General features: G+C 72.7%; 51 protein-coding genes, 1 tRNA gene and 1 pseudogene (1 of these 53 only partly in view). 31 read left to right on the top strand and 22 right to left on the bottom strand.

Going from position 1 to position 56,523, the window contains the following annotated elements:
• Positions 1-113: 113 nt before the first annotated feature.
• A complete protein-coding gene (locus tag AC3ET4_RS15820; RefSeq protein WP_431949680.1) occupies positions 114-1,229 on the bottom strand; it encodes an ABC transporter ATP-binding protein in 1,116 nt (371 codons plus the stop codon).
• A 223-nt stretch (positions 1,230-1,452) separates the two neighbouring features.
• Between AC3ET4_RS15820 and AC3ET4_RS15825 the strand changes: the two genes are divergently transcribed.
• From AC3ET4_RS15825 to AC3ET4_RS15835, 3 genes are all read left to right on the top strand, one after another.
• Positions 1,453-1,528: transfer RNA gene (locus AC3ET4_RS15825), tRNA-Thr, on the top strand.
• 685 nt (positions 1,529-2,213) lie between these two features.
• Positions 2,214-2,957 (top strand): DUF1963 domain-containing protein, encoded by a 744-nt coding sequence (locus AC3ET4_RS15830; RefSeq protein ID WP_431949682.1) that lies wholly within the window; start codon positions 2,214-2,216, stop codon positions 2,955-2,957.
• Between the two features lie 206 nt (positions 2,958-3,163).
• Complete coding sequence (locus AC3ET4_RS15835; protein ID WP_431949684.1) at positions 3,164-4,366, top strand: ATP-grasp domain-containing protein; 1,203 nt, start codon at positions 3,164-3,166, stop codon at positions 4,364-4,366.
• Positions 4,367-4,528: 162 nt separating this feature from the next.
• Here the strand turns inward: AC3ET4_RS15835 and AC3ET4_RS15840 are convergent, their stop codons facing one another.
• The 3 genes and pseudogenes from AC3ET4_RS15840 to AC3ET4_RS15850 all read right to left on the bottom strand — a co-directional run bounded on the left by AC3ET4_RS15840 (position 4,529) and on the right by AC3ET4_RS15850 (position 9,328).
• The gene (locus AC3ET4_RS15840; RefSeq protein ID WP_431949686.1) at positions 4,529-7,978 is read right to left on the bottom strand and encodes a phosphodiester glycosidase family protein; all 3,450 of its coding nucleotides are present in this window, start codon (positions 7,976-7,978) and stop codon (positions 4,529-4,531) included.
• A gap of 257 nt (positions 7,979-8,235) precedes the next feature.
• Positions 8,236-8,832 (bottom strand): annotated as a pseudogene (locus AC3ET4_RS15845) (hypothetical protein); the annotation flags it as partial.
• 139 nt (positions 8,833-8,971) lie between these two features.
• Entirely contained in the window at positions 8,972-9,328 is a 357-nt protein-coding gene (locus tag AC3ET4_RS15850; protein WP_431949688.1) for a winged helix-turn-helix transcriptional regulator, read from the bottom strand.
• A 64-nt stretch (positions 9,329-9,392) separates the two neighbouring features.
• Here AC3ET4_RS15850 and AC3ET4_RS15855 point away from each other — a divergent pair, with 64 nt between their 5' ends.
• Together AC3ET4_RS15855 and AC3ET4_RS15860 are read left to right on the top strand one after the other, a co-directional pair.
• Positions 9,393-10,280 (top strand): LLM class flavin-dependent oxidoreductase, encoded by an 888-nt coding sequence (locus AC3ET4_RS15855; RefSeq protein WP_431949690.1) that lies wholly within the window; start codon positions 9,393-9,395, stop codon positions 10,278-10,280.
• Positions 10,277-11,617, top strand: coding sequence for an FAD-binding oxidoreductase (locus AC3ET4_RS15860; protein ID WP_431949692.1), 1,341 nt, complete (start codon positions 10,277-10,279; stop codon positions 11,615-11,617). The genes AC3ET4_RS15855 and AC3ET4_RS15860 overlap by 4 nt, the downstream gene beginning before the upstream one ends.
• A 282-nt stretch (positions 11,618-11,899) precedes the next feature.
• Here the strand turns inward: AC3ET4_RS15860 and AC3ET4_RS15865 are convergent, their stop codons facing one another.
• The 3 genes from AC3ET4_RS15865 to AC3ET4_RS15875 form a co-directional block, all read right to left on the bottom strand.
• Complete coding sequence (locus AC3ET4_RS15865; protein WP_431949694.1) at positions 11,900-12,301, bottom strand: SHOCT domain-containing protein; 402 nt, start codon at positions 12,299-12,301, stop codon at positions 11,900-11,902.
• Between the two features lie 55 nt (positions 12,302-12,356).
• Positions 12,357-12,851, bottom strand: coding sequence for a hypothetical protein (locus tag AC3ET4_RS15870; RefSeq protein ID WP_431949696.1), 495 nt, complete (start codon positions 12,849-12,851; stop codon positions 12,357-12,359).
• A 568-nt stretch (positions 12,852-13,419) separates the two neighbouring features.
• Positions 13,420-13,995: a TerD family protein gene (locus AC3ET4_RS15875; protein WP_431949698.1), complete on the bottom strand. Its 576-nt coding sequence runs from the start codon at positions 13,993-13,995 to the stop codon at positions 13,420-13,422.
• Between the two features lie 168 nt (positions 13,996-14,163).
• Here AC3ET4_RS15875 and arfB point away from each other — a divergent pair, with 168 nt between their 5' ends.
• Positions 14,164-14,598 carry an alternative ribosome rescue aminoacyl-tRNA hydrolase ArfB gene (arfB, locus tag AC3ET4_RS15880; RefSeq protein WP_431949700.1) on the top strand — a complete coding sequence of 145 codons (435 nt, stop codon included), beginning with the start codon at positions 14,164-14,166 and terminating at the stop codon, positions 14,596-14,598.
• Positions 14,599-14,653: 55 nt separating this feature from the next.
• Here arfB and AC3ET4_RS15885 read toward each other — a convergent pair whose 3' ends face one another.
• Positions 14,654-15,223, bottom strand: coding sequence for a flavin reductase family protein (locus AC3ET4_RS15885; RefSeq protein ID WP_488175941.1), 570 nt, complete (start codon positions 15,221-15,223; stop codon positions 14,654-14,656).
• Between the two features lie 341 nt (positions 15,224-15,564).
• On the opposite strand from AC3ET4_RS15885, the gene cdgB reads away from it, so the two are divergent.
• From cdgB to AC3ET4_RS15900, 3 genes are all read left to right on the top strand, one after another.
• The gene (gene cdgB, locus AC3ET4_RS15890; RefSeq protein WP_431949702.1) at positions 15,565-17,214 is read left to right on the top strand and encodes a diguanylate cyclase CdgB; all 1,650 of its coding nucleotides are present in this window, start codon (positions 15,565-15,567) and stop codon (positions 17,212-17,214) included.
• Between the two features lie 134 nt (positions 17,215-17,348).
• Positions 17,349-18,545: a sensor histidine kinase gene (locus AC3ET4_RS15895; RefSeq protein WP_431949704.1), complete on the top strand. Its 1,197-nt coding sequence runs from the start codon at positions 17,349-17,351 to the stop codon at positions 18,543-18,545.
• 39 nt (positions 18,546-18,584) lie between these two features.
• A complete protein-coding gene (locus AC3ET4_RS15900) occupies positions 18,585-19,280 on the top strand; it encodes a response regulator (protein ID WP_431949706.1) in 696 nt (231 codons plus the stop codon).
• A gap of 120 nt (positions 19,281-19,400) precedes the next feature.
• Here the strand turns inward: AC3ET4_RS15900 and AC3ET4_RS15905 are convergent, their stop codons facing one another.
• Positions 19,401-20,522: a threonine aldolase family protein gene (locus AC3ET4_RS15905; protein ID WP_431949708.1), complete on the bottom strand. Its 1,122-nt coding sequence runs from the start codon at positions 20,520-20,522 to the stop codon at positions 19,401-19,403.
• 102 nt (positions 20,523-20,624) lie between these two features.
• Here AC3ET4_RS15905 and AC3ET4_RS15910 point away from each other — a divergent pair, with 102 nt between their 5' ends.
• From AC3ET4_RS15910 to AC3ET4_RS15955, 10 genes are all read left to right on the top strand, one after another.
• Complete coding sequence (locus AC3ET4_RS15910) at positions 20,625-21,560, top strand: Rossmann-like and DUF2520 domain-containing protein (RefSeq protein ID WP_431949710.1); 936 nt, start codon at positions 20,625-20,627, stop codon at positions 21,558-21,560.
• Positions 21,557-22,411 (top strand): pantoate--beta-alanine ligase, encoded by an 855-nt coding sequence (gene panC, locus AC3ET4_RS15915; protein ID WP_431949712.1) that lies wholly within the window; start codon positions 21,557-21,559, stop codon positions 22,409-22,411. The genes AC3ET4_RS15910 and panC overlap by 4 nt, the downstream gene beginning before the upstream one ends.
• On the top strand, positions 22,408-24,138 hold the full coding sequence (locus AC3ET4_RS15920) for an L-aspartate oxidase (RefSeq protein ID WP_431949714.1): 1,731 nt from the start codon (positions 22,408-22,410) through the stop codon (positions 24,136-24,138). The genes panC and AC3ET4_RS15920 overlap by 4 nt, the downstream gene beginning before the upstream one ends.
• Complete coding sequence (gene nadC / locus AC3ET4_RS15925; protein ID WP_431949716.1) at positions 24,135-25,145, top strand: carboxylating nicotinate-nucleotide diphosphorylase; 1,011 nt, start codon at positions 24,135-24,137, stop codon at positions 25,143-25,145. The genes AC3ET4_RS15920 and nadC overlap by 4 nt, the downstream gene beginning before the upstream one ends.
• Positions 25,145-25,942 carry a type III pantothenate kinase gene (locus tag AC3ET4_RS15930; protein WP_431949718.1) on the top strand — a complete coding sequence of 266 codons (798 nt, stop codon included), beginning with the start codon at positions 25,145-25,147 and terminating at the stop codon, positions 25,940-25,942. Before nadC ends, AC3ET4_RS15930 begins: the two co-directional genes overlap by 1 nt.
• A 128-nt stretch (positions 25,943-26,070) precedes the next feature.
• A complete protein-coding gene (locus AC3ET4_RS15935; protein ID WP_431949720.1) occupies positions 26,071-26,748 on the top strand; it encodes a hypothetical protein in 678 nt (225 codons plus the stop codon).
• A gap of 309 nt (positions 26,749-27,057) precedes the next feature.
• Positions 27,058-27,243: a hypothetical protein gene (locus AC3ET4_RS15940; protein ID WP_431949722.1), complete on the top strand. Its 186-nt coding sequence runs from the start codon at positions 27,058-27,060 to the stop codon at positions 27,241-27,243.
• A gap of 67 nt (positions 27,244-27,310) precedes the next feature.
• The gene (locus tag AC3ET4_RS15945) at positions 27,311-27,715 is read left to right on the top strand and encodes a BlaI/MecI/CopY family transcriptional regulator (protein WP_431949724.1); all 405 of its coding nucleotides are present in this window, start codon (positions 27,311-27,313) and stop codon (positions 27,713-27,715) included.
• A gap of 9 nt (positions 27,716-27,724) precedes the next feature.
• On the top strand, positions 27,725-28,243 hold the full coding sequence (locus AC3ET4_RS15950) for an amino-acid N-acetyltransferase (protein WP_431949726.1): 519 nt from the start codon (positions 27,725-27,727) through the stop codon (positions 28,241-28,243).
• Positions 28,244-28,408: 165 nt separating this feature from the next.
• A complete protein-coding gene (locus AC3ET4_RS15955) occupies positions 28,409-28,750 on the top strand; it encodes a histone-like nucleoid-structuring protein Lsr2 (RefSeq protein ID WP_431949728.1) in 342 nt (113 codons plus the stop codon).
• Here AC3ET4_RS15955 and AC3ET4_RS15960 read toward each other — a convergent pair.
• Positions 28,681-29,190, bottom strand: coding sequence for an SCO3374 family protein (locus AC3ET4_RS15960; protein ID WP_431949729.1), 510 nt, complete (start codon positions 29,188-29,190; stop codon positions 28,681-28,683). The genes AC3ET4_RS15955 and AC3ET4_RS15960 overlap by 70 nt on opposite strands.
• Before the next feature lie 460 nt (positions 29,191-29,650).
• Here AC3ET4_RS15960 and AC3ET4_RS15965 point away from each other — a divergent pair, with 460 nt between their 5' ends.
• Both AC3ET4_RS15965 and AC3ET4_RS15970 read left to right on the top strand, forming a co-directional pair.
• Positions 29,651-32,167: an ATP-dependent Clp protease ATP-binding subunit gene (locus tag AC3ET4_RS15965; RefSeq protein WP_431949731.1), complete on the top strand. Its 2,517-nt coding sequence runs from the start codon at positions 29,651-29,653 to the stop codon at positions 32,165-32,167.
• Positions 32,168-32,929: 762 nt separating this feature from the next.
• Positions 32,930-33,589, top strand: a complete 660-nt coding sequence (locus AC3ET4_RS15970) for a M23 family metallopeptidase (RefSeq protein ID WP_431949733.1) — start codon at positions 32,930-32,932, stop codon at positions 33,587-33,589.
• Here the strand turns inward: AC3ET4_RS15970 and AC3ET4_RS15975 are convergent.
• Entirely contained in the window at positions 33,559-34,155 is a 597-nt protein-coding gene (locus AC3ET4_RS15975) for a TetR/AcrR family transcriptional regulator (protein WP_431949735.1), read from the bottom strand. The genes AC3ET4_RS15970 and AC3ET4_RS15975 overlap by 31 nt on opposite strands.
• A 121-nt stretch (positions 34,156-34,276) precedes the next feature.
• On the opposite strand from AC3ET4_RS15975, the gene AC3ET4_RS15980 reads away from it, so the two are divergent.
• Complete coding sequence (locus tag AC3ET4_RS15980) at positions 34,277-35,821, top strand: MDR family MFS transporter (RefSeq protein ID WP_431949737.1); 1,545 nt, start codon at positions 34,277-34,279, stop codon at positions 35,819-35,821.
• 151 nt (positions 35,822-35,972) lie between these two features.
• Here AC3ET4_RS15980 and AC3ET4_RS15985 read toward each other — a convergent pair whose 3' ends face one another.
• From AC3ET4_RS15985 to AC3ET4_RS16005, 5 genes are all read right to left on the bottom strand, one after another.
• Positions 35,973-37,334, bottom strand: a complete 1,362-nt coding sequence (locus tag AC3ET4_RS15985) for a sensor histidine kinase (RefSeq protein ID WP_431949739.1) — start codon at positions 37,332-37,334, stop codon at positions 35,973-35,975.
• Complete coding sequence (gene cseB / locus AC3ET4_RS15990) at positions 37,255-37,938, bottom strand: two-component system response regulator CseB (RefSeq protein WP_431949741.1); 684 nt, start codon at positions 37,936-37,938, stop codon at positions 37,255-37,257. The genes AC3ET4_RS15985 and cseB overlap by 80 nt, the downstream gene beginning before the upstream one ends.
• Entirely contained in the window at positions 37,931-38,647 is a 717-nt protein-coding gene (locus AC3ET4_RS15995) for a hypothetical protein (RefSeq protein WP_431949743.1), read from the bottom strand. The genes cseB and AC3ET4_RS15995 overlap by 8 nt, the downstream gene beginning before the upstream one ends.
• Positions 38,632-39,201: a SigE family RNA polymerase sigma factor gene (locus AC3ET4_RS16000; protein ID WP_431949745.1), complete on the bottom strand. Its 570-nt coding sequence runs from the start codon at positions 39,199-39,201 to the stop codon at positions 38,632-38,634. Before AC3ET4_RS16000 ends, AC3ET4_RS15995 begins: the two co-directional genes overlap by 16 nt.
• 428 nt (positions 39,202-39,629) lie before the next feature.
• Positions 39,630-40,517 carry an HhH-GPD family protein gene (locus AC3ET4_RS16005; RefSeq protein ID WP_431949747.1) on the bottom strand — a complete coding sequence of 296 codons (888 nt, stop codon included), beginning with the start codon at positions 40,515-40,517 and terminating at the stop codon, positions 39,630-39,632.
• Between the two features lie 161 nt (positions 40,518-40,678).
• Here AC3ET4_RS16005 and AC3ET4_RS16010 point away from each other — a divergent pair, with 161 nt between their 5' ends.
• Entirely contained in the window at positions 40,679-41,557 is an 879-nt protein-coding gene (locus AC3ET4_RS16010; RefSeq protein ID WP_431949749.1) for a hypothetical protein, read from the top strand.
• 82 nt (positions 41,558-41,639) lie between these two features.
• On the opposite strand, the gene disA is transcribed toward AC3ET4_RS16010, so the two are convergent.
• Both disA and radA read right to left on the bottom strand, forming a co-directional pair.
• A complete protein-coding gene (gene disA / locus AC3ET4_RS16015; protein WP_431949751.1) occupies positions 41,640-42,770 on the bottom strand; it encodes a DNA integrity scanning diadenylate cyclase DisA in 1,131 nt (376 codons plus the stop codon).
• 66 nt (positions 42,771-42,836) lie between these two features.
• Positions 42,837-44,225, bottom strand: coding sequence for a DNA repair protein RadA (radA, locus tag AC3ET4_RS16020; RefSeq protein WP_431949753.1), 1,389 nt, complete (start codon positions 44,223-44,225; stop codon positions 42,837-42,839).
• A gap of 172 nt (positions 44,226-44,397) precedes the next feature.
• On the opposite strand from radA, the gene AC3ET4_RS16025 reads away from it, so the two are divergent.
• Positions 44,398-46,107, top strand: a complete 1,710-nt coding sequence (locus tag AC3ET4_RS16025) for a BACON domain-containing protein (protein WP_431949755.1) — start codon at positions 44,398-44,400, stop codon at positions 46,105-46,107.
• 248 nt (positions 46,108-46,355) lie between these two features.
• Here the strand turns inward: AC3ET4_RS16025 and AC3ET4_RS16030 are convergent, their stop codons facing one another.
• A complete protein-coding gene (locus AC3ET4_RS16030; protein ID WP_431949757.1) occupies positions 46,356-47,189 on the bottom strand; it encodes a DUF3109 family protein in 834 nt (277 codons plus the stop codon).
• A gap of 101 nt (positions 47,190-47,290) precedes the next feature.
• Here AC3ET4_RS16030 and AC3ET4_RS16035 point away from each other — a divergent pair, with 101 nt between their 5' ends.
• The 6 genes from AC3ET4_RS16035 to AC3ET4_RS16060 all read left to right on the top strand — a co-directional run bounded on the left by AC3ET4_RS16035 (position 47,291) and on the right by AC3ET4_RS16060 (position 52,980).
• Positions 47,291-48,229: a Ppx/GppA family phosphatase gene (locus AC3ET4_RS16035; RefSeq protein ID WP_431949759.1), complete on the top strand. Its 939-nt coding sequence runs from the start codon at positions 47,291-47,293 to the stop codon at positions 48,227-48,229.
• Positions 48,230-48,420: 191 nt separating this feature from the next.
• Complete coding sequence (locus AC3ET4_RS16040; RefSeq protein ID WP_431949785.1) at positions 48,421-49,224, top strand: sugar phosphate isomerase/epimerase family protein; 804 nt, start codon at positions 48,421-48,423, stop codon at positions 49,222-49,224.
• Complete coding sequence (locus AC3ET4_RS16045) at positions 49,224-49,871, top strand: TetR/AcrR family transcriptional regulator (RefSeq protein WP_431949761.1); 648 nt, start codon at positions 49,224-49,226, stop codon at positions 49,869-49,871. Before AC3ET4_RS16040 ends, AC3ET4_RS16045 begins: the two co-directional genes overlap by 1 nt.
• Before the next feature lie 140 nt (positions 49,872-50,011).
• Positions 50,012-51,865, top strand: coding sequence for a dihydroxy-acid dehydratase (ilvD, locus tag AC3ET4_RS16050; RefSeq protein ID WP_431949763.1), 1,854 nt, complete (start codon positions 50,012-50,014; stop codon positions 51,863-51,865).
• Positions 51,866-51,947: 82 nt separating this feature from the next.
• Complete coding sequence (locus AC3ET4_RS16055; RefSeq protein WP_431949765.1) at positions 51,948-52,097, top strand: hypothetical protein; 150 nt, start codon at positions 51,948-51,950, stop codon at positions 52,095-52,097.
• A 61-nt stretch (positions 52,098-52,158) separates the two neighbouring features.
• Positions 52,159-52,980 carry a class I SAM-dependent methyltransferase gene (locus tag AC3ET4_RS16060; protein WP_431949767.1) on the top strand — a complete coding sequence of 274 codons (822 nt, stop codon included), beginning with the start codon at positions 52,159-52,161 and terminating at the stop codon, positions 52,978-52,980.
• A 149-nt stretch (positions 52,981-53,129) separates the two neighbouring features.
• Here AC3ET4_RS16060 and AC3ET4_RS16065 read toward each other — a convergent pair whose 3' ends face one another.
• The 3 genes from AC3ET4_RS16065 to AC3ET4_RS16075 form a co-directional block, all read right to left on the bottom strand.
• Entirely contained in the window at positions 53,130-53,597 is a 468-nt protein-coding gene (locus AC3ET4_RS16065) for a hypothetical protein (protein ID WP_431949769.1), read from the bottom strand.
• A gap of 112 nt (positions 53,598-53,709) precedes the next feature.
• Entirely contained in the window at positions 53,710-55,200 is a 1,491-nt protein-coding gene (locus AC3ET4_RS16070; protein ID WP_431949771.1) for a SulP family inorganic anion transporter, read from the bottom strand.
• A gap of 379 nt (positions 55,201-55,579) precedes the next feature.
• Positions 55,580-55,963, bottom strand: coding sequence for a hypothetical protein (locus AC3ET4_RS16075; RefSeq protein ID WP_431949773.1), 384 nt, complete (start codon positions 55,961-55,963; stop codon positions 55,580-55,582).
• A 200-nt stretch (positions 55,964-56,163) separates the two neighbouring features.
• On the opposite strand from AC3ET4_RS16075, the gene AC3ET4_RS16080 reads away from it, so the two are divergent.
• Positions 56,164-56,523, top strand: the start of a protein-coding gene (locus AC3ET4_RS16080; RefSeq protein WP_431949775.1) for an ABC transporter ATP-binding protein. The gene runs 441 nt beyond the window's last position; only the first 360 of its 801 coding nucleotides appear in the window; its start codon is at positions 56,164-56,166; its stop codon lies beyond the right edge, outside the window.

Consider the following 56,523-nt stretch of genomic DNA (forward strand, 5'->3'; position numbering starts at 1 on the left):
CCCCCCCCCCCCCCCCCCCCCCCCCCCCCCCCCCCCCCACTTGGGTCCTCAGCGGTGGGGCGGCCGGGCGGTCGATGCTCGGGCGCCCGGCCGCTCAGTCGGCTGCTGCGCGCTCAGTCGCTCAGCCGCTCGCCGGTGGAGGTGGAGAAGACGTGCGTCTCGCCCGCGCGCGGCACGACGTGCAGCACGGAGCCCTTCTCCGGCACCTGGCGGCCGCCGACGCGGATGACCAGGTCCTTGTGCTCGCCGCCGACCTGGGCCGAGCCGTAGACGAAGCCGTCCGCGCCCAGCTCCTCGACGACGTTCACCGTCACGGCCAGACCGGCCGGCTCGTCCTTCGACAGCGCGCCCTCGGCGCTGACGATGTCGAAGTGCTCCGGGCGGACGCCGACGGTGACCGTGCGGTCGCCCTTGTCCGCCGCGGCCTGCACCGCGTCGCGCTCGACCGGGACCACGGCGCTGCCGAACTTCACGCCGCCGTCGGTGATCGGCACCTCGACCAGGTTCATCGCCGGAGAGCCGATGAAGCCCGCGACGAAGAGGTTGGCCGGCCTGTCGTACATGTTGCGCGGGGAGTCGACCTGCTGCAGCAGACCGTCCTTGAGGACCGCCACGCGGTCGCCCATGGTCATGGCCTCGGTCTGGTCGTGGGTGACGTAGACCGTGGTGACGCCGAGGCGGCGCTGCAGCGAGGCGATCTGGGTACGGGTCTGGACACGGAGCTTGGCGTCCAGGTTGGACAGCGGCTCGTCCATGAGGAAGACCTGCGGCTCACGGACGATCGCGCGGCCCATCGCCACACGCTGGCGCTGACCACCGGAGAGCGCCTTCGGCTTGCGGCTCAGGTACTCGGTCAGGTCCAGGATCTTGGCGGCTTCCTCGACCCGCTTGCGGATCTCGGCCTTGTTGACGCCCGCGATCTTCAGGGCGAAGCCCATGTTGTCCGCGACGGTCATGTGCGGGTAGAGCGCGTAGTTCTGGAACACCATGGCGATGTCCCGGTCCTTGGGCGGCAGGTGGGTGACGTCGCGGTCACCGATCCGGATGGCGCCGGCGTTGACGTCCTCCAGGCCGGCCAGCATGCGCAGCGAGGTCGACTTGCCGCAGCCGGAGGGGCCGACGAGGACGAGGAACTCGCCGTCCGCGATGTCGATCTGCAGGGCGTCGACGGCGGGGCGCTCGGACCCGGGGTATATCCGGGTCGCCTTGTCGAACGTGACAGTGGCCATGGTGCACTGGTCCCTTCACCGGCAGGAACGTGCCGGACGATCCGAGTAAAGGAGAAAAGGTCTAGTCCACGGGACGCGGACCTTCCGTGACGTTACCTGGCCCGCCCCGCTTTGTCAGCACCCTCCCGGCCCTCACATCACGGACCCCTCCCCCTCCCCGCCTGGGTACACTTCTCATGGCCCCACCCGCTAGCCGGACACCCCGGAGCGGGGACGGTGCCGTGCCGCCTTAGCTCAGCTGGTAGAGCACCGCTCTTGTAAAGCGAAGGTCGTCGGTTCGAACCCGACAGGCGGCTCCAGTTGGGAGCAGCGACGACGCCCCGGACCGTGATCGGTCCGGGGCGTTCGACGTCCACGGGTGACATCACCGGGGGCGGTCACTCACGGTCGAGGCGGCGCCTCAGCAGACGGTCCATGTGGCTGTTGGCCTCACGCTGTGTGTCCGATGTCACGTGCGTGGAGATGTCCATCGTGATGCTGACCCTGCTGTGGCTCAGGCGCCGGCGGGACGGCGAATCATGTTTGTGGGTGAGCGGTGTCCGAACCTGTCGTTCCTTGGAACGCGAGATCTGACGGTCTCAGTCAAGCGCGTGGGACCTCGTGTCCAACGGACATGAGGGCTGCGCTACCCATCCCCCCAGCGGCGAGTGGCACTTCTACGTCGGGACTGATCATGCTGCCGGGGACATGCGCGACTTCGCCTTGGGCCGCGCGGCCTCCTGGAGGCGGATCCGCTGGGGTGATCCAAGGTGACCGACCGCTCGCATCCACCACGTGCTGCCCATGCCCGCCACCACTCCGATGGCGCAGCCTGGGTGGAAGGGGTTTATCTTCCCGGGCATGGATCATCAGGGGCAGTTTCATGGGGCAGCGCTTGAGTTGGGCTTCCCGGACGACGAGATCAGCAGGTTCGGCCAGCACCTTCGTCTGTCGATCGGGTTGTTCGGGGGTAGTGGTGGTCCTCCGGTCGGGTAGTTCGGTGGGTTGCCCCGGCTGCCGGTGGGCATGAAGTGGCCGTCTGCCGGGGACGTTCCGTTGCCGTTGCTCTTTTCCGTCGATTGCGGGGCGCTGCCGAGAGTCGACGGCTTCGACCTGCCGGCGGACGGGACGCTGCTCTTCTTGGTGCACCAGGAGATCGACCATGAGGACAGGTCCGGGAGGTACGCGCGAGTCGTGTACGTTCCGGACGGCACTGAAACCGCAATCGCGGAGGCCCCCGACTCCGTCTCTGTCCGCGAGCGGTTCGACGTGTGCGCCGAACTCAGAGCCGAACTGCCCCTTTGGCTCGAGGAGGGCGACGAGGGCTGGCACGAGTACTGGGAGGATCTCGATTGGGAGGACATGTCGCCCTTCCAGCAGCAGTTGGTCCGGTACATGGAGCGTGACCTGCCGCACCTGGACGAACTTCGGGCTCTGGCCTACGAGCTCTGGCCGTCTGGCGCCGGCGTCTTCATCGGCGGGTATGCCGATGATGAGGTGATCAACAGCATCGCGGAGCAGACCCTCGCGGGACGCGAGAAGGCAGGCGAAATCCCTGCCATCCCGATTGCGAAATGGTATTCCCACCTGGAGGAGGAAAAGTACCGGCTGACGAGCGAATGGATATCACTCGCGAGGGAATCCCGGGTCTACGAAGAGCACTACACGAGTTTTGTCATCCGCCACGACGACCTGGCCGCCGCTCGGGTGGACAGGGCGCTGGCCGTGACCACATTCGAGGCCCCGTGACCGGATTCGACACACCTCTACAACCGCGGGGGCTGGCGAATGCCGTTCACAGAGGTCCGGGTCTTGTGCGTAGGTGTTGTACGGGCAGTGCCGTCTCCCGACGGCATCGGTTGACGGCAACAGGCACGTAATGCCGCGACGATCGGCGGAGTCCTCGGGGTGATCTCCGCGATCGCAGCCTCACTGCAGCCAGTCTTGGGCAAGGGGTGGTACGGCTTCCTGACATCGCCAGGCGACATCACCGCGGGCGCACTTCGCCGGCCCCACCCTCCCCCCAGCGCTTCTTCGGCTACCCGCCGGCGGACGAGTCGAGGTTCAGCCATGTACTCGTCTGTGATGGTGACATCGATGTCATCGCCGGGAAGCTCGCGGCGCTGGGCCCGGTCGCCGTCCTCGCCGGTAAGGAGACCGGCGTCGAACTCGCCGACGCGCTCTCACAGATGCTCGGACTGGCGTCCAACGGCACCGCGCTCAGTGCGGCACGACGGGACAAGTACCTCCAGATCGAGCGCCTCAAGGAGTGCGGCGTCCCCGCGAGCAGCCAGATCCGGACGGGAGACGAGGACGAACTGCGGGCCTGGCACGAGGCACGTGGCGGCAGGGTGGTGATCAAACCGCTGCGCAGCCACGCGGGCGACGGCGTGTGGTTCTGCGACACGCCCGACGACTCGGCTGCCGCGCTGCGGAGCCTGCGGGCAAGGAACACCGTCATCGGTGATCCGATCACCCATGTGGTGGCGCAGGAGTACCTGGTCGGCACCGAGTACATCGTCAACACGGCCAGCTGCGAGGGTGTGCATCAGGTCACCGATGTGTGGCGGACCGAGCGCATCACCGCCAACGGAGTGCTCGACCTGGTCGTGGCGCAGGTGCTGATGCGGGCGGACGAGCAGCCCGCGGACGAACTAGTCCCCTACGCCTTCCGCACGCTCGACGCCCTCGGCATCCGCCACGGGGCCGCGCACCTGGAGATCAAGATGACGCCCGCCGGCCCGCGCCTCGTGGAGGCCGGCGCCCGAGCGTCCGGACTGCCGTACTACGTCGGGGAGGTCCTGGGCGAGGGGCAGATCGAGTGGTCGGTGGACGCCTACGTCCGGCCGGAGCGCTTCCACGAGCGGGTGGGCAGGCCGTATGTGCGGCGGCACGCCTTCGCGTGGGCGGCGCTGGTCTCCCCGGCGTCGGGCAGGCTGCTTGGCTACCGCGCCCTGGACCAGGTGCGGGCGCTGGAGAGCTTCCGCGACCTGACCATGGTCGTCAGCCCCGGTGAACGGATCGCGGCCACCACCTACGACCTGGAGTATCCCGCGACGCTCACCCTGTCCCATCCGGTGGACGCCGTCCTGCAGCGCGACCTGCACACGCTCCGGTATCTGGACGGCCCCGGCATGTACGAGATCGCCCCGCAGTAGCGGCGCCGCTCCTGCGAGCCTCTCCTCGCCGCGAGGCACGGTCCGCCGCCGACTCGGACCAGTGGGCCTCAGCGGCGGGGCGCCCGTCTATCCGCGTGGCCTCCAAGGCACGGCACATGGCTGAAGGGGTGCCCGCCCGCGAGGGCGGGCACCCCTCGCGGGTCAGCGGACGGTGACCTGCGCCGTGCCCGTGACGCCGCCGCTGGCCACCGTGATGGTCGCGGTGCCGGAGCGGTGGGCGGTCAGGGCGCCGGTGGACGGGTCCACCGAGGCGACCTTGGGGTTGCTCGAGGTCCAGACGTGGGACGCGGGGTCCGCGATCGGGATGCTGAGCGGTGCGATGTTGTCACCGGCGATCTGGTCGCCGGTCGCGGTCAGGGTGACGCGGTCGCCCCGGGCGATCGGGTCCTTGGGGGCGGTGACCTCGATCGTGGCGAGCGCGGGCTCGACGGTGAACTGGAGGTCGCCGTCGGAGCCGATCCGGATCAGCCCGAAGTGGTAGAAGCCGCCCTGGTCCGCCGGGGCGTACGCGGGCATGCCGAGGTCCGCGAAGGTGAACTGCGGGATGCCCCCCTCGGCGGTGGTGACGCTCTCGCCCTCGGGGTTGAGGATCTGCTCGGCGAAGCCGCGCGCGTGGCCGTACATCATGATCACGTGCTGCTTCGGATGCGTCTGCTGGTAGCGCTGCACCAGCCGCAGGTACATCCGCGCCTCCCAGCGGTCCGTGAACTGGCTGTTCGCGGCCGGGTGCGGGTCGTAGGCGGGCATGTGGGTGATGACCAGCACGTCCTTGGCGGTGGTGTCCGTCAACTGCTGGACCAGCCACGGGTACTGCACGCCCTCGGGGTTCTGGAACGGGTCCGAGGACTGCAGACTGCCGTGCGAGTTGTCGGTGACGATCATCCGCGCCGAGCCCTGGCTGTACGCGTAGTGCGTGTCGCCGAAGGTGTCGCTGTAGTTGCCGTTCTCGGAGTCGGCGCCCTGGGTGATCTCGTGGTTGCCGACGATGTCGCGCTCGGGGATGCCGAGGGCGTCCATCTTCGACTTCGCGTACTGCAGGTCCACGAGCTTGCCGTCGTCCGCCATGTCGCCGAGGAACTGGGCGGCGTCCGGCCGGGCCTGCGGGGTGAGGGTGGGCAGCCGCTTCGCGACGGAGTCCATCACGTTGCTGCTGACCGAGCCGGGGTCCGAGGCGAGCAGGTGCGCGTCGTCGCCGGCGAGGAGGGTGGTGCCCTTCTTGGCGAAGTCGGCGGAGTCCTCCTCGTACGACAGCCACTTCGGGTTGTCCGGGACGGCGTGGTACTCCGGCGCCACGACCGGCCGCGGCGAGTACAGCGCCTGCAGCCCGGCGACGTTGAGGGAGCCGCTGTAGGCGGTGCTCGGGCTGATCGCCAGAAAGTCGACGAAGCTGATCGTCAGCGGGAACTGCATGCCGGCGGGCAGCTGGGCGACGGCCAGGTGCCAGTCCTTCCACGTGACGTACGTCGGGTACAGCGTCGTGGACGTGCCGTTGACGCCGATGTACTTCTCGGCGAGCTCGATGCCGTTGCCGTCGCCCTTGATCCAGACCCCGATCCCGGTGGGCACCTGGCCGTTGTCCGTGTCGGTCTTCAAGGTGACGCGGGGCGACAGCACCAGCTGCTTGACGCCGGAACCGGCCGGCATCGAGTAGTCGAGCCGCAGCGATCCCGACTCTGTCGAACCAGGCGGGACGACGCCGGGGTCGGCCGTCAGAGTGGCCGGGTTTCCGGTGGTGTTGTTGCTGAGCCGCCACACGTCGAGGCTGGTCATCGGGTCGATGACCTTGCTGACGCTGCCTACGGCGATCGACGTGGTGGCGGTGGCGCCGGCGACCTTCGCGGTCACCTCTGCGAGGCCGCCGTGGTCGGCGCCGGCCGTGAACAGGCCGTGCGCGTCGACGGTGCCCAGGTCCTCCGGGGTCACCTGCCAGGTGGCCGCCTCGGCGGGGATCTGTACTTCCTCGCCGCCCTTGACGGTGCCGGAGAGGGTCAGTTGCTGGGTGGCGCCGTTGTCGAGGTCGGCCTTGTCCGGCGAGACCGTGAGGCTGTCCAGCGTGCTCACGACCCGGAGCTTCACCGAGGTCGAGGCCTTGCCGTCGGAGGCGATGATCCGGCCGGTGCCCGCGCGGTGCGGGGTGAGCCTGCCGTTCTCGTACGACGCGAGGGAGGAGGGCTCGACGCGGACGTCGATCCGGCCGGCCGCCGGGTTGGCGTACCGGTCGACGGCGTGGACCGGGAGCGGGACGGAGCCGCCGGCGACCGTGGTGACCTGCTCCCCGTCGTTCACGACGACCTCGACGGCCGGTCCGGCCTCCTTGGCGGTCGAGTAGAAGAAGATGCCGTTGGCGACCGGGCGCTCGGTGTTGCCGGGCTGGTCGGAGGGCGTGTTGACGATCTCGGCCTGGTCGGCGCCGGGGGCGCGGCTGACCATGCCGGTGGAGCCGCCGCCGTCGAAGAGCATGGCGCTGTAGGCGCCGTGGGCGGCCATGTAGCCCGCGACCTGGTCGCGGGTCATGCCGAAGGCCCTGGCCGTGCCGCCCTGGCCGTCGACGGCCACGACGATGGCGTGCTTGCCGTCCTTGGTGATGCCGACCGCGGTCTCCGGGTTGGCGCCGCTCGGCGGGGTGCCGGTCGGGTCCTTGTAGACCTTGCCGTCCTTCATCAGCGTGTCGACGCCGCTGATCAGCTGCGTGACATCGTTATCCGGCGAGAGCCGGGTGGCGATGCCCACCCGGTCGCCGCCGTGCAGGGTGTCGGCAAGCCACTGCCCGCCGGCGCCGGCGCCGAGCAGACCCAACTGGTCGGCGGAGAGCCGCGGCACGGTCGTGACCCCGGTGCGCACGTCCTCGACGACGAACCCGCCCTCGGTGACGTGGCCGAGCACCAGGGTGGAGGGCGAGGCAAGGCCGGGGGTCTCGCCGAGGTCGGGGGTGACCTCGGTGATGCCGCCGGACGCCAGGTCGTTCACGGTGTTCAGCGAGGTGAGCGCGCGGGTCGCGGAGCCGGCGGTGATCGTCCCGGAGAAGGTCTCCGGGCCCATGACCATGGTGCCGTCGGGCTTGACGCCCAGCTGGGAGGCGAAGCCGGGCTTCGGGCTCTTCAGCAGCCGGCCGTCGGTCATGATGCCGCCGAGCGGGCGACCGCTGGCGTGGATCTCGAAGTAGTCGCCGTTGACGCCGGCCACCGCGTGGGTGCGGTGGGCCATCGAGGAGGGGGTCTCGTCGGCGGGGTTGGTGAGGGTGGCGCCGGCCTCGACCATGCCGACCCGGAGGTTCGGGTCGCCGAGGTCGGCGTCGAGCACCTGGATGTGCTGCCGGCCGCCTACGGTGTCGTACGTCTCGCTGTAGTGCCGCAGGCCCTGTGTGACGGTCTCGGCCGGGGTGCGGTCGTAGTCCACCACCAGCGGCCAGTTCTGCGGCGTCTGCGGCAGCCAGTCAGGGTCGGCCGTGCGCCCGAGGGGGGCGTCGTCCCCGGTGGGGCCGGAGGCGGTGGCGGCACCGGTGACCGCACCGGTCAGTGCCAGTGCCAGCGCGGTGACCACGGCGGTCCGGCGCGTGCCGGAACCCGCGGTTCGCTTCCCGCGAAGTGTCATTGGGTCTTCCTTACGGGTGAGGGGCCGGCTGGTCGCCGGCCCGTGTCCACCCGACACCCGTCAGGCGAAGCCCGGATGACGGGTCGGGGGCCCGCGGGTGACCCAAGGGGGGTGAAGGGTTATGGATTCGGTCAAGTCGCCTCCGCCCGCCCCCCGTCTCGCTCCCCGTTCCCCGGTTCCCTCGCCCCGGCCTGGCGGCGGATCGGGGCGGTCCGCTGGTTCCCGTGGCGGCTCCGGGGACCAGGCGTGGCGTCCCGTCACCAGGGGGTGGGCCCCGGGGGCGCGACGACCGGTGGACGGTCGTCGCAGGTGATGGTGGTGGGGAGTTGCCACGCGCCCAGCCAGGTGCCCGTGGCGCCGCCGCCGTCGTTGCCGCCGGGGTCGGTCAGGGAGAACTCGGAACCTCCGGCGGGGAAGTTGAAGGACCCGCAGTTGTTGACCCCGACCGCGCCGACGTTGCGGGCGTTGCCGCTCTTCTCCGACCACATCGCCAGCCCGTCGTCGCCGGAGTTGCGGACGACGTTGTTGCGGACGAGCCAATCCGTCGCGCCGGTGTGGAAGTTGAGGCCGTCGGCGATCTGGTCGGTGATGACGCTGTTCGTGATCCGCAGATTCGACATCGGGCCGTCGAACCACATGCCCACCTTGGTGTGGTGGATGTAGAGGCCGTCGATGGTGGAGTCGCTCATCGCCCTGCCGACGCCGTTCACCTGGTCGGTGTCGATGCGTTCGCGGACGTCGCCCTCGATGGCGAAGCCCGACAGATGGACGTTCCGGCTTCCGCCGTCCGACGCGTCCTTGCCGTAGAAGCCGACGCCGGTGTGGACAGAGCCATCGGGAGCCGGAGAGCCCAGGTCGGCCGGAATCGGACATGTTCCCTCGGGTTCCGCTCCGCCCCCTCGGGGCTCCGCTTCCTCCGCCATGATCGCCGACGTGGCGTGGCCGACCCGGGAGCCGCTGACCGGTCCGGCGGGAGGGGCGGCCGCCGGTGCTTCAGGCGGGCGCCGGTCCGGGCGGGTGCCGCAGACCGTAGGCGGTGAGGGGTTCGAGGGCGGTGAGGAGTTCCCTGCCGCGGGCGGTGGGGCGGTACATGATCTGCACCGGGGTGCTGGGGACGACCTCGCGGCCGATGAAGCCGAGGTTCTCCAACTCCTTGAGGCGCTGCGAGAGCAGCCGGTCGGAGATGCCCGGCACCATACGGCGGAAGTCGGTGAAGCGGCGGGCACCGCGGGAGGCCGCCAGCAGGACGGCGCCGGTCCAGCGCCGGCCGACCTGCTCCAGTACGGCCTGGAAGGCGGCGCACGCCTCGGCGTCGATGTCGTCGGGTGCGGGGCTGTCTCCGGAAGTCACTTACCTGAGATTAGCAGCTCACCCCTGTCTTTGCCGGAGGCGTCGGGCCCCCGACGCTGAAGACATGGACACCACCGACCGTGCACAGCGGCTCCGCTTCGGGCTGAGCCTCGACCCGGACGCCGGACGGCTGCCGGAGACACTGGAGCTGGCCGCCGCCGCGGACGCCGCGGGGCTGGAGCTGCTCGCCCTGCAGGACCACCCGTACCAGCCCGGACATCTCGACGCGCTCACGCTGTCCGCCATCGTCGCGGCCCGCACCTCGCGCATCTCGGTCTTCACCGACGTCGCCGACCTCCGGCTGCGGCCCCCGGTCATGCTGGCCAAGACCGCCGCGAGCCTGGCCGCGGCCTTTGGCGGGCGGTTCCAGCTGGGCGTGGGCGGCGGTGGGATACCGGAGGCGATCGGCTCGATGGGGGCGCCGCCGATGCCGCCCCGCGAGGTGGTCGCGTACACCGAGGAGTCGTTGCGGCTGCTGCGCGCCGCCCTGGACGGCGGGCCCGTGCGGCACCGCGGCACGGTGCTGACGGTGCCCGGCTACCAGGCCGGCCCGGTGCCGCCGCGCCGGGTCGAGCTGTGGCTCGGCGGGCAGCGGCCGCGGATGCTGGCGGTGGCGGGGCGGGCGGCGGACGGCTGGATCTCGCCGCTCAACATCTATGTGCCGCCCCGGGAGGTGCCGGAGCGCCAGCGGATCGTCGACGAGGCCGCCCGAGCCGCCGGACGCGATCCGGCGGACGTCCGGCGCATCTACAACGTGATCGGGGTGATCGGCGGCTCCGGCGCCCCCGGCCTGAACGGGGACGTCGGCCGGTGGGTCGACACCCTCGCCGAGTGGGCGACCGAGCTGCGCTTCGACACCTTCGTCTTCTGGCCCGTCACCGCTCACCGGCGGCAGATGGAGGTCTTCGCCCGCGAGGTCGTGCCCGCCGTCCGCGAGCGGGTGGCCCGGTGACGCCCGGCCGCGGCGCGGCCCCGGCGGCCGCGGCCTTCGCCGTGCCCGCCGACCTGGCCGGGCACACCGTGCTCCCCGGCGACCCCCGCTACCCGCTGCTGCGCTCCACCTACACCACCGTCGCCAGCCCCGCGGCCGTGGTCCTCGTGCGCGGGCCCGGCGACATCGCGGCCGCCCTCGCGGCGGCACGGGCGCAGGGCCTGCCCGTCTCCGTGCGCTCCGGCGGCCACGGGCTGTCCGGCCGGTCCTCCAACGACGGTGGCGTGGTCGTCGACCTCTCCGGGATCGACGAGGTCCGGGTGCTCGACCGCGAGACCCGCCTGGTGCGGATCGGGGCGGGCGCCCGCTGGGGCCGGGTGGCCGCCGCGCTCGCGGCGCACGGGCTGGCCGTCAGCTCGGGCGACCACGGCAACGTCGCGGCCGGCGGCCTCGCCACCGCGGGCGGCATCGGCTGGCTCGCCCGCACGTACGGCCTCACCGTCGACCGGGTCCGCGCCGTCGAGCTCGTCCTGGCCGACGGGACCGCCCTGCGCGCCGACGCCGCGCGGCACCCCGACCTGTTCTGGGCGGTGCGCGGGGCGGGCGCGGGGGTGGGGATCGTGACCGCCTTCGAGATCGAGGCCATGGAACTGGGAGAGATCGGCGTGGCCCAGCTGGTCTTCGAGGCCGATCGGGCGGGGGGCGCCCTCGCCCAGTGGGCGTCCGCGATGGCCGCCGCGCCGCGCACCCTCACCTCCGCCGCCCACCTCCTTGCCAACGGGCCGGCCCTGGCGCTCTCGGTCACCGTCGCCGCGGCCGACGACGATCCGGGCCGCGTCCGCGAGGCCCTCGGCCCCCTGCTGTCCGGGCCGCACCGCCCGCTGCAGGCGACGGCGCAGTTCGTTCCGTACACCGCGCTGGTCTCCACCGCCCACCAGCACGCGAACACCGGTCAGCAGCCGGTGGTGAGCACCAATTCGCTGCTGCCCGCGATGCCCCGGGACGCGGCACGCGCCGTCATGGCGGCCGCCGTCGACCGGCGGCGGCCCGCCTTCGTCCAGCTGCGCTCGCTCGGGGGCGCGATCGACGACCTTGCGGCCGACGCCACCGCCTACGCCCACCGCGGCGCGCAGGTCCTGGCGCAGGGCAACCTCTTCCCTCCGCACGGAGAGGACGACCTGCACCGCCTGTGGGCGCCGGTCCGCGAGCTCGGCACCGGCGGTTATGTGAACTTCGACAGCGGCACCGGCCCCGGCGTCTTCGACCGCGCCTACCCCGGCGCCACCGGCGTGCGGGTGCGCGAGCTGTGGCGGCGCCACGACCCGGAGGGCGTGCTGCGCCCGCTCAGCCTCCACTGACCGGGCCGGGGCCGGCCGGGGCCGGGCAGGGGCCGGTCCGGTGCCGGGGCCGGGTTCCAGGGCCGCGGTTCTCTCGTAGCTCAGGTTGCCGGCCGGGCCGAACACGTGGAGACGGATGGCGTGCGGTGCCTCCCCCTGGACACGGAACGGTGGGCGGTCGGATGATCCGCACCGCCCACCGTTCAACCTCGAGCGTGATTGAGGTCAAGCGGTCGCACCGGTCGAGCAGGTCGCGTACGCCGGACAGGTCGCGCAGGTCGCGCAGGTCACGCGGTCACGCGGTCACGCGAGGAGCTTCATCTTCGCCCTGGTGTACTCCTCCTCGGTGATGTGGCCCTGGCTCTTGAGCTCGGCCAGCTTGGCCAGCTGGTCGACGTTGCCGCCCGCGGCCCCGCCGTCACCCGAGGCGGCCTCCCGCACGTACTGCCGGAAGGCCGCGTCCATCTCCTTGGCCTGCTTGCGGTCCCGCTCGGCCATCCCCTTGCCCCTGGCGATGACGTAGACGAGCACGCCGATGAAGGGGAGGAAGATCAGCAGGATGATCCAGCCGGCCTTGGCCCAGCCGCCCACCTCGTGGTCGCGGAAGAGGTCGCCGATGATCCGGAAGAGCAGGAAGAACCACAGCACCCAGCAGAAGATCAGGAGCATCGTCCAGAACAGGTTCAGCAGAGGGTAGTCGTCCATGCCCCAAGGGGACGGCGGGCGAGCGTCTCCCGCATGCCGGATAGCGCCATTCGGGTTACGGGCGGGGGAAACGCGCCGCCAATTCCCAGATCACGGGGTTGGCGTCCAGGCCGTCGTGCATGTCGGTCAGGTCGGCGATCAGGTCGTGCAGGAAGTCGCGGGCCTCGCGGCGCAGCTCGGCGTGGGCGAAGGAGAGGGGACGCTCGTCCGGCGCCCAGTCCGCGACGACGTCGACGAAGCCGAAGCGGCGCTGGAAGCGCAGCCGGTCGGTGGACTCGGTGAAGTCCAGCTCGGCGTACTGGGGGCGGGCGGCGCGGCTGCCGAGCGGATCGCGGTCCAGCAGCTCGACGATGTCGCACAGGGCCCACGCGAAGTCGAGTACCGGAACCCATCCCCAGGCTGTGGACAGTTCGCGGTCGGCCGTCACGTCCGCCAGGTAGACGTCCCCGCAGAACAGGTCGTGGCGCAGCGTCCGCACGTCGGCGGTGCGGTAGTCGGTCTGCGGGGGGTCGGGGAAGCGGCGGGACAGCGAGTAGCCGAGGTCGATCACCCGCCGATGGTACGGGCCCCGGCGGCAGGTCCTTGTGATGACGGGGCTGGGGCGGCCCGTCTGCCGGTCCTCGCGATGGCCGCTCACGCGACGGGCCGGCGTCCGCCGGAAAGCCGGCGCGCCGGTTCCGTCGAGCACCGCCACGCGCACGCCGTCCGTCCCCGCGCGCTCAGCCGCCGCTCGCTCGGCCCGGCGAGTCCGCGTACCGGGCCCCGAGCGGTGCCGCCGCCGTGCACCACCGGCAGGCCGATGAAGGGGTACGGGTCGAGCGGGAGCGGTGCTCGGCCTGGGTGACGGCGATGCGGCCGCGCCCCGTCGGCTCGGGTCCCGGGCGAGCAGCACGTCCATGGCGGGGTGTGCGAGTCCGGCGTCGACGCTGCTCGCGACCTGCTCCGCGGAGGCCGGGTCGGAGTCGTACAGCTGCGTCAGGCGGCCAGGACGCCGGGAGGGAGGGAGCCGCCCACCGGCGCGAGGGGTTCGAGCACCGGTGCCCCGCACGCCGGTCGCGTGCGGGGCATGGGCGCCCTCTTGAGCGGGGCTCGTCAGGCGGGCCCGGGCCCGTTCGGCGTCAGATGCCGACGCCGAAGTCGGTGGCGATGCCGGCGAGGCCCGAGGCGTAGCCCTGGCCGACCGCGCGGAACTTCCACTCGGCGCCGTTGCGGTAGAGCTCGCCGAAGACCATGGCGGTCTCGGTGGCGGCGTCCTCGCTGAGGTCGTAGCGGGCGAGCTCTGCGCCGCCGGCCTGGTTGACGATGCGGATGTAGGCGTTGCGGACCTGCCCGAAGTTCTGGCTGCGGGTCTCGGCGTCGTAGATGGAGACGGGGAAGACGATGCGCTCGACGTCGGCCGGCAGGCCCGCCAGGTTGACGTTGATCGCCTCGTCGTCGCCCGCGCCCTCGCCGGTGCGGTTGTCGCCGGTGTGGACGATGCTCTGGTCCGGCGTCTGCTTGTTGTTGAAGAAGACGAAGTAGGCGTCCGCGTAGACCTTGCCGCTCGGGTTGAGCGCGATGGCGCTGGCGTCGAGGTCGAAGTCGGTGCCGGTGGTGGTGCGGACGTCCCAGCCCAGGCCCACCGTGACGGCCGTCAGGCCCGGTGCTTCCTTGGTGAGCGAGACGTTGCCGCCCTTCGACAGGCTTACAGCCATGGGGGTCCCCTCCGTGATGTCGGTCAATCGTGCCGACGACGACGCTACCTTCCAACGGGAGAACGTCGTGAGAGGCCGGCATGGTTCCTTTGCGGCGAAAACCGTCTCCGCGGCCATGTCCCGGAAAATCCCGTGACTCCGGTGGACGGCGGGGGGATCATGGGACGCATGTCAGGGCCGCCCCCACTCGTCGTCCGCGGCTCGGTCTGCCTGCCGGAGACCGAGCTGATGTGGCGTTTCTCCCGGTCGTCCGGACCGGGCGGCCAGCATGTGAACACCTCCGACAGCCAGGTCGAGCTGCGCTTCGATCTCGCCAATTCCGACGCGCTGCCCCCGGTGTGGAAGCAGCGCGCCCTCGAGCGGCTCGCCTCCCGCCTGGTGGGCGGCGTCCTGGTGGTACGGGCCTCCGAGCACCGCTCGCAGTGGCGCAACCGGGAGGCGGCGATGACCCGCCTGGCCGCGCTGCTCGCCGAGGCCACGGCGCCGCCGCCCAAGGCGCGCCGGCCCACGAAGATCCCGCGCGGCATCAACGAACGGCGGCTCAGGGAGAAGAAGCGCCGCGGCGACACCAAGCGCGGCCGTGATCCGCGGGGCTGGTCCTGAGCCGGCGCGGCGTCGTCCAGGCCGCAGCGAAGGCCCCGGCCCCCGCGGCAGGGTCTCAGCCGAGGTGCCGGTAGCGGCCCCGGAAGTACAGCAGGGGCGCCCCGTCGGCGCTGGGCGTGCGCGCGGTCAGCACGCGGGCGATCACCAGGGTGTGGTCCCCGGCCGGGACGCGCTGCTCGGTCTCGCACTCGAGCACGGCCAGGCCGCCGCCGAGGATCGGCGCGCCCGAGGCCTCGCCGCGGTAGTAGGCCACGTCCTCGAAGAGGAGCCGGTCGCTGACACGGCCGCGCATGGCGAAGCGCCCGGCGATGTGCCGCTGGCTCTCGCTCAGCACGGACACCGCCCAGCGCCGCCGGCGCTCCAGCAGTTCGTCCATGCGCGACCCCTCGCGCAGGCTCACCATCACCAGCGGCGGCTCCAGGGAGACCGAGACGAACGCGGTCGCGGTCATGCCGACGTCCTCCCCTCGCGGGCCGTCCTCGGGGTCGTGGGCCGTCACCAGGACGACCCCCGAGGCAAGGCGGCTCATGGCGGCGCGGAAGGCATCGCCGTCCACACCGGACGAAGTTGGCTCGGAACCGTCGGGCACGGTCCCAGGATGCGGGATGCGGGGCGCGGAGGTGATTGACTGTGACACGCCCCGACGCTAACCGGACTGCCGCACCACCCGCATCGGACTTCGGATCGAGCCAGGTCCTAGGACTCCCCGTCCGCTCCCGCCTCCGGGCGCACCACCCCCCCCGCTCACCTGCTCGATTGTGTTCAAAGGGTGAAGGGATCGAGGCGGCCTGACCCCGCTGTGTGATCGGAACACGACAATCAGGTGTGACTTGAGTCACAAGGGCCACGAATTGTTGACCCTGTGTACCGGGCGAACTGCTCGCTGTGATTCAGTTGCTGAGGGATTTGGACCACAACGGATCACAAGCAGTCTCAGGAGTTGTCGTCGAGGGCCCGGGAGAGCGCATGGACACCGAGTCGGAGCCGTATGTCCGCCTCGCGACCCTGCGCCAGGTGCACCAGGTGGTGGCGGAGCTCAACTGCGCGCGCAGCCTCGCCGACACCCTGCAGGCCGTGGCCGACGGCGTCGTCAAGGGCCTCGGCTTCCAGCTGGCGGTGGTCAATCTCGTCCGCCCCGACGGCGACCTGGTCGTCGCCGCCGTGTCCGGGAGCGCCGCCGCGGAAGCCCTGATGGCGGGCCGGGTCGGCTCGCGCGCCTCCTGGGAGCGCCGGCTGTCGATGGGGGAGCGGTGGGGCGCGCTGCGCTTCATACCCCACTACCAGGGCTGGGTTTTGGACGGCGACGACGTCCCGTGCTGGCCCGGCGACGGTCCCCCGCCCCGCTTCCCCGACGAGTGGCACCCCGAGGACCGCCTCCTCGCCCCGATGTACACCAACCCGGCCGGCGGCGGCGAGCTGCTCGGCGTGATCTCCGTCGACCGCCCCGCCGGTGGCCGCCGGCCCGGCCCCTGGGGCCGCGAGGCCCTGCAGATGTACGCCTTCCAGTCGTCCATCGCCATCAGCAACGCGCGTCTGCGTGCCAATATGCAACGCGCACTGGTCCGCCTGGAACGCGAGCAGCAGGCGCTGCGGGCCAGCGAGGAGAGTTTCCGCCAGGCCTTCGAGTACGCGCCCAGCGGCATGGCCATCGCGGAGATGGGCGGCGACCAGAACGGCAAGCTGATCCGCGCCAACGACGCGCTGTGCCGGCTGCTCGGCCGCCCCGCCGCGGCACTGCGCCGGCAGTCCTTCTCCGACCTCGTCCATCCCGAGGACGTCGGCGTCATGCTGCGCACCAGCGCCGAGGGCGGCCGCGCCGAACTGCGGCTGCAGCGCCGCGACGGCAGCTACGTCTGGGTCAGCCTGCGCAATTCCGTCGTCGCCGACACCGCCGACGGCCCGCGCTATCTGCTCACCCACGTCGAGGACATCGAGGAACGCAAGGGCCGCGAACTCGCCCTCGCCCACCGCGCCAGCCACGACTCGCTCACCGGCCTGCCCAACAGCGCCGAACTGCGCGCCCGGCTGTCCGCCAGGCTGTGCGCGCGCCCGCAGGCCACGGACACCGGCGGCCACGCCGCCGCCGACGCGAGCGCCGACGAGTTCGCCTACACCCACGACTACGCCACGGTCGTGAGCGCCGCCCCGCTCCTCGGGAACTTCGACCACCACACCCACACCGTCCCGCCGTCCGACGGCCGGAACGGCGGCAAGGGCCTGGCCGTGCTCTTCTGCGACCTGGACGGTTTCAAGTCGATCAACGACCGCTTCGGCCACCACACCGGCGACGCCGTGCTCATCGAGGTCGCCCGGCGTCTCACCGGGGCGGTACGGGACGGCGACACGGTGGCCCGCCTCGGCGGCGACGAGTTCGTCGTCCTCGCCGACGGCCTGGGCCGCGAGGACGCCGAGGACCTCGCCGTCCGCCTGCGCAACGCGATCATCCCGCCGATCCGCTTCGAGGGCCGCGCGCTCCGCGTCGGCGCCAGCTTCGGCATCGGCTGGGCCGGCTGCGGCATGACCGCGGACGAGGTGCTGCAATCCGCGGACCAGCGCATGTACATGGAGAAGCGCGCCCGCGGCGGCGCGCGGGGTCACCGCCGCGCCGCCGGCTGACCCTCCCGGCGGGCGTACCGCGTACGGCGTGGCGCCCGCCGTACGACAAAGGGCGCGCCTCCACCTTGGGGAGTACCCGGGATCGCTCCTCCGGTTGACTCCCGCACGCATCGCGGATGCCTACGCTGGGTGACGTGCAGCGTCTCTACGACTTCCTCCGCAGGCACCCGACCTGGGTCGACAGCTTCTGGGCTCTCGTCCTGCTCGGGATCTCCGCCCTGTGGGTCGTCGTCGACGCCGTGCACACGCATCACCTACGGGTCGCCGCCGTGCCGCTGGTGCTCGCGCTGTGCGTCGTGGCCGCGCTGCGCCGCCGCATGCCGGAGAAGATGCTGCTGCTCGCGGTGCTTGCCGGGGTGATCCAAATGGTGCTGGACGTGCCGATCAACCCGGGCGACTTCGCCATGCTGCTGATCGTCTACACCGTCGCGGCCAACGGCGCCCGCTGGGCGTCCAGGCTCGCCCTCGCCGGGGGCCTGCTCGCCTCTCCCCTCTCCACCCTGCGCTGGCCCGACGAGAGCCAGGGCCGCTTCGCCGACGCCGTGGCGACGGTCTTCCTCGCCATCCCCTTCCTGCTGGCCTGGGTGATCGGCGACAGCCTCCGCACGCGCCGCGCGTACTACGCCGAACTGGAGGAACGCGCCGCCCGCCTGCAGCGCGAACGCGAGGCGCAGTCCAGGGCCGCCGTCGCCGCCGAGCGGGCCCGGATCGCCCGCGAACTGCACGACGTCGTCGCCCACAACGTCTCGGTCATGGTCGTCCAGGCCGACGGCGCCGCCTATGTGCTGGACGCCTCCCCCGAGCAGGCCAAGCAGGCCCTTGAGACCATCTCCACCACCGGACGCCAGGCCCTGACCGAGATGCGCCGACTGCTCGGAGTGCTGCGGGCCGGCGACGGCGACGGCGGCGAGTACGTGCCGCAGCCCGGCGTCGACCAGCTGACCGACCTGATAGAGCAGGTCCGGGGCGCCGGGCTGCCGGTCGCCTTCGAGGTCGAGGGGGAGTCCCGGCCGCTGGCCAGCGGCGTCGAGCTCACCGCCTACCGCATCGTGCAGGAGGCGCTCACCAACACCCGCAAGCACGGCGGCCCCGAGGCATGCGCCAAAGTCCGGCTCACCTTCGGCGACAGCGACCTCAGCCTGCTCATCGAGGACGACGGCCGCGGCGCCCAGCAGGAGCTCTACGAAGGCGGCGGCGAGGACGGCCAGGGCCAGGGGCTCATCGGCATGCGCGAACGCGTCGGCATGGTCAGCGGCACCCTGGACGCCGGGCCGCGCCCCGGCGGAGGCTTCCGCATCAGCGCGGTGCTCCCGGTGAAGGCCGCGGGCTAGCGGGACACGGACGGCAGACAGAGAGAAGAGGACCGGACCATGGCGATCCGCGTGATGCTCGTCGACGACCAGGTGCTGCTGCGCACCGGCTTCCGCATGGTGCTGCAGGCCCAGCCCGACATGGAGGTCGTCGCCGAGGCCGGGGACGGCGCGGAGGCCGTCGCGACCCTGCGCACCACCGCGGTGGACGTGGTCCTCATGGACGTCCGCATGCCCCGCCTGGACGGAGTCGAGGCCACCCGCCTGATCTGCGGTGCCCCCGACCGCACCCCCGACGACGGCGGGCCCCGCGTCCTCATCCTGACCACCTTCGACCTCGACGAGTACGCCTTCTCCGCCCTCAAGGCCGGCGCGAGCGGCTTCATGCTCAAGGACGTCCCGCCGGACGAACTCCTCGCGGCGATCCGTGCCGTCCACAGCGGCGACGCCGTCGTCGCCCCCAGCACCACGCGGCGCCTGCTCGACCGCTTCACCCCGCTGCTGCCGAGCACGAACCGGGCGACGCACAAGGAGCTGGACCGGCTGACCGACCGCGAGCGCGAGGTGCTGCTGCTGGTCGCCCAGGGACTGTCGAACGGGGAGATCGCGGGGAAGCTGGTGCTCAGCGAGGCGACGGTGAAGACGCACGTCGGACGCATCCTCACGAAGTTGGGTCTGCGGGACCGGGTGCAGGCTGTCGTCCTCGCGTACGAATCGGGCCTCGTCCGTGCGGGGAGCGGCGGGGCCGCCCGGTAGGGGGTCGTGCGCGTGCGGGTCGTGTGTGGTGGCGGTGGGGCTTTTTCGCCGCCACCCACACAGTGCGCACCCCGCACCCCGCGCCCTCCCGCACCCGGCGAGGGCCCCGCAAGCGCGGCGTCACGCCCCCGCGAGGAACCGCGCGAACTCGTCCACCGCTTCGCGCACCGCCGCCGCGTCCCACTCGAGCGCGGAGGCCCCGACCGTGACCTCCGTCATCGCGACCCCCGGCACCTCCGCCCCCGACCAGCGCCCGAAGAGTGCCGTCCTGGTCTCCTCGGCCTGTCGCACCGTGGCCTCGTCGAGGACCTCCGGGGACTCCGCGAGCCACACCTGGAACTGGTGCGTGTGCGGTGTCTCCGGGTGGACCCGGACCCAGCCCAGCCGCTCCGCGAGCGCGTCGCGCAGGGTCGCCGCCACGTCCTTCGCGTGGGCCACGTACTCCGGCAGGCGGGGCAGTTCGCGGTCGAGTCCGTCGAGCGCGGCCAGCACCGCGGGCCACTGCTGGAAGGCCAGCCCGCCGTAGCGGTGCCGCCAGGTGCGCGCCTCGGCGGCGAGGTCGGCCGGGCCCGCCAGCGCGGCGCCGGAGACGCCGCCGAGGGACTTGTAGAAGGAGACGTACACACTGTCGGCGAGGCCCGCGATCTCGTCCAGGGGGCGGCCGAAATGCGGCGGGCACTCCCACAGGCGGGCGCCGTCGAAGTGGACGACGGCGTCGCGCTCGCGCGCCGCGGCCACGGTGGCGGTGAGCTCGTCCCAGGTGGGGAGGACGAAGCCGGCCTCGCGGAGCGGCAGCTCGAGCATGAGCGTGCCGAAGGGCTCGTCCATGCCGCGCACCTCGTCCGCGTCCGGGAGCCGGCGGGCCGTGGTGGGGTGGACGGTCCGCAGCCCGCCCAGCGCGGACAGCGCGCCGCGCTCGTGCACCTCGGGGTGGGCCAGCGGGTGCAGCGCCACGACCGGGTTGCCGGTGCGGCCCGCCCAGCAGCGCAGGGCGACCTGCTGGGCCATCGTCCCGGTGGGGAACCAGACGGCCTCCTCCATGCCCAGCAGCCCGGCCACCCGGCGCTCCAGCACGGAGACGATCCCGTCGCCGTACATGTCCACGGGGCCGTCCAGCTCCTCCCGCTCGGCCAGCGCGGCCAGGCGTTCGCGGATCGTGGCGGGTTTCCCGTGGGAGAGCACGCGGTCGCAGGAGCGTATGGCGGCGATGCGCCGCGCCTTCTCGTCGTCAGCAGAAGTCATGGACCGATCCTGCCGCCTCGAAAGGCGGCGGGAAACATTCGCGTAGCATTGACGAGAACGTCCGGTACCCCCGTGAGGACTGGAACGGAAGGCCAGCGCAGCGTGAACGCATCGCACACCCCGGGGCCCCTGCCCCCCGACGTGGAGGCCCGCCCCGCGCGGCTCACGGTCGGCGTCGTCGGCGCGGGGCGGGTCGGTCCCGCGCTCGCGGCCGCGCTGAGGCTGGCCGGGCATCACCCGGTCGCGGCGTCGGGTGTGTCCGACGCCTCACGGCGCCGCGCGGCCGCCCTGCTGCCCGACGTCCCGCTCGTGGAGCCGGCCGAGGTGCTGGCGCGCTCCGAGCTCGTCCTGCTGACCGTGCCGGACGACGCGCTGCCGGGCCTGGTGGCCGGCCTCGCCGAGACCGGGGCCGTGCGGCCGGGCCAACTGCTGGTGCACACCTCGGGCCGGTACGGCGCCGGCGTGCTGGAGCCGGCGCTGCGCGTGGGCGCCCTGCCGCTGGCCCTGCACCCCGCGATGACCTTCACCGGCACCTCCGTCGACGTGCAGCGGCTGGCCGGCTGCTCCTTCGGCGTCACGGCCCCCGCGGAGCTGCGCATGGCGGCGGAGGCCCTCGTGATCGAGATGGGCGGCGAGCCCGAGTGGATCGAGGAGTCGGCGCGCCCGCTGTACCACGCGGGCCTGGCGATCGGCGCGAACCACCTGGTGACCCTGGTCGCCCAGTCCATGGAGCTGCTGCGGGCCTCCGGCGTCGCCGAGCCCGGCCGCATGCTGGGCCCCCTGCTCGGCGCGGCCCTGGACAACGCCCTGCGCTCCGGTGACGCGGCCCTGACCGGTCCGGTCGCCCGCGGCGACGCGGGCACGGTCGCGGCGCACCTGGCGGAGCTGCGCCGGCACGCCCCGGAGATGGTGCCCCCGTACGTCGCGATGGCCCGCGCCACGGCGGACCGCGCGCTGGCGGGCGGAATGCTGAAGGCGGAGTTCGCGGAGGCGCTGCTGGGCGTTCTGGCGGACGGCGGCGAGGGGGGAGCACGATGACGAGGCTGGTGCACACCGCTCGGGAGCTGCGGGAGGCCGTCGAGGGCCGGCCCGGCGAGGTCGGCGTCGTCATGACGATGGGCGCGCTGCACGAGGGTCACGCCACGCTGGTGCGGACGGCCCGTGGGCGGGTGGGGGATTGCACGGTCGTCGCCACCGTGTTCGTCAATCCCCTGCAGTTCGGCCCGAACGAGGACTTCGACCGCTACCCGCGCACCCTCGAGGCCGACGTCGAGATCGCCGGGCGGGCCGGCGCCGACATCGTCTTCGCGCCCTCCGTCGAGGAGGTCTACCCCGGCGGGCAGCCGCTGGTGCGGATCAGCGCCGGGCCGATGGGAGAAGGCTACGAAGGCGCCTCCCGCCCCGGCCACTTCGACGGCATGCTGACCGTCGTCGCCAAGCTGCTCCACCTGACCCGGCCGGACGTCGCCTTCTACGGCCAGAAGGACGCCCAGCAACTGGCCCTCATCCGCCGCATGGTGACGGACCTGGACTTCCCGGTCGAGATCGTCGGCGTGCCCACCGTCCGCGAGCCGGACGGCTTGGCCATGTCCAGCCGCAACCGCTACCTCTCCGCCGGCGACCGGGAGACCGCCCTCGCGCTCTCCCGCGCCCTGTTCGCCGGGCGCGACGCGCTGGACGGCGGGCCGGACGCCGTGCGGACGGCGGCGCGGACCGTGCTGGAGAAGGAGGACGGCCTGGCGGTGGACTACCTCGCCCTGATCGACCCGGGCGACTTCACCGAGGCGGCCCCCGGCCACACCGGGCCGGCGGTACTCGCCGTCGCCGCCAGGGTCGGCACGACCCGGCTGATCGACAACATCCCCCTGGAGTTCGGAGCCCGCCGATGAGCGGCACAGGTACTGGCATACGGCTGCACGCCCCCGCGCCCGGCTGGGAGCACGAGGCGGACGTGGTGGTCGTCGGGTCCGGCGTCGCCGGGTTGACGGTCGCGTTGCGCTGCGCCGCGCAGGGCGCCAGGGTCACCGTCGTCACCAAGGCCCGGCTGGACGACGGCTCCACGCGCTGGGCGCAGGGCGGCATCGCCGCCGCCCTCGGCGAGGGCGACACCCCGGAGCAGCACCTGGACGACACCCTTGTGGCGGGTGCCGGACTCTGCGACGAGGAGGCCGTGCGCACCCTGGTCACCGAGGGCCCCGACGCCGTCCGCCGGCTGATCGCTACGGGCGCGCAGTTCGACACCAGCGAGGCGACGGGCGAGATCCTGCTGACCCGGGAGGGCGGCCACCACCGCCGCCGCATCGCCCACGCGGGTGGCGACGCGACGGGCGCGGAGATCTCCCGGGCGCTGATCGAGGCCGTGCGCGCGGCGCGGATCGAGTTCATCGAGAACGCGCTCGTGCTGGATCTGCTGACCGACGCCGAGGGCCGGGCCGCGGGCGTCACCCTGCACGTCATGGGCGAGGGCCAGCGCGACGGCGTCGGCGCCGTGCGGGCCGGGGCCGTGGTGCTGGCCACCGGCGGCATGGGGCAGGTCTTCTCGGCCACGACCAACCCGGCGGTGTCCACGGGCGACGGGGTGGCGCTGGCGCTGCGTGCCGGGGCGGAGGTCTCGGACCTGGAGTTCGTGCAGTTCCACCCGACGGTGCTCTTCCTCGGCCCGGACGCGGAGGGCCAGCAGCCGCTGGTCTCCGAGGCCGTGCGCGGGGAGGGCGCGTACCTCGTGGACGCCGACGGGGTGCGCTTCATGCAGGGGCAGCACGAGCTGGCCGAACTGGCGCCGCGCGACATCGTTGCCAAGGGCATCATGCGCCGCATGCAGGAGACCGGCGCCGAGCACATGTACCTGGACGGCAGGCACTTCGGCGCGCAGATGTGGGAGCACCGCTTCCCCACGATCCTGGCCGCGTGCCGCGCCAACGGCATCGACCCGGTCACGCAGCCCGTCCCGGTGGCCCCCGCCGCGCACTACGCATCCGGCGGGGTGCGCACCGACCTGCACGGCCGCACCACGGTGCCGGGCCTGTACGCGTGCGGCGAGGTCGCCTGCACGGGCGTGCACGGCGCCAACCGGCTGGCGTCCAACTCCCTCCTGGAGGGGCTCGTCTTCGCCGAGCGCATCGCCGCGGACATCGCCGAGCACCCCGCCGCCCCCGGCCCCGCCGTGTTCCCGGAGCCGGGCCGCTCCCCGCTGCTGCCCTCCGAGGCGCGCTTCGCGATCCAGCGGACCATGACGCGCGGCGCGGGGGTGCTGCGGAGCGAGCGGAGCCTCGAGGGCGCGGCGGAGGCACTGAGCCGGATGTACGCCGACGCCGAGGAGCTGCTCGAGCGCGACGGCAAGACGGCCGAGCCCTGCGTGGAGACCTGGGAGGCGACCAACCTGTGCCTGGTCGCCCGGGTGCTGGTCGAGGCGGCCCGCCGCCGTGAGGAGACCCGCGGCTGCCACTGGCGCGAGGACCGGCCCGAACGCGACGACGCGCACTGGCGCCGGCACATCGTCGTCCACCTGCCCTCCGGTGGTGCGGGGCTGCCCGCCGCACCCACTAGTCTCACCATCCGCACCACCCCCACAGCGGACTTCCCCACCACCCGTCCTCGAACGGAGCCCCAGCGATGAGCACGCCCGACCTCCCCCTCCTGCAGATCGGCGGCGCCGGCGGCGGTGGCTGCGGCGACGGCTGCGGCTGCGGTTCCGGCGCGGAGTACGCGCACGACCCGAACGAGTGCGGTCTCGACCCCGACCTGGCGCGGCTCCTCGTCGACGCCGGGCTGGACCCGGTCCTGGTCGAGGACGTCGCGCACCTGGCCATCGAGGAGGACCTGGACGGCGGGGTGGACGTCACCACGGTGGCCACCATCCCCGAGGACGCCACGGCCACCGGCGACTTCACCGCGCGGGAGGCCGGCGTGGTCGCCGGGCTGCGGGTCGCCGAGGCGGTCCTGTCCATCGTCTGCACCGACGAGTTCGAGGTCGAACGGCACGTCGAGGACGGCGACCGGGTCGAGGCCGGGCAGGTGCTGCTCACGGTGCGCACCCGTACGAGGGACCTGCTGACCGCGGAGCGCAGCGCGCTCAACCTGCTGTGCCGGCTGTCCGGGATCGCCACCGCCACGCGCCGCTGGGCCGACGCGCTGGAGGGCACCAAGGCGAAGGTCCGCGACACCCGCAAGACGACTCCGGGCCTGCGGGCGCTGGAGAAGTACGCGGTCCGCTGCGGCGGCGGCGTCAACCACCGCATGTCGCTGTCGGACGCCGCTCTGGTGAAGGACAACCACGTGGTCGCCGCGGGCGGCGTGGCGGCCGCCTTCAAGGCCGTCCGCGACGAGTTCCCCGATCTGGCGATCGAGGTCGAGGTCGACACCCTGCAGCAGGTCGGCGAGGTCCTGGAGGCGGGCGCCGACCTGATCCTGCTGGACAACTTCACCCCCGCCGAGACGGAGAAGGCGGTAGCCCTCGTCGCGGGCCGCGCCCTGCTGGAGTCCTCCGGCCGGCTCACCCTGGACAACGCCGGCGCCTACGCGGCGACCGGCGTGGACTTCCTGGCCGTGGGCGCCCTGACGCACTCCTCGCCGATCCTCGACATCGGACTGGACCTGCGGTCCGAGGGGCCGGAGCGGGACTGATGCTGCTCACCATCGACGTCGGCAACACCCACACCGTTCTCGGGCTGTTCGACGGGGAGGAGATCGTCGAGCACTGGCGGGTCTCGACCGACCCGCGCCGCACCGCGGACGAGATGGCCGTCCTCATGCAGGGCCTGATGGGCATGCATCCGCTGCTCGGCGTGGAACTGGGCGACAACATCCACGGCATCGCCATCTGCTCGACCGTCCCCTCCGTGCTGCACGAGCTGCGCGAGGTGACGCGCCGTTACTACGGCGACGTGCCCGCGGTGCTGGTGGAGCCCGGCGTGAAGACCGGTGTCCCGGTGCTGACCGACAACCCCAAGGAGGTCGGCTCCGACCGGATCATCAACTCCTTGGCCGCCGTGCACCTGTACGGCGGGCCGTGCATCGTGGTCGACTTCGGCACGGCCACCACCTTCGACGCGGTCACGGCGCGCGGCGAGTACGCGGGAGGCGCCATCGCCCCCGGCATCGAGATCTCGGTGGACGCCCTGGGCGCCCGCGGGGCCCAGCTGCGCAAGGTGGAGCTGACCCGCCCGCGCAGCGTCATCGGCAAGAACACCATCGAGGCCATGCAGTCCGGCATCCTGTACGGCTTCGCCGGCCAGGTCGACGGTGTGGCCGAGCGGATGGCACGGGAGCTCGCCGACGACCCGGACGACGTCACGGTCATCGCCACCGGCGGCCTGGCGCCGCTGGTGCTGGGGGAGTCGGCCGTGATCGACGCCCACGAGCCCTGGCTGACCCTGATAGGCCTCCGGCTGGTCTACGAGCGGAACGTCTCGACGTCCTGACACCCCGGCGCCCCTCACGGCGCGACGCCCGGGCGACGCCGGGACCGGCAGACGGGCGGGGCGTGTGCGGCACGCCCGGGCATATCTGGTTACGCGTATTTTGTCCGCTTAGTACGTAAAGTCGGACCATGCCCACGCCACACGGGTCCCGAGGCGGAATGGCGTTCAGCGCGGATGAACTGCGCGTGCTCCGGCGCGCCCTCTCAGCGGCCCTCCAGTCCAGCACCATGATCCCCACCCCCGACGAGGTCAGGGACTATCTGCGCCTCGCCGAGGACGTCGACGAGGCGGCCCGCGAGGGCGGGCGGCTGCGGACCTTCCAGCTCGCGGAACTCGGCCGCTACCGGGAGGCGCTGCCGGGCAGTGCCGCCGGCTACCTCGAGCGGCTGACGGCGGCGCTCGACATGGGGTACGTGCCCCTGCCCGACGACCTCGCCGCGCTGCGCCGACTGCACGACGCTCCGTGCACGGACGCCGAGGCGCACCGCAGGCGCGCCGTGCTGCGCCGCTGCGAGCACCTGGCGGAACTGGACGTGCGCGCCCGCCTGGAGGCCCGCATCCCCGCTCCCGCGCAGCCGTGCGGCACGCTTCCCTCCGGCAGGGCGCGGCTGCGCGCGCTGCCCGGGGGGCGATCCGCGTCCGACGACCCCAAGCCCGGTCCGAAGCCTGAGCCGAAGGCACCGCCGCCGGCCGACCCGGCGGCCCCCGAGCCGGGCGAGCCGAAGCGCAAGGTGCCCACCCCGGCCGAGATCTTCCCGCCGCGCCGCCGCACCCCGCCGCCGCACGAGGAGCGCGCCACGGGCTGAGGCCGTCCACCGCACCACCCGAAGACGCCGCGGGTCCTTCCCGCGGCGTCTCAGTTGCGTCCCTGGCGTCTCCCGTGCGTCCCGCGCCGCGCCGCCCGTCGCGGCGGCCCTCGCGGCGACGCGTCCCGGGCGGCCCCGGACAGCGGCCCGTCCCGGGGGCCGGAAGGGTGGCGTGAGCGCCCCCGGCGGGGCGGGACGGCCGGCCCGGGGCGCGGCGCAGGGGGCACTGCCGCGGGCCGGTGCCCATGCGGGCGACCCTTCGGGTGGTCCGCCGCAGGGGGCGGCGGAGGGCGTGGCTACTCTGGTGCCATGGACTACGTCTCCGCGCTCGTGCCCCCCACCGTGATGGCCATCGCGTTCACCTTCCTCATCCGGACGCTGATCAGGAGCCAGGGCGGGGCCAACAAGGCCAAGGAGGACGCGGCGGTCGACGCCGCGCTGTCCGGCGGGCAGCCCCCGGCCCGGCGTCCGGGCGGCGCCGAGCGCCCGGCCTGACGCCGCCGTCTTCGGCATTTCGGACATTGCACCCGTCGGGGACCCGTATTCGGGCTAGTATTCGGCTGTGCCCCGCCCATTGGGAGACCTCGAAGACGCCGTGATGACCCGGGTGTGGCGCTGGAACCGCCCGGTGACGGTGCGAGAGGTGCTGGAGGATCTCCGCCGGGAGCGCTCGATCGCGTACACGACGGTCATGACCGTGATGGACAACCTCCATCAGAAGGGCTGGCTCCGCCGGGAAGCCGAAGGCCGCGCCTATCGCTATGAGGCGGTATCCACTCGCGCCGCTTACTCGGCGGCACTCATGCATGAGGCGTGGGCCGCCAGCGACAACCCCGCGGCGGCGCTTGTCGCCTTCTTCGGCAAGATGTCGGCGGAACAGCGAGAAGCGCTCCGCGACGCAATGCGTGTGGTGCAATCCGCTGATCCGGGTGACCCCGGGGAGACGGGCGGATCGGCCGGGCGATAGCGTCCCCACATGCCCGCCGCATCAAATGAGGTCACCATCCGCCGGGCCCGGACGTCCGACGTGCCCGCTGTCCGGCGACTGCTCGACGCCTATGTCCGCCAGGGCATCCTGCTCGACAAGCCGACGGTCACGCTTTACGAGGACATCCAGGAGTTCTGGGTCGCGGAACACGACCGCGACGCCGAGGTGGTGGGCTGCGGCGCACTGCACGTGATGTGGGAGGACCTCGCCGAGGTGCGCACTCTCGCGGTCGATCCGGAGCGGCACGGCATGGGCGTCGGGCATCTCGTCCTGGAGAAGCTGCTGCAGACCGCACGCCGGCTGGGAGTGCGGCGAATTTTCTGCCTCACCTTCGAAGTGGACTTCTTCGCGAAGCACGGCTTCGTCGAGATCGGCGAGACGCCGGTCGACGGGGATGTCTACGGTGAGCTGCTGCGGTCAAAGGACGAGGGCGTTGCCGAGTTCCTCGACCTCGAACGAGTGAAACCCAACACCTTGGGCAACAGCCGGATGCTGTTGCATCTGTGAGCCTGCCCACGGTGTCCGCCCGGCACAACAGTATGTCCGAAACGTTCCGCTGAAGACCGGGGCGTTGCCCACCGGCCCGGCAGGAGTTCGGGCAAGGGGTTTGAGTTTTCCGGGAAAAAGCGCTTTGATTTTACCGGTAATCCGTATTCGATGAAAGGGAAGCCGGTGGCACAGAAGGTTCAGGTCCTTCTTGTTGACGACCTCGACGGCGGCGAGGCGGATGAGACCGTAACGTTCGCACTCGATGGAGTGACGTACGAGATCGACCTCACCACCGACAACGCCGACAAGCTGCGCGGTCTCCTCGCCCCGTACGTGGACAACGGCCGCCGCACCGGTGGCCGCGCGGGCCGGGGCCGCGCCGCCAAGGCGGCATCCCGCGGGGGTGCCGCGAGCCAGGACACCGCGAAGATCCGCGCGTGGGCCAAGGAAGAGGGCTACGAGGTCAACGACCGCGGCCGCGTGCCCGCGCAGATCCGTGAGGCGTACGAGAAGGCGCACAGCTGATCGGTCCGGGCGACGCGCAGCCGGACCCGATGGCAGGCGGTCGCGAGCGCGGAGACCAGGGCCGCAAGGCCCACGGTCCCCTCGAAGCGTCCGTCCGCCGTAGGGCCGGGCTGCGTGCCGAGCGTCATCGAGGGCAGGTGCAGCGGCGCGCCGGCGCGGCCCCCGCCGTCCACGGGCGGCCGGAGCCACGCCGGGGAGCCGCAGGCGGCCTCAGGACCGCGCAGCGGGACGAGGTCGAGCGGGACGCCGCTCCATTCCAGCCATTCCAGCAGGCCGGGCACCTCATCGGCGCTGCCCGGGGCGACGAAGAACCGCATCCGGTGCCCCGCCAGGGCGACCGGTCCCGTGCGGGGCGCCGGGAAGCGGCAGAGCACCTCGTGCCCCGCCGCCGCGGGGACGTCGAGGGCGTCCGCGTGTTCCAGGGCCGGATCAGGGGCCACGGCCGCCGGGTCCCATGAGGGCTGCATGACCTGCGCAACGCGGTCGCTGCGTCCCGGGTTACGAGCCGGGTCACCGGGAGTGCCCGACGGGCGGCCTCCCGTCACTTTCCGTGAATCCGCCGGACGCAAGTCTGTTCGCCCGTAGCAGACATCGGGCGCGGTCCTGGCATGGACTGTCCGTGCGGGCGGGTAAGAAATACCCAGTGGGAACGGACGACGGCCATGTCGGACAGGCGGCGCGTTCGCCCTCGGCGTACTGGATAAAAGGCTATCCGCCTGGCCTGCGGGAACATCGTCTCGCACCATCGGGTTGAGGCTGTTGTCGACGGCGCGGGGGGTTAACGACCTCGCAAGGTGTCGACGGTTGAAGTGAGCTGCCCCGCTGTGCGGGACTAGCATGCGGAAGGACAGGGAGGGGACACGCCCCTAACTGCCCGACCGCTCTGAGGAGCGATTAACGATGTTCGAGAGGTTCACCGACCGCGCGCGGCGGGTTGTCGTCCTGGCTCAGGAAGAAGCCCGGATGCTCAACCACAACTACATCGGCACCGAGCACATCCTCCTGGGCCTTATCCACGAGGGTGAGGGTGTCGCCGCTAAGGCCCTGGAGAGCCTCGGGATTTCGCTCGAGGCGGTCCGCCAGCAGGTCGAGGAGATCATCGGACAGGGGCAGCAGGCCCCGTCCGGCCACATCCCCTTCACCCCCCGGGCCAAGAAGGTCCTGGAGCTGTCGCTCCGCGAGGCCCTCCAGCTCGGCCACAACTACATCGGCACCGAGCACATCCTGCTCGGCCTGATCCGCGAGGGCGAGGGCGTCGCGGCCCAGGTCCTCGTGAAGCTGGGCGCCGATCTCAACCGGGTGCGGCAGCAGGTCATCCAGCTGCTCTCCGGCTACCAGGGCAAGGAGGCCGCCACCGCCGGCGGTCCGGCCGAGGGCACCCCCTCGACCTCGCTCGTCCTGGACCAGTTCGGCCGCAACCTCACGCAGGCCGCTCGTGAGACCAAGCTCGACCCCGTCATCGGGCGCGAGAAGGAGATCGAGCGCGTGATGCAGGTGCTGTCGCGCCGCACCAAGAACAACCCCGTCCTCATCGGCGAGCCCGGCGTCGGCAAGACCGCCGTCGTCGAGGGCCTGGCCCAGGCGATCGTCAAGGGCGAGGTCCCGGAGACGCTGAAGGACAAGCAGCTCTACACCCTGGACCTCGGCGCCCTGGTGGCCGGCTCCCGCTACCGCGGTGACTTCGAGGAGCGCCTGAAGAAGGTGCTCAAGGAGATCCGCACCCGCGGCGACATCATCCTGTTCATCGACGAGCTCCACACCCTGGTGGGTGCGGGCGCGGCCGAGGGCGCGATCGACGCCGCCTCGATCCTCAAGCCGATGCTCGCCCGCGGCGAGCTGCAGACCATCGGCGCCACCACGCTCGACGAGTACCGCAAGCACCTGGAGAAGGACGCGGCCCTGGAGCGCCGCTTCCAGCCGATCCAGGTAGCGGAGCCGTCGCTGCCGCACACCATCGAGATCCTCAAGGGCCTGCGGGACCGCTACGAGGCCCACCACCGGGTGTCCATCACGGACGCCGCCCTGGTGGCCGCGGCGACCCTCGCCGACCGCTACATCTCGGACCGCTTCCTGCCGGACAAGGCGATCGACCTGATCGACGAGGCCGGCTCCCGGATGCGCATCCGCCGGATGACCGCTCCGCCGGACCTGCGCGAGTTCGACGAGAAGATCGCCGACGTGCGCCGGGAGAAGGAGTCCGCGATCGACTCGCAGGACTTCGAGAAGGCCGCCTCCCTCCGCGACAAGGAGAAGCAGCTGCTCTCCGCGAAGACCAAGCGGGAGAAGGAGTGGAAGGCCGGCGACATGGACGTCGTCGCCGAGGTCGACGAGGAGCTGATCGCCGAGGTCCTGGCCACGGCCACGGGCATCCCGGTCTTCAAGCTCACCGAGGAGGAGTCCTCGCGTCTGCTGCGCATGGAGGACGAGCTACACAAGCGCGTCATCGGCCAGAAGGACGCGATCAAGGCCCTCTCGCAGGCCATCCGCCGTACGCGCGCCGGCCTGAAGGACCCCAAGCGCCCCGGTGGCTCGTTCATCTTCGCCGGCCCGTCCGGTGTCGGTAAGACCGAGCTCTCCAAGACGCTCGCCGAGTTCCTCTTCGGCGACGAGGACGCGCTGATCCAGCTCGACATGTCCGAGTTCAGCGAGAAGCACACCGTCTCGCGGCTCTTCGGCTCCCCGCCCGGATACGTCGGCTACGAGGAGGGCGGCCAGCTCACCGAGAAGGTGCGCCGCAAGCCGTTCTCCGTCGTCCTCTTCGACGAGGTCGAGAAGGCCCACCCGGACATCTTCAACAGCCTGCTGCAGATCCTGGAGGACGGTCGCCTGACCGACTCCCAGGGCCGGGTCGTGGACTTCAAGAACACGGTCATCATCATGACGACCAACCTCGGCACCCGGGACATCTCCAAGGGCTTCAACCTCGGCTTCGCCGCCGCGGGTGACGTCAAGACCGGGTACGAGCGGATGAAGGCCAAGGTCGGCGAGGAGCTCAAGCAGCACTTCCGTCCCGAGTTCCTGAACCGTGTCGACGACATCGTGGTCTTCCACCAGCTCAGCGAGGAAGACATCATCCAGATCGTCGACCTCATGGTCGCCCGGGTGGACGAGCGCCTCCGGGACAAGGACATGGGCATCGAGCTCAGCCCCGAGGCCAAGAAGCTGCTTGCCAAGAAGGGCTACGACCCGATCCTGGGCGCCCGGCCACTGCGCCGGACGATCCAGCGCGAGATCGAGGACGTGCTCTCCGAGAAGATCCTCTTCGGGGAGCTGCGCACCGGTCACATCGTGGTCGTGGGCACTGAGGGCGAAGGTGAGGAGACCAAGTTCACCTTCCGCGGCGAGGAGAAGGTGGCCGTCGCCGACGCGCCTCCGGTGGAGGCGGCCGGCGGGCCGAACCTCAGCAAGGACGCGTGACCGCAGGTCGTCGCCGCAGCGTGGTCCGACCCCGTCCGCACGATGTGCGGGCGGGGTCGTCGCGTTCTCTCGCGTTCTCCCGTGTGCCGGACGGCCGTGCGGTGCACCCGCGGCGGCTGCCCGGCTTGCAGGCTCCGGGGTGTGCCGCACGAGCGCCGGGGCGGCGCTGCGAGCTCCGGGCAGCCCGCCGGGCTGTGGGGCCGTCCGCCGGGCGCAGGGCTGCGCGGAAGCGCCCCTGAGGACGTTCCCCGGGCCCCGGCTGCCCGGGGACATGAGGGCGCCCTGACGCCCCACCGCGCCGCCGGCGTCCACGACCCCGGTCAGCCTCGACCTTCCCGTGCGTGAGAGGGGCGGCGAGCGGTGAGGGCGAGCGCACGACGCGCGTCACCGGCCCGCCGTGCGGCAGGATGGCGCGGAATTCCTTGTCCCTATGCGCGAATCCGCGATTTTCCTTTTCCGAGTGCGCGCGCCCCGTATTGCCCTTCGTGTGTGACCCCCGTCACGGGTCGCAAGTCCCGAAGGGCAATTCCCTTTGGTCCCGTGCCGGGTGACGTGACCCACGTGACGGAGGCCACGTACGAAGCACCTTAGGAGACCAACCCCCGTGGCCCAAGCGGGCACGGAAGGGTTCGGGCGGCATCCTCTACGAAGCGCGATAGGGGGCCGGACGGTTTGTCCGGGGCCGGAATGCCGGGTTAACAAGGGATCGCGGCGAACACGCCGCGACATCTTGTCCGGCTATTTCCGCGAGGTAATTCCCGAATGCGCCTGCCCACGTTCCCGGCCTCCGTCCTCCGCGGCCGTCGCGCCGTCGTCACCGTCGGTGTATGCGCCTCGCTGGCTCTCGGTGCGGCCGGGACGGCAGCGGCCCAGACCCAGGACGCGGGCCTGCTGGGCCTCAACGCGGCCGGGAAGCTGGCGGACGTCACCAGGGCGCAGGCCGCCGTGCAGCAGCGCGCCGCGCAGGCCGCGCAGGCCGACCGCCACACGCGCGCGACGCCGCCGCGGCAGCGCGGCCGCGGCTGGTCGGTGCCGGTCACGAAGTACCGGCTGTCCGCCGGTTACATGCGCGCCGGCGCCCACTGGGCCCACCGGCACTCCGGCCAGGACTTCGCCGTGCCGACCGGCACCCGCGTCCACGCCGTGAGCGCCGGCACCGTCGTCACGGCCGGCTGGGGCGGCGCCTACGGCTACAACATCGTGATCCGGCACTCCAACGGGATGTACTCGCAGTACGGCCACCTGTCGCGCATCCAGGTGCGCGTCGGCCGGCATGTGGCGGAGGGCCAGCAGATCGCGCTGTCCGGCGACACCGGCAACAGCACCGGCCCCCACCTGCACTTCGAGATCCGCAAGACCCCGTACTACGGCTCGTCGGTGAACCCGCTGCCCTATCTGCGGGCTCGCGGCGTGTCGGTCTGATCCTCGTACGTCCGGGCGATCAGCTCCTGTGCGACCTCGAGGAGGGCGGCACGCTTGTCCTCGTCGTCGCCCTCGAGGGTCTGCATCGCGAACATCCCGGCGTGCATCGCGAAGACCGCCGTGATCGAGCGCACCTGGTCGGTCAGCGGCGCGTCCGGCTCCCTGAGCAGGGAGTGGACGGCGAGCAGTTTGGTCTTGAAGGTCTCGCCGATGCTGAGGTCGCGGACGGTGGCCTGGTTCTCCTGCATGAAGCGGAAGAGCGGGCCGGCGCCCCACAGCGCGTCCGCGTAGCGGCGCAGCACCTCACGCTTGGTCTCCAGGGTGCGCGGCTGCTCCGCGGCCCAGGCGATCAGCTCGTCGACCGGTGAGGCGAGGTCCTCGACGATGCTGTTGAGGATGTCCTCCTTGGTCTTGAAGTGGTAGTACAGCGCCGCCTTCGTCACGTCCAGATGCTCGGCGATCTCGCGCAGGGAGGTCTTCTCGTACCCCCGCTCGGCGAAGAGCTCCAGCGCGACGTCCTGGATCCGGCGTCGCGTATCACCTCTGCGTGCGTGTGGCGTTGCCATGGGCGAACTTTAACTTACTTGACGCCCGGCTAGTAAGCCGCATACTGTCAGGGTGCCCCAGGCAACTAGCCGGGCGGCAGGTAAGCAAAGACAAGCAGAGAAACAGGTAGGGGAGCTTGTGATGGCGGAGACCGCCGAGACCCCGCAGCGCAGTGTGCGCGTGGTGTTGTTCGGGCTCATGATCGCGATGCTGCTCGCGATGCTGGACAACATGATCATCGGCACCGCGATGCCCACCATCGTGGGCGAGCTGGGCGGCCTGGAGCACCTGTCGTGGGTGGTCACCGCGTACACGCTCGCCACCGCCGCCTCCACCCCGGTCTGGGGCAAGCTCGGCGACCTGTACGGCCGCAAGGGCATCTTCATGGCGTCGATCGTGATCTTCCTGATCGGGTCGGCGCTGTCCGGCATGGCGCAGGACATGATCCAGCTGATCGCCTTCCGCGCCGTGCAGGGCCTGGGCGCCGGCGGTCTGATCGTCGGCGTCATGGCGATCATCGGTGACCTGATCCCGCCCCGCGAGCGCGGCAAGTACCAGGGCATGATGGCCGGCGTCATGGCGGTCGCCATGATCGGCGGCCCGCTCGTCGGCGGCTCCATCACCGACAACTGGGGCTGGCGGTGGAGCTTCTACATCAACATCCCGCTCGGTGTGATCGCCCTCTTCATGATCTCGGCGGTCCTGCACCTGCCGAAGAAGAACATCAAGACGAGCATCGACTACCTCGGCACGGTGCTGCTCACCGTCGGCATCACCTCGCTCGTCCTGCTCACCACCTGGGGCGGCAACCAGTACGCGTGGGGCTCGCCCCAGATCCTGGGCCTGCTGGTGCTGGGCGTCGCCGCCCTGGCCGCCTTCCTCTACGCGGAGACCCGCGTCGCGGAGCCGGTCATCCCGCTGCACATCTTCCACAGCCGCAACTTCTCGCTGATCTCGGTGATCGGCTTCCTGGTCGGCTTCGTGATGTTCGGCGCCATGACCTTCCTGCCGCTCTACCAGCAGACCGTCCAGGGCGCCTCCGCGACCAACTCCGGTCTGCTCCTGCTGCCGCTGCTGCTGGCGATGATGGTCGTCTCGCTCATAGCCGGCCGGGTCACCACCCAGACGGGCAAGTACAAGATCTTCCCGATCGTGGGCGGCGGCCTGATGACCGTCGGCCTCTACCTGCTGTCGACGATGGACACCGGCACCACCCGCTTCGTCTCGGGCGTGTGGATGGCCGTGCTCGGCGCGGGCATGGGCTTCCTGATGCAGATCACGATGCTCATCGCGCAGAACAGCGTCGAGATGAAGGACATGGGCGTGGGCTCCTCGTCCTCCACCCTCTTCCGGACGATCGGCGGCTCCTTCGGCGTCGCCCTCTTCGGCGCGATCTTCACCCACCAGGTGCAGAACACCATGACGGAGCGCCTCGGCGAGGCCGCCGCGGGCGCCACCTCCGGCACCGCCCAGCTGGACCCGGCCGGCCTGGCCAAGCTCGCGCCGCCGGTGAGGGACGCCTACCTCCACGCCGTCGCGGACGGCTCGCACCACGTCTTCCTGTGGGGCGCCGTCGTCAGCGTCCTCGGCTTCCTGCTCGCCTTCTTCGTCAAGGAGATCCCGCTGCGCTCGGCGCCCACCGCGCCCAGCACCGAGGAGGCCGTCGCCGCGGTCGAGGTGGTCTGAGCCGGCGGCCCACCCGCCATCCGCCGCAGGTGCCCGCACCGGAGTCGTTCTTGACTGCTGGTGCGGGCATCGCGCGTGCGCGGGGTCCGGCACTCCGCGGTGCACGGCCGGGCTCCGGGCCGGCCGGCGCCCCCGCCCGCGCCTGCCGCGGCTACGCGCGGGGCAGCAGCAGCCGGGCGGCCGCGCCGCCGCCCTGGTCCTTCGGCAGATTGCGGAAGACGAGGCGGGCGCCGAGGACCCGGGTCTGACCGGTAGCGATCGTCAGGCCCAGGCCGTGGCCGCTGCCGGCCCGGTCGCTGCTGCCCGTGCGGAAGCGGCTCGGGCCGTCGCGCAGCAGCTCCTCGGGGAAGCCCGGGCCGTGGTCGCGGACCTCCACGCACGGGCCGTCGACGGTGACCTCCACGGGCGGCCTGCCGTGCCGGACGGCGTTCGCCAGCAGGTTGCCCAGAACGCGCTCCAGCCGGCGCGGATCGGTGCGGACGACGGCGTCGCCGCGGACGGCCACGGTCGCCCCGGGCGCCGCCGCCGCGACCCTGCGCCGCACGAAGGCTCCCAGCGCCACCTCCTGCAGATCGGCCTGCTCGGCGGCGCCGTCGAGCCGGGCGACCTCCAGCACGTCCTCCACGAGTGTGCGCAGCGCCTGAGCACGGTCCCTGACCAGCTCCGAGGGGCGCCCCGGCGGCAGCAGCTCGGCAGCGGTGACCAGCCCCGTCACCGGGGTGCGCAGCTCGTGGGCGATGTCCGCGGTGACCCGGCGCTCCGCCTCCAGCCGGCCGGCCAGGGCGTCCGCCATGGCGTCCACCGCCCGCGCCAGCTCGTCCGTCTCGTCGCGGAGCCGGCCTCCGATCGCGTCGCGCACCCGTACGTCCGTTTCCCCGTCGGCCACCCGGCCCGCCGCCTCGGCCGCCTTGCGCAGCCGCCGGGACAACTGCCCGCCGATGAGCACACCGAGCGCCGTACCGCCCACGACGACCGCCGACGAGCCGATGACCAGTGCCTGGTCCAGGTCCTCCAGGACCGAGAAGCGGTCGGTGAAGGCGGTCCGGATCGACAGGATCCTGCCGTCCGGCAGCGGGGTCTGCGCCCACACCACGGGCGTGCCGCCGTCATCGGAGACGTACGTGGCCCGCTTGCCCTCCCGGGCGGGCTGCCGCAACGGCGCGGGCAGCGCCGGGTCGTCCAGCCGGGCGCCCATGGTGAGCCGGCCGGTCGACTCGTAGATCCGCTGGGCGAACTGCACCCGCTCGTCCTGCACGTCGCGGGAGTCGTCGATCATGCTGGCCCGGGCCGCGTTGTGCACGACCAGGCTCAGCACCAATGCGATCAGCGCCGACACCGCGGCGATCGCCGCGCACACCTTCCAGCGCAGCCCGACCTGCGGCAGCGTACGGCCCCTCCCCGCGGCCGTACCCCCGGGACGCGCGGCCACGGCCTCAGGCCCTGAGCTTGTAGCCGAAGCCGCGCACCGTCTCGATGCGCTCCTGCCCGATCTTCGCGCGCAGCCGCTGCACATGGACGTCCACCACCCGGGTGTCGCCGCCCCACTCGTAGTCCCAGACCCTCTCCAGCAGCCGGTCCCGGGACAGCACCGTCCCCGGCGCCGCCGAGAACTCCAGCAGCAGCCGCATCTCCGTGGGCGTCAGCGCGATCCGCTCACCGGCGCGCCGCACCTCCATCCCCTCCGGGTCCACCTTCAGATCCCCGAAGGTCAGCACCCCCGTCCCCGCCGGGGGCTCGTCGGCCGCGGCCACCCGGAAGCGCCGCAGCACCGCCCGCATGCGGGCGGTCAGCACCGCCCCGTCGAAGGGTTTGGTGACGTAGTCGTCGGCGCCCGCCTCCAGGCCCAGGACGACGTCGATCGCGTCCGCCCGCGCCGAGAGCATGATCACCGGCACCGTCGACTCGTCCCGGATGCGCCGGCACAGGCTCACCCCGTCCAGGCCCGGCACCATCACGTCCAGCAGCGCCAGGTCCGGTCGCCGCGCCCGGAACGCCTCCAGCCCGGCCAGGCCGTCCGGCACCGCCGTCACATCGAAGCCGTCCCGCTCCAGCGCCAGGGTGGTCGCCTCGCGGATCACGTCGTCGTCCTCGACGAACAGGACGTGCGTCTCAGCCATGCGGGCCGCTCCTGGCGCTCTTGCCGCTCTGGTAGTCGTGGTGGGAGGACGCGACCTTCTCGAAGCGGAAGCCGTTCCAGCGGTAGGTGGTCACGTCCTCGCCCGAGGGGTTGGAAACCGGGTCCTGCGGCCCGTACACCTGGTGGGTGACCTGCAGGGCGCCGTCGCTGATCTCGGCGAAGACGGGCGGCTGCTCGTCGGCGAAGACGTTGACGTACCCGCCGTCCACCCGCCGGTAGACGTAGCTGCCGATGCCCACATTGTCGGCGCAGGTCGAGATGTTGACCACCAGGTCCGTGCCGTCCCGGCCGGTCAGCCGCCCCACGCGGCGGTCCACCGGGTACGCGTCCACCGAGGCCCGCGGGGCGGCCTCCGCGGCGGACGCGGCCGCCGGGGACTGCCCGGGGCAGGCCGTCAGGCTGTCGCGGATGTCCCGGGCCACCTTCGGGTCGTGCTGCACCAGGTGCACCACGTCCGCGGCCGTCCGGGGCGCCGCCGTCCGCGTCACGTCCGCCGACCGCCCGGGGTCCGGCGGACGGCTCGGGGCCTGCACGGAGGCCGACAGCGACGGCCGGGCCGAGGAGGCGAGCGCGGCGGCGCCCTCCTCGCGGACCCCGCCCGGGTCGCGGCAGCCGGCCACGGCGACGACCGTCCCGCACACCGCGACAGCTGCGGCGGCTGCGCCCACCGGGACTACGCTGCGGCGCACACGCCCTCCGTCCCGCCCGTGGCGGGCTCCACGGGCCTTCCGTATCCGATGCTCTGCCGCTCCAGCTCGGCGCGCAGCCGCACCAGCGCCCGGTGCAGTGTGCTCTTCACGGTACCCACCGACATGCCCAGCGCGTGCGCCGTCTCCTCCGTGCTGAGCTGCCGGTAGTGGCGCAGCAGCACCACCTGGCGCTGCTTGGGGGCCAGCCTGCCGAGCGCGTCCACCAGCATCGCCCGGTCGGCCCGCTGCTCGGCACCGTCGTCGACCAGGCGCTCCGGCAGCTCGGGGGTGGGCACCTCCTCCAGCCGGCGGGCGCGCCACCACTCCGTCCGGGTGTTGATCATCACGCGGCGCATGTAGGCGTCGGCCAGCTTCTTGTCGGCGATGTCCCCCCAGCGCGGGTAGGTGCGGGCCAGGGCGGTCTGGACGAGGTCCTGGGCGTCGATCGGGTCCGGGACCAGCCGCCGCGCACTGCGCAGCAGGGCCTCCTGCCGGTTCCGCACGTACTCCTCGAAGTCCATGACCTGGGCTGTCCCCTGGGCGTTCGCCGCCATGGCGTCCCTCCGTCCGGCGCGCTCGATTACGACCCGGCTGACGCTACGGAGGGGATGTCCGGCTTTGACGACCGCTGCCGCACAGCGAAGCCACAGCCATCCATCGGTTGTGTAACGGGCGGGGACCGCCCGCCCGAGGGGCCGGCTTCGGGCGGCTCGCCTCCGATGCGGGCGCCCTGGACGCGGTCACCGCCGCCCCGCCCTGCGCACCGGGGTCGTCCCCACCCGCGGCGGCGATCCGCGGGCGCGCGCGAGCGCCGTGGAGCGTCCTCCTGGTCACCCGCTGGACGCGGCCGGACCGGCTGATGATTGTCGGAGCGGGGCGTCGCGGTACCGCAGGCGGAACCGCGAGGGCCCGGCTCCCCGCAAGCCCGGTGGCCGGGCCTCTTCCCGGCGCACGCGCGGCGGCCGCTGCGGCGCCGCCGCGATCAGCCGGGCAGCCGGTACAGACCGCCCTCGAGCGGTTCCACCAGGCCGTCGGCGACCAGGCCGTCCAGGGCCCGGGCGCGCTGGACGGGCTCGTGCCACACGGCGTCCAGCGCGGACTGCGGCACCGGCTTCGTGGCCTCGCGCAGCACGGCCAGCAGTCTGCCCCGGACCTGGCGGTCGGTGCCCGCGTACGTCTGGCCGCGGCGGGGCGGGCCGTCATGCGCGGGGGAGCCGGCCAGTCGCCAGGCGCACTGCCCGGCGATCGGGCAGCGCGCGCACTCGGGGCCGCGGGCCGTGCAGATCAGGGCGCCCAGTTCCATCGTGGCCGCGGCCCAGCGGGCGGCGGTGGCCTCGTCGGCGGGGAGCATCCGGTGGGCGATCCGGCGCTCAGCGGCGGTGGTGGCGTTGGGCGGGTACTCCACACCGGTCACGGCGCGCGCGAGGACCCGGCGCACATTGGTGTCCAGCACCGCGTGCCGCTGCCCGTACGCGAAGGAGGCGACCGCGGCGGCCGTGTACTCGCCGACCCCCGGGAGGGCCAGCAACTCGGCGTGGTCCGTGGGGACCCGGCCGCCGTGCTGATGGGCGATCGCGGTCGCCGCGGCGTGCAGCCGCAGCGCCCGGCGCGGATAGCCCAGCCGGCCCCAGGCGCGCACCGCCTCGCCGGGGGGATCCGCCGCGAGGTCGCCCGGCGTCGGCCAGCGCTCCAGCCACTGCCCGTACACCGGCAGGACCCGGCTGACCGGGGTCTGCTGCAGCATGAACTCGCTGACCATGACGCCCCACGCGCCCGCCTCGGGGCGGCGCCACGGCAGGTCCCGGGCGTTGTCCTCGAACCAGTCGATCACGGGCGTGTGCAGCGTGTGGTGGTCGCGCTCGTCGTCCATAGCGCCTCCGATCCTACGTCCCGCGGCCGTCACGGCGGGCAGCGCGGCCGGGTGGGGGAACTCCCCGGAACGCGGGGGAGATCTGCTGATCAATCACACAAGTCGCCAGTGTGCCGCGCGTGCCTTGGTCCGATTCAAGGGAAACCGCATAAGGTTTGCGCGTGGGCTCTGTGCGCAATCCCGTGGGACCTCTCCCGTCCTCCATCTACTGGCGGCGACGGGCGGTTGTGCTGCTCCTGCTCGCGCTGCTCACCGTCCTGGCCGTATGGGCCGTCAACTTCCGCGACGGTGGAGGGAACAGCGCCCACGGGCCGGGCGGCCGTTCACCCGTGCCGTCCATCACCCCCGGTCCGTCCGCCAGCGGACCGCTCATCAGCACCCGCCCGGGTGGTTCCGTCGGCGGTGGCGGCGACGACGGCGATGAGGCCGCGGACGGCGGCTCCGGCGACTCCGGTTCCCCGGAGGGAAGTTCGAAGGGCGCCGACTCCGGTGCCGCCGGCGGCGACTCCGAAGGCGCCACCGAAGGCGCCACAGAAGGAGGCGCGCAGGCCGGTGCCGCGGGGGCGGGCTCCTCGGGCGCCGCGGGCACGGGCGGTTCCGTGGGCGGCGACGGCGGTGCGCCGTTGCCCGCCGGCTCCTCGCTGCCGGACTGCGGGCCGGGCGTCTCGCTGAGCGTGCGCAGCACCGCCAACGCCTACGAGCCGGGCGAGCGGCCCCGGTTCACGCTGACCGCGACGAACCCCTCCACCACCGCCTGCAAGCTCGACGTCGGCCCGGACTCGGCGGTCTTCACCATCACCGACGTCGACGACCGCCATGTGTGGGCGAGCGACGACTGCCCCAAGAGCCGGGCCCCGTACCTGCTGCAGGTTCCGGCGGGCGGCTCGACCTCGTACGACGTCGAGTGGGACCGCCGGACGAGCTCTCCGAAGTGCGCCGCTCCCAAGGGCCGCAGCGCCCCCTACGGCACCTACCTGCTCGAGGTGAAGCTGCCGGGCCGCTCGGCGAAGCAGACGTCCTTCGTGCTGAAGAACGTCTGAGGGATCGTCCGGGAGGCTCCGGCACCTGCGCCCGGGGCGTGTGGCGCGGGGCGTCCGGCCGGGCGTCCCGCGCGGGCGGAGCTCAGACGTAGCGCTCCAGGATCGAGGACTCGGCGAGGCGCGAGAGGCCCTCGCGGACGGACCGCGCCCGGGCCTCGCCGACACCGTCGACCGTCTGCAGGTCGTCCACGCTCGCGGCGAGCAGCTTCTGGAGTCCGCCGAAGTGCTCGACCAGCCGCTCCACGATCGTGTTCGGCAGCCGGGGCACCTTCGCCAGCAGCCGGTACCCGCGCGGCGACACCGCGGAGTCCAGCGCCTCCGGGGAGCCCGCATACCCCAGCGCCCGCGCCACGGTCGGCAGTTCGAGCAGCTCGCCCTGGGGCAGCGCGTCCAGCTCGGTGAGCGCCTCGGTGACCGTACGGCTGCGCTTGGCCGTCGGCTCCGGCACATAGTCGCGGACGACCAGCTCGCGCTCGGGCTCGACGCCCGCGATCAGTTCGTCCAGCTGCAGCGAGAGCAGTCGGCCGTCCGTGCCCAGCTCGACCACGTACTCCGCGATCTCGGTGGCGATCCGGCGCACCATCTCCAGGCGCTGCGCGACCGCCGTGACGTCCCGGACGGTGACCAGGTCCTCGATCTCCAGGGCGGAGAGCGTGCCCGCGACCTCGTCCAGGCGCAGCTTGTAGCGTTCCAGGGTGGCCAGCGCCTGGTTGGCGCGGGAGAGGATGGCCGCCGAGTCCTCCAGGACGCGGCGCTGCCCGCCCACGTACAGGGCGATCAGTCGCATCGACTGGCTGACGGAGACCACCGGGAAGCCGGTCTGGATGGAGACCCGCTGCGCGGTGCGGTGGCGGGTGCCGGTCTCCTCGGTGGGGATCGCCGCGTCCGGCACCAGCTGGACCCCGGCACGCACGATCTTGGTGATGTCCCGGTCGAGGATGAGGGCGCCGTCGAGCTTGCACAGCTCGCGCAGCCTGGTGGCGCTGAACTCGACGTCCAGCACGAAACCGCCGGTGCACAGCGATTCGACGGTCTTGTCCATGCCCAGCACGATGAGGCCGCCGGTGTTGCCGCGCAGAACCCGCTCGAGGCCGTCCCGAAGGCCGGTGCCGGGGGCCACGGCGCTCAGGGAGGCGCGCATCAGGCCGTCACCGGCGGAGCCCTCGCGACTCCACGCCTTGCCGGGAGCTGCCGCCCGGTCGTTGGCTGCCACTGCTCTCCTCCGGTCGTACGGATGCCCGGATGGGCGAGACCAGGGCAAAGTTTACCGTCGCAAGGGTCAGGGACGTGGGGCCCTCTTGGGCAGGACGCGCAGGGCGTCCCCTATGTCCGTCACCTCCGTCACCTTCATCCCGGCCGGGATCTTCCCCGGGTCCGGCGGCACGAGGGCATGGGTGAAGCCCAGCCGGGCCGCCTCGGCGAGCCTGCGCTGCACGCCGGTGACCCTTCTGACCTCGCCCGCCAGGCCCACCTCGCCCACCGCGACCAGGTTCTTCGGCAGCGGCGTGTCGATCGCCGCGCTGGCCAGGGCGAGCGCCACCGCGAGATCGGCGGCCGGCTCCCCGAGCTTCACGCCGCCGACGGTCGCCGTGTAGATGTCCTGCTTGCCGATCGACTTGATCCGGCCGCGCTGCTCCAGCACCGCCAGCATCATCGACACCCGCGAGTTCTCCAGGCCGGAGGTCGTGCGGCGCGGCGAGGGGATCTGCGTGTCGACGGTCAGCGCCTGGACCTCGGCGACCAGCGGCCGCTTGCCCTCCAGGGTCACGGTCAGGCAGGTGCCGGGGACCGGCTCGTCGCGCCGGGTCAGGAAGAGACCGGACGGGTCGGCCAGGCCCGTGATGCCCTCGTCGTGCAGCTCGAAGCAGCCGACCTCGTCGGTGGCGCCGTAGCGGTTCTTGATGCCCCGGATCAGACGGAGGCGGGCGTGCCGGTCGCCCTCGAAGGACAGCACCACGTCCACCAGGTGCTCCAGGAGGCGCGGGCCGGCGATCGCGCCGTCCTTGGTGACGTGGCCGACCAGCAGCGTCGACATGCCGCGCTCCTTCGAGGCGCGGATCAGGGCGCCGGCGACCTCGCGCACCTGGGCCATGCCGCCGGGGGCGCCGTCGATCTCCGGGGAGGCGACCGTCTGCACCGAGTCCAGGATGAGCAGCGACGGCTTGACGTCGTCGAGGTGGCCGAGCACGGCCGACAGGTCCGTCTCGGCGGCCAGGAAGAGGTGGTCGGAGAGCGCCCCGATGCGGTCGGCGCGCAGCCGGACCTGAGAGGCGGACTCCTCGCCCGTGACGTACAGCGTCCGGGCCTGCGCGCTCGACGCCTTCGCCGCAACGTCCAGCAGGAGGGTCGACTTGCCCACCCCGGGCTCGCCGGCGAGCAGCACCACGGCCCCGGGCACCAGCCCGCCGCCCAGCACCCGGTCCAGCTCCGGGACGCCGGTGCCGCGTGCGGTGGCCTGCCGCCCGTCCACCTGGCCGATCGGCTTCGCGGGCGTGGTCACCCGGCCCGGCGCGGTCGTCCGCACCGCTGCCGCGCCCCCGTACTCCTCGACCGTCCCCCACGCCTGGCACTCGCCGCAGCGGCCGAGCCACTTGGCCGTCGTCCAGCCGCACTCCGTGCAGCGGTACGACGGACGGTCCTTGGAAGCGGGGCGGGTACGGGCAGCCATGTGCCGCACGCTATCGGGTGCCACCGACAACGCGGTGCGCTCGCCCCCTCGTCGACCTCACTCCGCAGAGTGAGCGCGGTGTGCTCTTTCGGGCGGGATCACCACCCGTTTGGGTTAAAGCCCGCCGTGATGGCAGAGGGCGTACGGGTCGTGGTCCTACCGTCACTGAGTGATGAGCAGCAGGTCTGACACGCCCTCCCAGACAACCGGCGCGCACCGCCGACACCGCGCGCCGGTGCAGCGTGGCCGCACCGCGCCGGGTGCCACCAGGTCCCCGGCGCGGCGGCCGCGCCTGCAGGGGACCCTGCCCGCGCAGCCCCCCGCCCACTACGAGCCGTATCTGGACGGGCTGTTCACCTACTGCCTCTCCGTGCTGTGCGAGCACGACTCCGCCGCCGCCGCCCTCGGCGACGTGCTGGCCGTGGCCGAGCGCCAGCGCGCCCGGCTGCGCGACCCGGAGCTGCGCAGACCCTGGCTGTACGCGCTGGCCCGCTGGGCGTGTCTGCGCACCCTGGCCGAGGGGGGCCCGGTGTCGGCGCCGGCCTCGGCGGACGTGGCCGCCCGCAGGCGCGGCGAACTGGCGGCGCTGGCCTGGCCCGAGGCGGCGGGGACCACGCCCGAGCAGCGGGAGGCACTGGAGCTCGCCGTACGGCACCAGCTGGCGCCGCACGAGGTGGCCCTGGTCGTGGGGCGGGAGCCGGACGTGACACGGGCGCTGCTGGCGCAGGCCGCCTGCGAGGTGGAGCGCACCCGGGCGGCGCTCGCCGTCGTCGAGCTCGGCAACTGCGCGGCCGTCGCCCGTCTCGCCGGTGACGCCCGGGTGCTGCTCGGTTCGGCGCTCCGCCGTGAGCTGGTCACCCACGTCGACATGTGCCCGCACTGCCGGGTCACCGCCGAGCGCGCCGTGGCCACAGGTCCCTGGCCGGGCTTGGCCACCACCGCCGCCACGGCCGTGCTGTCGACGGTCGAGGCGCCCCGCTCGGCCGCGTACGCCGCCCTGCTGCACGCCATGCGGGGCGGCATCGGACGCACCCGCCAGGGCACCCCGCGCTTCGACCGGCGCGGCTTCCCCATGGACCTGAAGGAGCGAATGGCGCGGCGGGCCCGGATGCGGCACCGCGCGGTGACCTCCACGGTGGTGGCGGCCGTCGTCGCGGCGCCGGTGCTGGCGCTGTGGGCGGCGTACCACGGTGCGCCGCTGGCCCCCGAGCACAAGGGGGAAGGCTCCCTCAGCGCCGGAGAGGGCATCGACGGCGAGCAGTACGAGAAGGCCGGTGTCGCGGGCGCCGCCGAGCGCGGGCGCTCCCATCGCGGAGGCCAGGGCCGTCTGTCGGTCTCCGTCGCCTCCGCCGCCCCCTCGGCGTCCACCGCCGGCCCCGCGTCCGCCTCGGCCGGCGCCCCTGGCTCGGCCTCGCCGTCCGGCGCCACCGCCGAGGGCGAGGACGGCGGCGACCGCTCGGCGCCCCGACGCGGCCGGCTGCTCGTGGAGGCCCGCTCGCGCGGTCAGCACACCGTCGTCATCCTCCGGGCCGAGGGCGACGCGCCGGTCCGCTGGAGGGCGGCCACCTCCGAGCCGTGGCTGCGGCTCAGCCGCTACCACGGCAGGCTGCGCCCGGGAGAGAGCATGACGCTGATCGTCTCCGTGGACCGCTCACGCGAGCCGGTCGGGGCCTGGACGGCGCGGATCTGGTTCGACCCGTCGGGCGCGGTCGTCACGATCGAGGGGAGGGGGAAGCCGCAGCCGCCGCCCCCGGAGCCCTCGCCGACGCCCTCGGCCTCGGCCCCCGATCCCTCACCGAGCGACCCGCCGAGCCAGAGCCTCCCGTCCTCCCCGCCGCCGCCCGCCGAGGGGGACGGGAGCGAGGAAGAGGGTCAGCGATAAGAGGCCGCGCGGACAGGCGGGCCGGCGTCGGGGGTCGACGGCTCTCGCCTGGCGGCGTTGTCGTCGGTCGCCGCAGCTCCGCTGCGTCTCCCTTCTCCGCCTTGCCCGGCTCGGCCCTCGACCCGCTCCTTTCTCCACCCCGCCTATCAGGCGGCACGCGACGTGCCGCCTCAGGAGCCGCGACCTCTCAGGGAGAGGGCCGGCAACAGGGTGCGGGTGTCTCGCGGGCCGGCGGCGTCGCGGAGCCGTCAGAGGCCCTCGTCCACCCCCCGGGGCGCCTCCGGGGCCGGATCAGCGGGGTCGGCGGGATGCGGGGCGATCGGCAGCAGCGAGGCGAGCCGCTGCTCGCACAGCTCGACCAACCGGTCGTAGGCCTGCGCTCCCATCAACTCCGTGAGCTCCGCCCGGTACGAGACATAGACCGGTTCGCCCGCGCCGTGCGCGGACCGCGCGCCGGTGCACCACCAGTGCAGGTCGTGGCCGCCCGGGCCCCAGCCGCGCCGGTCGTACTCGCCGATAGAGATCATCAGCACCCGTGTGTCGTCGGGGCGGTCCACCCAGTCGTAGGTACGCCGGATCGGCAGCTGCCAGCACACGTCCGGCTTGGTCTCCAGCGGCTCGCGGCCCTCCTTCAGCGCCAGCGTGTGCAGCGCGCAGCCGGCGCCGGCCGGGAAACCGGGGCGGTTGAGGAAGACGCAGGCCCCCTGGTGCCGCCGGGTCTGCCGGTCGCCGTCCTCGTTGACCTCCGTCCAGCCCTCCGCCTCGCCGACCGCTTGGAACTGCCACAGCTCCGGGGTGAGCCGCTCCACGTGCCCGGCGACGCGTTTCTCGTCGTCGTCGTCCGAGAAGTGCGCGCCGAGGGTGCAGCAGCCGTCGCTGGCCCGGCCCGCCTCGATGCCCTCGCAGCCGCGGCCGAAGACGCAGTTCCACCGTGAGGTGAGCCACGTCAGGTCGCACCGGAAGACCTGCTCCTCGTCCGCCGGATCGGCGAACTCCACCCACGCGCGCGGGAAGTCGAGCCCGACCTCGTCGGACACGTCCGGGTGATGCCGCCGCTTCGTCGCCTTTTTCGCCTTCGCCACGATGTCAGGGTAAGCACGTGAGGCTTCTCGAGTGGTCACCCGCGCACGTCCCGATACCCCGCATGTCTTCGCACCGGCCCCGGCGCAGTAGCGTTCCGGGCATGAGACTCGGGGTCCTCGACGTGGGTTCGAATACCGTCCACCTGCTGGTCATGGACGCGCATCCCGGCGCGCGTCCCCTCCCGGCGTACTCCCACAAGGCGGAGCTGCGGCTCGCGGAGCTGCTGGACGAGGACGGCGCGATCCGCGAGGACGGCGTGCGGCGGCTGATCGCCCAGGTCGCCGAGGCCCTGGTCGTCGCCGAGGACAAGGGTGTCGAGGACGTCCTGCCGTTCGCCACCAGCGCGGTGCGCGAGGCTGCCAACGGCGAGCAGGTGCTCGCCCGGGTCGCCGCCGAGACGGGGGTCAATCTGACCGTGCTGTCCGGGGAGGACGAGGCACGGCTCACCTTCCTCGCCGCGCGCCGCTGGTTCGGCTGGTCCTACGGCCGGTTGTTCATGCTGGACATCGGCGGCGGTTCCCTCGAGATCGCGTACGGCATGGACGAGGACCCGGACGCCGCCGTCTCCCTGCCGCTCGGCGCCGGCCGGCTCACCAGCGGCTGGCTCCCCGGCGACCCGCCCGCCGCCGAGGACGTGCGCGTCCTGCGCAAGCACGTGCGGGCCGAGGTCGCCCGTACCGTCGCGGAGTTCAGTCGCCTCGGCGCGCCCGACCACGTGGTGGGCACTTCCAAGACCTTCAAGCAACTGGCCCGGATCGCGGGCGCGGCACGCTCCGCCGACGGCCCGTACGCGCGGCGCACACTCAGCCGCACGTCGTTGGAGGAGTGGGTGCCGCGGCTGGCCGCCATGACCGAGAGCGCCCGGCGGGAGCTCCCCGGCGTGTCGGAGGGCCGGGCCCGCCAGCTGCTGGCCGGGGCGCTGGTCGCGGACGCGGCGATGGACCTGTTCGGGGTCGCCGAACTGGAGGTCTGTCCCTGGGCGCTGCGCGAGGGCGTCATCCTGCGCCGTCTGGATCTGATGGCGGGCGCCCGCGGCTGAGGAGGGGCCCCTGCCTGTGGCGAGGGCCCGCTTGTCCGTGGCGCCGCGCGCCGCCGCCGCCGTCCGCCGCCGTCAAACCCGCGTGTCGATCGCGTCACGTCGCCCGGGTACGGTGTGCCGTTCGGCCGACCCGCCGCCGTACGCTGTTCCCCGTGGCAGCCCCTGACCCTGTGGACCCGAACGGACACACCGTGCGCGTACCGGACGCGAAGGTCGCGCTGTCCACGGCCTCCGTCTACCCGGAGTCCACGGCGACGGCCTTCGAGATCGCGTCCCGGCTGGGCTACGACGGCGTCGAGGTGATGGTGTGGACCGACCCGGTCAGCCAGGACATCGAGGCACTGCGTCGACTGTCCGACTACCACGCCATCCCGATCCTGGCGGTGCACGCCCCCTGCCTGCTGATCACCCAGCGGGTCTGGTCGACCGACCCGTGGGTGAAGCTGCAGCGGGCCCGCGCGGCGGCGGAGAAGCTGGGCGCCTCGACCGTGGTCGTCCACCCGCCCTTCCGCTGGCAGCGCAGCTACGCGCGGGAGTTCGTCGCCGGCATCTGGCGGATGGCGGACGAGACCGACGTCCGGTTCGCCGTCGAGAACATGTACCCGTGGCGCTACCGCGACCGGGAGATGCTCGCGTACGCCCCCGACTGGGACCCGACCAAGGACGACTACCGGCACTTCACCATCGACCTGTCGCACACCGCGACGGCCAGGACCGAGACGCTGGAGATGCTCGACCGCATGGGCGACCGGCTCGGCCACGTCCACCTGGCCGACGGCAGCGGCTCCGGCAAGGACGAGCACCTGGTGCCCGGCCGCGGCAAGCAGCCCTGCGCGCAGGTGCTGGAGGGCCTGGCCGCGCGCGGCTTCGACGGGCACGTGGTGATCGAGGTCAACACCCGGCGCGCGATGTCGGCCGCCGAGCGTGAGGCGGACCTCGCCGAAGCGCTGGCCTTCACCCGGCTGCACCTGGCGGCGGCCGCCCGGGCGCGCTGATGGCCCCGGAAGCCGAAGGCACGGACAGGCGAGGCCGCGGCCGCCCCGCCGGGAGACGCTCGGGCACCGTCGAGACCCGCGACCGCATCCTCGCCGCGGCCCGCCAGGAGTTCGCCGCCCGCGGCTACGACGCGACCTCCGTCCGCTCCATCGCCAAAGCCGCGGGCGTGGACCCGGCGCTGGTCCACCACTACTTCGGGGCCAAGGAGCAGGTTTTCGCCGCCGCCACCGAGGTGAGCTTCGAGCCCGCGTTCAGCGTTCCGGACGTCCTCGCGGGCGGCCTCGAGGGCGTGGGGGAGCGGCTGGCCCGTTCCTTCGTCTCCGTCTGGGAGAACCCCGCCACGCGGGCCCCCATGCTGGCGATCGTCCGTTCCGCGGTGACCAACGACACGGCCGCGGGCGTGCTGCGCGGCATCATCCTGCGGCGTCTGCTGGAGCGCGTCGCCTCGGAGCTGAGGGTCCCCGACCCTCGGCTGCGCGCGGAACTCGCGGGCGCCCAGATGCTCGGCATGGCGATGATGCGCTACGTCATCAAGATCGAGCCGTTGGCGTCGGCGGACATCGAGGAGGTCGTCGCGCTCGTCGCGCCGACGCTCCAGCGCTATCTGACCGACCCGGGACCGGTCGTGGGACCCGCCACCGGCTGAGCCGGGCGCCACGGCGGCGCACCGGTCGGCGGCATCCACAGCGTGGACTCGCCGTCCGGAATACGGACACACCGCCGCTCGGCGGGGCCGAAGGCGTAGGCTCGAAGGCTCCAAGGATGGAAACGTAGGGAGTGGTCCCCGTGCCCGAGCTGAGGTCCCGCACCGTCACCCACGGCCGCAACATGGCAGGCGCCCGCGCCCTCATGCGGGCCTCGGGCGTAGCGAGCGAGGACATCGGCAAGCCGATCATCGCGGTGGCCAACAGCTTCACGGAGTTCGTGCCCGGCCACACCCACCTGCAGCCCGTCGGCCGTATCGTCAGCGAAGCGATCAAGGCCGCGGGCGCCGTGCCGCGCGAGTTCAACACGATCGCCGTCGACGACGGCATCGCCATGGGCCACGGCGGCATGCTCTACTCGCTGCCCTCCCGCGACCTGATCGCCGACTCCGTCGAGTACATGGTCGAGGCGCACTGCGCCGACGCGCTGATCTGCATCTCCAACTGCGACAAGATCACTCCGGGCATGCTGATGGCGGCCCTGCGCCTCAACATCCCCACCGTCTTCGTCTCCGGCGGACCCATGGAGGCCGGCCGGGCCACCCTCGTCGACGGCACGGTCCGCACCCTCGACCTGATCGACGCGATCGCCGACGCCGTCAACGACAAGGTCCACGACGAGGACATCCTGCGCATCGAGGAGAACGCCTGCCCCACCTGCGGCTCGTGCTCGGGCATGTTCACCGCCAACTCGATGAACTGCCTCACCGAGGCGATCGGCCTGTCCCTGCCCGGCAACGGCTCGGTCCTGGCCACGCACACCGCCCGCAAGGGCCTCTACGAGGACGCCGCCCGCACGGTGGTCGACCTCACCCGCCGCTACTACGAGCAGGACGACGAGTCCGTCCTGCCGCGCTCCATCGCCACCTTCGCGGCCTTCGAGAACGCCATGGCCCTCGACATCGCCATGGGCGGCTCCACCAACACGATCCTCCACCTGCTCGCCGCGGCCCAGGAGGCCGGCGTCCCCTTCGGCCTGACCGACATCGACGCCGTCTCGCGCCGGGTGCCGTGCCTGGCCAAGGTCGCGCCCAACGTCGCGAAGAACCGCACGTACTACATGGAGGACGTGCACCGCGCCGGCGGCATCCCCGCCCTGCTGGGCGAGCTCCACCGCGGCGGTCTGCTCAACGAGGACGTCCACGCCGTCCACTCCCCGTCCCTCGCCGACTGGCTCAAGACCTGGGACGTCCGCGGCGGCTCCCCCTCCGCCGAGGCGGAGGAGCTCTGGCACGCCGCCCCCGGCTGCGTCCGTTCCGCCGAGGCCTTCTCCCAGTCCGAGCGCTGGGAGGCCCTCGACCTGGACGCCGCGGAGGGCTGCATCCGCTCCGTGGAGCACGCCTATTCCAAGGACGGCGGCCTCGCCGTGCTCCACGGCAACCTCGCCGTGGACGGGTGCGTGGTGAAGACCGCCGGCGTCGACGAGTCCATCTGGACCTTCGAGGGCCCGGCCGTGGTCTGCGAGTCCCAGGAGGAGGCCGTCGACAAGATCCTCCGCAAGGAGGTCAAGGAGGGCGACGTCGTCGTCATCCGCTACGAGGGCCCCAAGGGCGGCCCCGGCATGCAGGAGATGCTCTACCCCACCTCATTCCTCAAGGGCCGAGGCCTCGGCAAGGCCTGCGCCCTCGTCACCGACGGCCGCTTCTCCGGCGGCACCTCGGGCCTGTCCATCGGCCACGCCTCCCCCGAGGCGGCCTCCGGCGGCACGATCGCGCTGGTGGAGGACGGGGACCGCATCCGCATCGACATCCCCGGCCGCAGCATCGAACTCCTCGTCCCCGAGGAGGAACTTGCCGCCCGCCGCACCGCCCTCGACGGCGTCTACGCCCCCCGGGCCCGCGACCGCAAGGTCTCCCTGGCGCTCAGGGCCTACGCGGCCATGGCCACCAGCGCCGACAAGGGCGCCGTCCGCGACGTCTCGAAGCTCGAGCGCTGAGCCAGGGCCCTCGCCGGCTCGAGGTGCGCACCGGACCCGGCGCCAGCTATCAGATCGTCAGGACCTGCCGCACGACGCCAAGGTGCGGATCTTCTGCCTGACGCCGGGTGAGACGGTCAGCGGCCACTACGGCACGTCGAGCGTCCGGGACCGCGCCGGTCCCGGCCAGCACCTCTCCGACGCCTATGTGCACACGGGCAGCGACGGCTACGTCGCCGGGCGCTGCGGATGATCGATACCTGACCGAGCCGCCCGGTGGGTCGCGCCCGCGTCCCACGGGAAGAACAGAACGCATGACCACACAGCCGGCTCACCGCGTGCTCGCCCGCTCCTTCAACGCCGTCGCCGCGCAGTACGCCGCGGCCCGCCCCGGTTATCCCGGAGAGCTGTTCCACGCCGTCGAGGAGATCAGCGGCCGGTCCTTCGCCGGGGCCACGGTCCTGGACGTGGGGGCCGGGACGGGGATCGCCACGGCGCTGATACGGGCCCGCGGGGCGCATGTGACGGCCGTGGAGCCCGGGGAGGGGATGGTCCGGCAGCTTCGGGCGGGGCATCCGGACGTGCCGCTCGTGCGCGGGGACGGGGACGCGCTGCCGTTCGCGTCCGAGGTGGCGGACTTTGTGACGTACGCCCAGGCATGGCACTGGACGGACCCGGCCAGGTCCTCCCCCGAGGCGGCGCGGGTGCTGCGCCCGGGCGGTGCGCTGGCGCTGTGGTGGAACGTGCCGGACACCGGCGTCCCCTGGGTCGGGGAGCAGGAGGAGCGGCTGTCCCGTGCGGTCCCCCGCTACCACGACAACGGCCTGACGGGGCCGGCGGAGGACATCCTCCGCTCGCTCGGCACCCGCTTCGGCATGCGCACCGAGTCGCGGGTGCTCCCCTGGACGCGCACCGTCGCGCTGGACACGCACCTGGCGATGCTCGGCAGCCGGTCCTACTTCGCCGTGCTCGACCCGGATGCCGCGCGCCGCATCCTCGAGAAGGAGCGGCGCGCGCTGCTGGCGCTCTTCCCGGACGGGCAGGTGGTCGAGCCCTACAAGGTCGACCTCACGGTGGCGGTCAAGGCCCGCCGCGCGAAGGACCGGCGGACGAAGGACCACCGGACAAGGGCCTGACACGCGCGGGGGACGGGGCGGGCGGGACAGGCCGGCTGGGCAGGTCGGCGGGACCGGTCGGCCCGGATGAAGTACCCGGGCCCCGAACGCGGCCGAGGAGCAAGGCCACAGGCGGCACACGGGCGGCCTCACCGCGGCCACCACCCCGCCTACCCGGGGCGCCGCCTTCCCGCCACCGAACCGACGACGCCGACCACGCCCGCGACGAGGGCTCCTCGCCACAGGCCGTCCCAGACGCTGCCGAAGAGCCCCTCCGAGGTCAGGACCTGGCGCATCACGACATCGGCGACGAGCAGCATGCCCGCCGGCACCAGCGCGACGCGCCACGGGTGGGCGGCAGCCCAGCGCCGCAGGCGGCGGTCGGCCCGGGGGCCGCGGCCGGTCACCGCGCCGGCGCCGCCGACGAGGAAGAAGAGCATCAGCGCGACGGACACGGCCGCCGCGACGACGCCGAGCCCGAAGTCACCGCCCAGCGCGGAGGCGGCGAGGGAGACCCCACCGCCGATCGCGCCGACGGCTGCCGCCGGACGCCAGGGCCCCAGGGTGGCCGAGGCCACCGCGAGCTGCCGCTTCTCGGCTCCGGTCACGTCCTTGGATGCATCGGTAGAACGCCTCATTGGGCCACGGTCACTCTCCGGCGCCTGTCCGGCCATAGGGGATGACCCTGAGACGGCCCGGAACCGCGAGCCAGGGGCGACGCCCTGTGCCGCCCGGTCCCGGGCCGCCGCCTCACACCCGTGCGCCCTGCACCCGGACCGGTGTCACCCCCTCCTCGTTGTGCCGCTCGGCCCAGCCGAGCAGGGCCATGCCGCAGGCGTGGTCGAGGTGCCGCAACCGGCGCAGGTCCAGCTCCATCGGTCGATCGCGGGGCAGCGCCTCCAACTGCTCCAGCAGCTTGGGCAGTCGCAGGAACGTCGCGTTGCCCAGGACGCGGACGACGACGGGACCCTCGCCCCTGTCGTCGATCTCCACATGGGTCTGCGATGTCTCCCAGGCCGCCTTGACCACAGCCGTCAGCAGACCGATGAGCACCCCCTCGAACATGTTGGTGGCCACGATGCCCGTAGCGGTGACGACCAGGACGACGACCTCGCCCCGGTGCTCGCGCCACAGCGGCACGATCTCCTTCACCGGTACGAGCTTCCAGCCCGCGTGCACCAGCACACCGGCCAGCGCGGCCACCGGGATGACCCCGAGCGCGCCGGGCAGCAGCGCCGCGAACAACAGCAGCCACACGCCGTGCAGCACGCGCGCCGCCTTCGTGCGGGCGCCCGCCTGCACGTTGGCGGAGCTGCGTACGATCACCGCCGTCATCGGCAGGGCCCCGAGCGCTCCGCAGACGGTGTTGCCGGCGCCCTGCGCGATGAGTTCCTTGTCGTAGTCCGTCCGCGGCCCGTCGTGCAGCCGGTCCACGGCGGCGGCGCTGAACAGGCTCTCGGCGGAGGCGATCAGCGTGAAGGCCAGCGCGGTGCCGATCATGGACAGGCTCGCCAGCCCCGCGAACTGCTCGGCGCCCGGCGGCTGGACGACGTCGAGCAGTCCGGCCACCTCGACGCGCTCGACGGGCAGGGCGAACAGCACGGCCGCGCCTGTCGCCAGCGCGACCGCCGCGAGCGGCCCCGGCAGCAGCCGTGCGGCACGGGGGATGCGGGGCCACAGGACGAGGACCGCGATCGTGCCGCCGCCGACGGCCAGCGCGGTGAGCGCCGTGGGCGAGGCGAGGGTGCCGGCGACCAGTCCGGGCAGTCCGGCGATCTTCGCCGGACCTCCGGCCGGCGCCGCCGTGTCGGTGAGCGCGTAGACCTGTCCGGCGATCAGCACGAGTCCGATGCCGGCCAGCATGCCCTGGACGACGGCGACGGAGATGGCCCGGAACCAGCGGCCCAGCCGGAGCACGCCCATGGCGAGCTGGAGCGCGCCGGCGCAGAGCACGAGCACGCCCAGCGAGGTCAGGCCGTATTCCTGGACCGCCTCGTAGACCAGGACGGTCAGTCCGGCGGCGGGGCCGGACACCTGGAGGCTGCTGCCGGGGAGGAACCCGGCCACCAGGCCCCCGGCGACACCCGTGACCAGACCGAGTTCGGCCGGCACTCCGGAGGCGACGGCGACGCCCACGCACAGCGGCAGGGCGACGAGGAAGACGACGAGCGAGGCGGTGACGTCGGCGCGCAGTGACTCCGGGCTGGGCAGTCGCGACACGGCGCGGATGAGGCGACTCACCGGACGGGCGCGGGATCGAGGGAGCCGCGGATGGGCCGGGCGGCTGGTGGCGGGAGGGCGGGACAAGCGGCGGGGAACGGGGGGATGAAGTCCTGCATCAGGGGGTCCTCCAGGGCGCCCCGCGCCGGGTGTGGCGCGGGACGTACGTGGTCGAGCAGTGTGGGGGTCGGTCTCCCGGACCGTGAACGCCGCGTACGGACGCGTGCGTGCGTGTACGGACGCGGCGTTCGCACCGACCCGGCGCGGGCGCGGACCGGGGCGGGGCCCGGGCCGAGGACGGCAGCCGCGGCCGGCGGGCCAGGGCAGCCGCCAGGCCGTGCGCCTCAGCAGCGGCACGGGCAGCGGACGGGCCATGGGATTCCGGAGGCGCTCCGGATCCTCAGACGGGTATCGCCTGCCGTGCGAACAGAGGCTCCGTGGTGGTGGCGGACGTCCGGCCGACCTCCACCGGACCCTTGCCGGCGGCGACGGCGACGGCGACGGCGACGGCGGCGACGGCGGTGGCGGCGGCGGTGGCGGCGCTGGAGCCCGTCCGGGTACACCTGCGCGTCGCGCCGTCCCGCGGCGCGGGTGCCGGAGCCGCGGCGCTCGCCGTCCCGGGCGGCGCCACGCGTATGCCGCTGCCTCCGCGCCCTCCTGCGAGGCGGCTTCCGGCCGGGGGCTCCGAGAGCGCCATCGTCGTGTCCGCTCCGCGACCGGAGGCGGTAAGGGGATCGGCGGCGCGGCCTATCGCCGCGAACGAGGAGGGCAGCAGTGCCGCCACGACGGCGACAGGACGCGCAACTCCCTTGGCCGATAGCACAAGTGCCCCCGTTCCGATGTGTAGCCGCCCTTCAATGTGCGCAGACAGCCACTCCATTTTGCAAGCTCTTTAGGTAAACGGAGCGTAAATGGTCCGTCACTCGGACGGAGGGATCCACCCCCTCTTGACGCCCCGACGCGCGCCGCAGCATTATTCATCGCATGATGAATAAACTCGAGGACGCCGTCGAACGGAACCGGGACCCAGGCCCCGGACCAGCAGTGCACGCCCGCGAGCTCACCGTCGTCCGCGGTGGCCGCACCGTCCTCGGCGCCCTGGAGTTCACCATCCCCCGAGGCCGGATCACCGGCCTGCTCGGACCGAGCGGCTGCGGGAAGTCCACTCTCATGCGCGCCGTCGTCGGCACCCAGGCGGCCGTCACCGGCACCCTCGACGTCCTCGGTCTGCCCGCCGGCCACCGAGAGCTGCGTCCCCGCGTCGGCTATGTGACCCAGGCCGCCTCTGTCTACCGGGACCTGACGGTCCGCCAGAACCTCGCCTACTTCGCCGCCGTCCTCGGC

The sequence above is a fragment of the Actinacidiphila sp. bgisy167 genome (assembly GCF_057707665.1).

Coding starts and splice junctions, on each gene's coding strand:
- AC3ET4_RS15820 (WP_431949680.1), bottom strand. CDS start 1,229: ATGGCCACTGTCACGTTCGACAAGGCGACCCGGATATACCCCGGGTCC.
- AC3ET4_RS15840 (WP_431949686.1), bottom strand. CDS start 7,978: ATGACACTTCGCGGGAAGCGAACCGCGGGTTCCGGCACGCGCCGGACC.
- AC3ET4_RS15855 (WP_431949690.1), top strand. CDS start 9,393: ATGGACACCACCGACCGTGCACAGCGGCTCCGCTTCGGGCTGAGCCTC.
- AC3ET4_RS15865 (WP_431949694.1), bottom strand. CDS start 12,301: ATGGACGACTACCCTCTGCTGAACCTGTTCTGGACGATGCTCCTGATC.
- AC3ET4_RS15875 (WP_431949698.1), bottom strand. CDS start 13,995: ATGGCTGTAAGCCTGTCGAAGGGCGGCAACGTCTCGCTCACCAAGGAA.
- arfB (WP_431949700.1), top strand. CDS start 14,164: ATGTCAGGGCCGCCCCCACTCGTCGTCCGCGGCTCGGTCTGCCTGCCG.
- cdgB (WP_431949702.1), top strand. CDS start 15,565: ATGGACACCGAGTCGGAGCCGTATGTCCGCCTCGCGACCCTGCGCCAG.
- AC3ET4_RS15900 (WP_431949706.1), top strand. CDS start 18,585: ATGGCGATCCGCGTGATGCTCGTCGACGACCAGGTGCTGCTGCGCACC.
- AC3ET4_RS15905 (WP_431949708.1), bottom strand. CDS start 20,522: ATGACTTCTGCTGACGACGAGAAGGCGCGGCGCATCGCCGCCATACGC.
- panC (WP_431949712.1), top strand. CDS start 21,557: ATGACGAGGCTGGTGCACACCGCTCGGGAGCTGCGGGAGGCCGTCGAG.
- AC3ET4_RS15920 (WP_431949714.1), top strand. CDS start 22,408: ATGAGCGGCACAGGTACTGGCATACGGCTGCACGCCCCCGCGCCCGGC.
- nadC (WP_431949716.1), top strand. CDS start 24,135: ATGAGCACGCCCGACCTCCCCCTCCTGCAGATCGGCGGCGCCGGCGGC.
- AC3ET4_RS15930 (WP_431949718.1), top strand. CDS start 25,145: ATGCTGCTCACCATCGACGTCGGCAACACCCACACCGTTCTCGGGCTG.
- AC3ET4_RS15935 (WP_431949720.1), top strand. CDS start 26,071: ATGCCCACGCCACACGGGTCCCGAGGCGGAATGGCGTTCAGCGCGGAT.
- AC3ET4_RS15940 (WP_431949722.1), top strand. CDS start 27,058: ATGGACTACGTCTCCGCGCTCGTGCCCCCCACCGTGATGGCCATCGCG.
- AC3ET4_RS15950 (WP_431949726.1), top strand. CDS start 27,725: ATGCCCGCCGCATCAAATGAGGTCACCATCCGCCGGGCCCGGACGTCC.
- AC3ET4_RS15965 (WP_431949731.1), top strand. CDS start 29,651: ATGTTCGAGAGGTTCACCGACCGCGCGCGGCGGGTTGTCGTCCTGGCT.
- AC3ET4_RS15970 (WP_431949733.1), top strand. CDS start 32,930: ATGCGCCTGCCCACGTTCCCGGCCTCCGTCCTCCGCGGCCGTCGCGCC.
- AC3ET4_RS15975 (WP_431949735.1), bottom strand. CDS start 34,155: ATGGCAACGCCACACGCACGCAGAGGTGATACGCGACGCCGGATCCAG.
- AC3ET4_RS15980 (WP_431949737.1), top strand. CDS start 34,277: ATGGCGGAGACCGCCGAGACCCCGCAGCGCAGTGTGCGCGTGGTGTTG.
- AC3ET4_RS15985 (WP_431949739.1), bottom strand. CDS start 37,334: ATGTGCAGCGGCTGCGCGCGAAGATCGGGCAGGAGCGCATCGAGACGG.
- cseB (WP_431949741.1), bottom strand. CDS start 37,938: ATGGCTGAGACGCACGTCCTGTTCGTCGAGGACGACGACGTGATCCGC.
- AC3ET4_RS16000 (WP_431949745.1), bottom strand. CDS start 39,201: ATGGCGGCGAACGCCCAGGGGACAGCCCAGGTCATGGACTTCGAGGAG.
- AC3ET4_RS16005 (WP_431949747.1), bottom strand. CDS start 40,517: ATGGACGACGAGCGCGACCACCACACGCTGCACACGCCCGTGATCGAC.
- radA (WP_431949753.1), bottom strand. CDS start 44,225: ATGGCTGCCCGTACCCGCCCCGCTTCCAAGGACCGTCCGTCGTACCGC.
- AC3ET4_RS16025 (WP_431949755.1), top strand. CDS start 44,398: ATGAGCAGCAGGTCTGACACGCCCTCCCAGACAACCGGCGCGCACCGC.
- AC3ET4_RS16035 (WP_431949759.1), top strand. CDS start 47,291: ATGAGACTCGGGGTCCTCGACGTGGGTTCGAATACCGTCCACCTGCTG.
- AC3ET4_RS16045 (WP_431949761.1), top strand. CDS start 49,224: ATGGCCCCGGAAGCCGAAGGCACGGACAGGCGAGGCCGCGGCCGCCCC.
- AC3ET4_RS16060 (WP_431949767.1), top strand. CDS start 52,159: ATGACCACACAGCCGGCTCACCGCGTGCTCGCCCGCTCCTTCAACGCC.
- AC3ET4_RS16065 (WP_431949769.1), bottom strand. CDS start 53,597: ATGAGGCGTTCTACCGATGCATCCAAGGACGTGACCGGAGCCGAGAAG.